Source organism: Streptomyces sp. NPDC056835 (assembly GCF_042789485.1).
Taxonomy (GTDB): Bacteria; Actinomycetota; Actinomycetes; order Streptomycetales; family Streptomycetaceae; genus Streptomyces.
This window is the reverse complement of sequence record NZ_JBHUBB010000008.1, coordinates 54853-112017: the sequence shown is the minus strand read 5'-3', so window position 1 is coordinate 112017 and position 57165 is coordinate 54853. Positions and strand designations below refer to the sequence as shown.

The following is a 57165-nucleotide window of genomic DNA, read 5'->3' as shown; positions in this document are numbered from 1 at the left end:
CCGGTCCACCGGGCCGGTCCACCGGGCCGGTCCACCGGGCCGGTCCACCGGGCCGGTTCGGGCCGGTTCGCGGAGACCCGACACAGCGTCGATACGATCGGCATTGATACATACGAGCGAAGGGGGCCGGCTCACACGCGTGGGCCGGCCCCCTTCGTCATGCGGGGCCCGCTACGAACAGCTCTTCCCGGCGTCCGGGACCGTGCCGTGCAGGAAGTAGTCGTCCACCACGCCGGTGATACAGCGATTGCCGGTGGTGTACGCGCCATGGCCCTCGCCCTCGAAGGTGAGCAGGATCCCGACCCCGTCGCCCAGCTCCTCCACCATCCGCCGCGCACCCTCGTACGGCGTCGCCGGATCCCCCTTGCCGCCGACGACCAGGATCGGAGCCGCGCCCGGCGCCGCCACCTCCGGTGTCTCGTGCTCGCCGGCCACCGGCCAGTCGGCACACCAGCCGGCCAGATCCCAGGCCAGATAAGGACCGAAGACCGGTGACACCTTCCGGAAGTCCGCCAGCAGCCGGGACCTGACCTCCGCCGCCGTGACGCGTCCCTTGGTGTCCGCGCAGGAGATGGCGCGCTGCGAGTGCTGCGCCGTGCCGTAGTGGCCCTGTGCGTCGCGGTCGTTGTACGAGTCGGCCAGCCGCAGCAGTCCGCTGCCGTCACCGCCCTCGGCCGCGTCCAGCGCGTCGGTCAGATACGGCCAGTTGTCCTCGCTGTACAGCGAGCTGATGATGCCGGTGAGCGCCAGGCTCTCGGTGAGCCTGCGCCCCGTACCGGTCGACAGGGGCTCGCTGTCGAGCCGGTCGAGCAGCCGCACCACCCGCGCGGTGCCCACCTGCGCGCTCACGCCCCGGCTCTTGTAGTAGTTCTCCAGGGCGCGCTGGAAGCCGAGCGCCTGGTTGCGCGAGTGCCCCACATAGTCGGCCGTCGGATCGACGACCGCGTCCAGGGTGAACCGTCCGACCTTCGCCGGGAACAAGTGGGCGTAGACACCGCCCAGTTCGGTGCCGTAGGAGAAGCCCAGATAGTTGAGCGTGTCGTCACCGAGGACCTGGCGCATCAGATCCATGTCACGGGCCGCGCTTGTGGTGCCGACATGGGGCAGCAGCGGCCCGGAGCGGCGCGCGCATTCCGCGCCGAAGGCCGCGGAGTCATCGAGGAAGGTCTTCTCCTCGGCCGGGGTGTCGGGGGTCGCGTCGACACGGAAGGACTTCTCCGTCTGCCGGTCGTTCCGGCACACCACACCGGAGCTCTCCGCGACCCCGCGCGGGTCGAAGCCGACCAGGTCGTACCGGGTCCCGAGCGTGCTGAACGAGTCGGCGGCGGCGGGGAGCGTGGCCACCCCCGAGCCGCCGGGGCCGCCGAAGTTGAACAGGAGCGAACCGATCCGGCCGGCCCTGTCCTTGGTCTCGGAGCGGACCAGGGCGATCCCGATGGTCTCGCCGCCCGGCGCGCGGTAGTCGAGCGGCGCCCGCATCGTGGCGCACTTCCAGCCGGAGCCGGGGGCCTTCGCCGCGCTGCCCCACGCCTTCCTCGGCGCCTCGCAGCGCTTCCAGTCGAGCCGCTGTCCGGTGAGCGAGGCGGGCAGTACGGGCAGGGAGGCGGGCTCCGTCGCGGCGCCGGCGGCGGTCGGGGCGGATGCCGGGGCCGATGAGGAAGCGGCCGCCTTGGCGTCGGGCGGGGGGTCCTCCGTACCACCCCCGCATCCGGTGACGGTCAGCAGGAATGACACCGTGAGCAGGGCGGATATCCGAGTACGGCGAGACATGGCGCAATTCAATCCGGTCCGGCGGGCGAGGACAACCGAAGGCGACCGGGGACGGCCGGGAACGACCGAGGACGGCCGGGGAGGGCCGGCGGCCCCAGGGGCATGGCCGCCGGTCCGCGCCTCAGCGGCAGACCGTACCCGCGGGCGGCACCTTCCCGTTCAGCAGATAGTCGTTCACCGCGCCCTGGACGCAGGGGTTGCCGCTGTCGTACGAGCCGTGTCCCTGGCCGTGGTACGTGATCTCCGTGCCGACGCCCTTGCCCAGCGCGTTGGCCATCGCCCTCGCGCCCGCGTACGGGGTCGCCGGGTCACCGGTGTTGCCGACGATCAGGATCGGGGCCGAGCCCTTCGCGCTGACATCGGGGGTGGACCACTGCCCCGGTACCGGCCATTTGGTGCAGCTCATCATTCCCCAGCCCAGGAAGTCCCCGAAGACCGGCGACGCCTTGCGGAACTCCGGCAGCTTCGCCTCGGTCTGCGCCACCGTGTAGCGCTCCTTGGAGTCGGCGCAGTTGATGGCCACGTTGGCGGCCTGGAGATTGCTGTATCTGCCGTACTCGTCACGGCCGTTCATCGAGTCGGAGAGCGCGAGCAACAGGGCGCCGCTGCCGCCGTCGGCCTCGTCCAGCCCCTGTTCCAGATACGGCCAGAAGTCCTTGGAGTAGAGCGCCTGGGCGATGCCGTTGGTGGCCTGTGTCTGGGTCAGCTTGCGGGGACCGATGCCCGCGATCGGCTCCTTGCCCAGCCGCGCGAGCAGCTTGGTGATGAACCCCTCGATCTCCTTCGGGGTGGTGCCGGGCAGTACGCAGGTGTCGCCGCGCGCGACGCAGTCCTTCTCGAAGTTGTTCAGGGCGAGCTGGAAGCCCTTCGCCTGGCCGAGCGAGCCCTGCTCGGAGTTCTGGGTCGGGTCGACGACGGCGTCGAAGACCGCCCGGCCGACGGACTTCGGATAGAGATGGGCGTAGACACCTCCCAGCTCGGTGCCGTAGGAGATGCCGAAGTAGTGGAGCTTGCTGTCGCCGAGGACCTGGCGCATCAGCTCCATGTCGCGGGCGGCGTTGGTCGTACCGACATACGGAAGCAGCCTGCCGGAGTTCTTCTCGCAGGCGGCGGCGAAGGTGGCGAGCCCGTTGGTGAAGGTCTTCACCTCGGCGGGGGTGTCGGGGGTGGAGTCCTGGGCGAAGTACGCGTCGAGCTGTCTGTCGTTCTCGCACTTCACGCCGTCGCTGTCGCCGACCCCGCGCGGGTCGAAGCTGACCAGGTCGTAGCGGGCGCGGAGCTTCTCGTAGTCCTGGGCGAAGGACGGCAGTCCGGTGATGCCGGAGCCGCCGGGGCCGCCGAAGTTGAAGATGAGCGAGCCGATGCGCTGCTTCGTGTCGCGGGCCTTGGCCCGGATCAGCGCCAGATCGATCGTGTCGCCGTCCGGCTTGGCGTAGTCGAGCGGCGCCTTCATGAAGGAGCACTCCCACTTGGCGCCGCCGGGCAGCGGGGAGGGCGCCGTACCGCCGCCCTCCGCGACCGACGGGGACTTGCACGCCTTCCACGCCAGCCGCTGGGTCGCCAGATCCTTGGGTCTGTCCGTACTCCGGGTGTTCCCGCCGTGGGAGCTGCCCGGCGCGGAGGTCCCGCTGTTGTCCGAGCATCCCGTGGCGGCCAGCAGGGCGGCGGCGGTGACAGCGGCCAGGGCCGGGGCACGCCGCACGGAGAGGGCGGACAGGGCGGCGGTGGGGGAGTGTGACATGCACCCATCGTGCGCCCCGGCGGCACGGGCCGCTCGGGGCCGCGGTCCATGCGGGTGGCGGCGGACAGGCGCTACTTCGCGAGTCGTCCAGGGCGTGTTTCGAAAGTAGCGCCGTCCGCCCGCAGGGCGGGGCCTGCGGCGTCCGGTGCGTGCGATCGCAAGGCGGAGGATCGTCCGCGTACTGGACGTACGTGGACGACTCCGACAACGCGGCGCGCGTGCCGGGCGTCGCGGGCCAGGCGGGACTTTCGAAACACGCCCTAGAGAGCTCCCTTGCGTGTGAGGTGACTGAAGCTCAGCCAGCCGGGCAGCACGGGCAGCCACAGCGTCAGCAGCCGGTAGAGCAGCACAGCGGGCGCGGCGACCTCCTTCGGCAGCCCGACCGCCAGCAGACCCAGTGTCAGCGCGCCCTCGACCGCGCCCACCCCGCCCGGCGTCGGCGCGGCCGAGCCCAGCGCGTTGCCCGCGAGGAAGACCACCGCGATGCTCGCGTAGCTGAGCTGCTGATTGCCGTTGTCGAACGCCCGGATCGAGGCGTCCAGGCACATCACGAACACACCCGTCAGCAGCAGCATCCCGCCGATGCCGGTGAGCAGCTTCATCGGCCGCTGGAGTACGTCGAGCATGCGCGGCACCACCCCGGCGAACAGGGAGCGCAGCCGCGTCACGAGGAACTTCCGCAGGAACGGGATCGCGGTCACGACCAGCACCAGCACCGCGACCGTCAGCAGACCCGCGATCACCGTCCTGGACGGGGTGAGCGACGTCGACTTCTCCGTACCGGTGAGATAGCCGAAGGAGAGCAGCAGCAGGATGTGCGCGCCGAGCCCGAAGAGCTGCGACGCGCCGACACTGGCGACGGCGAGCCCCGGGCGTACCCCCGCGCGCTGGAGGAATCGCGTGTTCAGGGCCACGCCACCGACCGCCGCGGGCGTGACGATCTTGACGAAGGAGCCGGCGACCTGCGCGACGACCGTACGCCGGAAGGGCACCCGTTCCGGTACGAAGCCCAGCAGGCTCATCGCCGCCGCGACATAACTGAGCGCCGAGAAGGCCACGGCGGCGGCCACCCAGCCCCAGTGCGCCCGGCTGATGACCGTGCCGAAGTCCACCTGCGTGATGGTGGTGAGCAGGAAGTACGCGGCGACGGCCCCGGCGATGAAGCTGAGCAGCGTACGGGGCTTGATCCGCTCCAGCCGGACCGGCTCGACCGGCGCCTGTGGTCGGATCCGCAGCACCTGCTTGCGCATCTGGGAGAGCAGGTCCTCCTCGCGCGCCTCGTCAAGGGCCTCGTCTATGGCCCGCTTCTCCGCCTGCTTCTCCGCGCGCAGGGATCTCCGTACGGCCTTGCGGTCGCCGTCCACGGCGGCGGCCTCCGCCACCTTGGCGCGCTTGTTCGCCTCGGACGCCTGGAGCACCGCCTCGCGCTCGCGCTGCGACCGCTCACGGGCGAGCCGGCGCAGCGTCGCGCGCGTGGAGCGGCTGAGCGCGATCGGCTGGAGGAGCGGCAGACAGTCGGCGATGGCGTCGGGCCCGAGGACCTCGACCGCCGCGGCCACCGAGCGCTCCGCGCCCACCCGCAGCCCCATCGTCGTGAGCAACTGGGCGGTGTCCATCCGCAGCACCAGATCGCCCGCGGCGATCTCGCCGCCGCGCAGCTCGGTGAGGATCACCTTGCCGGAGCGGTCCACCAGCAGCGCGTCGCCGGTGAGCCTGCGGTGCGCGATCCGACGCGACTGGAGCGCCTTGACCTGGCGCCAGGCGCCCCGTACCAGCTCGTCGGTGATCTCCTCGTCCGGCAGCGAGTCCAGCGACCGGCCGCCCAGGTGCTCGTACACGAGCATGACGGCGTCGGGGCCAAGCTCCGAGGTGGCGATCAGCTTGGGGGCGTTGGCCCCGGCGGCGATGGCCGCGTACGCGAGCAGCGCTTCCTGTTCGAGCGCCTGGCGCAGGGAGGGGATGGACCGGCGGGTGGTGATGGAACGCAGTGTCAGCTGCCGCCAGACCCGGTAGAAGAAGCCCTGCGCCTGCTGTTCGCGGTCGACGACGGTGACATCGAGCGGTGGACCGTCCTCCAGGGAGACCAGATAGCGGCGGCCCCGGTCGCCCTGCTCGGCGGAGTCGGCGACATCCTCGGCGCGCATCGCGCTGACCGGACGGAAGCCGACATGGCGCAGACCCGCCATCAGAGTCTGCCCGGTGGGGCGTACGTTGGGCGAGCCGACCGTGTAGAGCGTGCCGTACGCGACGCTCCAGCCGATCAGTACGGTCAGGACGATCGAGAACGGTGTCGTGTAGCCCGCGACCAGCATCGCGAAGGCGTCGAGCAGCAGCACCACCCACAGCACGACCCGCCAGCGGGGTCTGCGTGCCATCCCGACGGCCGTCATGTACGCGATGACGGGCGCCAGATAGCCATGGACGGGATCGGTGAGCCCCGTGCCCGCCTGGGGGCGGGTCAGCGCGTCCTGGATCGACTCCGGGGCGGCTCTGGCGACCCAGAGGTCGATGGCGAGGGTGACGCCGTGCGCCAGGACGGCGGCGAGCACCCCGTCGGCGATCCGCAGTCCGTCACGTTTGATCAGCCGTTCGATCGCGAAGGCGACCGGGACGAGCAGCACGGCGATGCTCGACACCAGGCCGGCCACCTTGACCATCAGGTCGGGTGCCTGGCCCGTGCCCTTGCTGATGTCCTGTTCGAGACCGGAGGTCGTGCCGTGGGCGAAGGCGGAGAGTCCGAGGACGAGGGCGATGGCGAGGACGCCGATGAGCAGACGCAGCAGATCGGAGGGGCGGTGGACGCGGGCCGAGAGCAGCGGCTCGTCGCCGGAGACCCGGTCGGCGCGGGTGGCGCCGGTGTCACAGAGCTCGCCGGGCTCGCCGGTCTCGCCGTCGAGGTCAGGGCCGCGGCCGGTGCCCTGCCCGGATCCTGGACCGGTGCCGGTGCCGGTGCCGGTGCCGGTGCCGATGTCGGTGCCCGTGCCCGTGCCCGTGCCGATGTCGGTGCCTGTGCCGTCCGCGTCCGGGCGTGACTCAGCGCCAGAGGTGGGCGTCGCCGCCGGAGGCCGCACGTCCCGCTCCTCTGTCGAATCCGTCTCTTCTTGATCTCGTATCACCAGTCACCGCCCGGATGATGGTGGCACGAGCCGCTGACAGACGGGGGCATCAGGGTGCATTGCGGGGACCGCGTGCGCGCGAGATGCGTCCCTTTGTGTGCGTACGTACACACGGTGACCGTGCGTACGCGCTCCGGCGCGTGGGGGTGGCGGGGCCGCCGGGCCGGGCGGAGCTGTCGGTGGGGTGCGGCAGGATGGACCGGATGAGGAGCGAGGAGTCCCGGAAGCCGACCGCGCACGCGACCGCTGACACGACCGCTGACACGACCGCCGACACGGCCGTCGATGCGGCGGGCGACGCGGGTGCGGACGCGGCCTACGAGGTGGCGCGGCTGCCCGACTACGCGGAGCGCGTGCTGGATGTGGCCGAGCTGATCCCGCCCGGCCGGGTCATGACCTACGGCGATGTCGCGGAATGGCTCGGTGAGGGCGGACCGCGCCAGGCCGGCCGGGCCATGGCGCTCTACGGCGGCGCCGTGCCGTGGTGGCGCGTGGTCAAGTCCGACGGAGTGCTGCTCGCGGGACACGAGCTGAGCGCGCTGGACCACTACCGCGAGGAGGGCACGCCCCTGCGCGAGGCCGCGCGGAGCGCGGAGGGGCATATGCCACGGCTGGATATGAAACGGGCGCGATGGGGCGGCGCGGACACCGGCGAGGGGGCTCACATATGACAGCTTCCGCCATTCGGGCGTGCGGCGGGCGGACCGCCGCCCCCGCGGCCGCCCGTGAGGATGACGGAGCGGAGCGCATGCGTCCCGGTCTCCTGACGGCGTAGCGTCACCGGCACGCGCCACACGCGCCGCATGCGCCCCGGCCGGGGCACGGGCCACCGTCAGCGCCCCCGGCACCGTCACCACCAGCACCTTCCCCAGGACCGGCGAACCACGTGAGCTCCTCCTCTTCCACCGGGCGTACCCCGCACCGTCGGGTACGGCAGCGGACCCCGGGCGCGTACCGACTGGTGCGTACCCCGCCGGTCCCGGTGGACCCTCCTTGGCTGGACGCAGCGCAGCGCGGGGTGGTTGACCACGAGACCGGACCGTTGCTCGTGCTGGCGGGTCCCGGTACGGGCAAGACCACGACGCTCGTGGAATCGGTCGCCGCGCGGGTCGGCCGGGGCGCCGACCCCGAACGGATCCTGGTGCTGACGTTCAGCCGCAAGGCCGCCGTGGAACTGCGCGACCGGATGGCGGTCAGGCTCGGCGGCAGGCGCGGCCCGCAGGCGACCACCTTCCACTCCTTCTGCTACGCCCTGATCCGCGCCCATCAGGAGGCCGAGCTCTTCACCGAGCCGCTACGGCTGCTCTCCGGTCCCGAGCAGGACGTGGCCGTACGTGATCTCCTCGCGGGCCAGCTCGACCTGGAGCGGGCGGGGCGCGGACGCGTCCGGTGGCCGGACGAACTGAGGGCGTGTCTCACCACGCGCGGCTTCGCCGACGAGGTACGGGCCGTGCTCGCCCGCAGCAGGGAACTGGGCCTCGGCCCCGACGCGCTGGCCGCTTTCGCGCGCCGCACGGGCCGTCCCGACTGGTCGGCCGCGGCGGCCTTCCTGGCCGAATATCTGGACAACCTGGATATGCAGGGGGTGCTCGACTACGCGGAGCTGGTCCACCGGGCGGTGCTGCTCGCGGCCCGCCCGGAGGTCGGGGCGCGGCTGACGGAGCGGTACGACGCGGTGTTCGTCGACGAGTACCAGGACACCGACCCGGCGCAGGTCCGGCTGTTGCGCGCGCTGGCGGGCCGGGGGCGCACGCTGGTCGCCTTCGGCGATCCGGACCAGTCGATCTACGCCTTCCGGGGCGCCGACGTGAACGGCATCCTCGACTTCCCGTACGCCTTCCCGCGGCGGGACGGCCGCCCGGCGCCGGTGAAGGTCCTCACCACCTCCCGGCGCTCCGGTGATCGACTGCTGACGGCGACCCGGCAGTTGACCCGCCGTATGCCGCTTCCCCGGCTGCCCGCGGAGAAGGTACGGGTCCATCGCGAGCCGGCGGCGGTACGCGCGGGCGGCACGGTCGAGACATACACGTTCCCGACGCCGTCGACGGAACTGGACAACATCGCGGACATCCTGCGCCGCGCACATCTGGAGGACGGTGTTCCGTGGCGTGACATGGCGGTACTGGTGCGCGCGGGCGGCCGTACGATCCCGTCGATCCGGCGCGCCCTGACCTCGGCGGGCGTCCCCCTGGAGATCGACGGCGACGATCTTCCCCTTCGCCATGAACCGGCGGTGGCCCCGCTGCTGACGGCGCTGCGAGCGGTGGCGGAGGCGGCGATCCGCCGGCCGGCGCGCGCGGTGGCGGAGGCCGCGCCCGATCCGCAGGCCGACGCCGGGGCCGAGCCCGATTCCGTCGATTCCAATGTTCCCGGCGTTGCCGACGTTCGCGCCGTTGCCGCCGTTCCCGTCGATTCCGCCGCTTCCGCTTCCGTCACCTCCTGGCTCGACGTCGAGACCGCGCTCGCTCTCCTCACCTCTCCCCTCGGCGGTATGGACGCCGCCGATCTGCGCCGGCTCGGGCGGGCGTTGCGCGACGAGGAGCGGGCCGGCGGGAACCGGGTGCCCGCCGCGTCGGACGCGCTGCTCGCGCGGGCGCTCGCCGAACCCGAGCGGCTGGTGGCGCACGACCCCGCGTACGCCCGTGGCGCGCAGCGGCTCGGCGCGCTGCTGCGCAAGGCGCGCGAGCTGCTTGAAGGCGGCGGCACCGCCGAGGAGGCCCTTTGGGAGCTGTGGGACGGCACCCCCTGGCCGGCCCGGCTCGAACGGTCCGCGCTGCGCGGCGGCGCGGGCGGCCGTAACGCCGACCGCGATCTCGACGCCGTGTGCGCCCTCTTCGACGCCGCCGCGCGCGCGGAGGAGCGCACCGGCGGCCGGGGCGCGCTGAACTTCCTGGAGGAGGTCGACGCCCAGGACATCGCCGCCGACACGCTCAGCCACAGGGCCGTACGCCCCGACGCCGTACGGCTGATGACGGCGCACCGCTCGAAGGGGCTCGAATGGCGCCTTGTCGTCGTCGCCGGTGTACAGGAAGGGCTCTGGCCCGACCTGCGGCGGCGCGGCTCCCTCCTGGAGGCGGACAGGATCGGCCGCGACGGACTGGCCGAGCCCCTTTCCCCCGGCGCGCTCCTCATGGAGGAGCGCAGGCTGTTCTACGTGGCCGCGACCCGCGCCCGCGACCGGCTGGTCGTGACCGCCGTCAAGGCCCCGGCCGACGACGGCGACCAGCCCTCCCGCTTCCTCACCGAACTCGGCGTGGAGCCCAGGGACATCACCGGCCGCCCCCGCCGCCCGCTCGCCGTCGCCGCGCTCGTCGCCGAACTGCGCGCCACCACCGTCGACCCGGAGGCGTCCCCGGCGCTCCGTGAGGCCGCCGCCCGCCGACTCGCCAGGCTCGCGGCGCTCAGCGACGAGGACGGCCAGGCGCTCGTCCCGGCCGCGCATCCGCACCGTTGGTGGGGCCTGTACGAGCCGACCCACAGCACGGTCCCGCTGCGCGACCGTGACCAGCCCCTCGCGCTCTCCGGCAGCGCCCTCGACCAACTGGCGAACACCTGCGCGCTCCAGTGGTTCCTGGGACGCGAGGTGAAGGCCGACGCGCCCGCCACCGCCGCCCAGGGGTTCGGCAACGTCGTCCATGTCCTGGCCGACGAGGTGGCGTCCGGCCGTACCCCCGCCGATCTCGACGTCCTGATGGAGCGGCTGGATTCCGTATGGGACGCGCTCGCCTTCGACGCCCCCTGGAAGTCCCAGCAGGAGAAGGCACAGGCGAGGGTCGCGCTCGAACGCTTCCTGCGCTGGCACGTCATGGACCGCGGCCGTACGCCCGCCGCCACGGAGCACGGATTCGACGTCACCCTCGAAGCGGGCGCGTACGAGGTACGCATCCGGGGCTCCATGGACCGTGTCGAGAAGGACGCGGAAGGCCGCGCCTATGTCGTCGACTTCAAGACCGGGAAGCAGGCCCCGACCAAGGACGAGGTCGCCCACCACCCCCAGCTCGCCGTCTATCAGCTGGCGGTACGCGAAGGCGCGCTGGACGAGATCTTCGACGGCCGCCGCCCGGAGCCGGGCGGCGCGGAACTCGTACAGCTGCGCCAGGCCGCGCCCAAGAAGGAGGGCGGCGAGGAACTGCCCAAGGTCCAGGCCCAGGAGCCGCTGGCGGGGGAGTGGGTGGGCGAACTCCTGACGACGGCGGCCGGCCGCGTACTCGACGAACGCTTCACACCCACGACCGGCCAGCACTGCGGCCACTGCGCGTTCCGCGCGTCGTGCAGCGCGCAGCCGGAGGGGCAGCAGGTCGTGGAATGAGGATAAGGTGACAAATTAACTCGTATGGGCGAATGTCTCTGACGTCTGCCCGTTCTGGGGCCGGGTTCACCTGCGGGTGTTCACGGATTCCGCATGGAGACTCATTCCCTTGTCGAAGCTCGCGATCAGCGAATACGGCCGGCCTGCGGCTGCTCTGGTGTCGGTAGCGGAACTGGAAGAGCTGCGTGGCATCCGCGACGAGGTCGATGTCGCGGAACTTGAGGCGCGCAAGGCCGAGCCCACCGGGCCGGGGGTTACGCATGACGAGTTCATGGCCCAACTGGAAGTACCAAGCCACGACTTAGTTCCGCCGATTTCGTCAGGGGGTCGGCCGCGTCGGCTGATCCGACAGCTGGTCGTGCCCACTGTCAGTGGTGCCGGATAGCCTCCCTGAGGTGTCCGTACATCTCACCGATCCCGAGCAGCTCAAGGAGCTTCTGGGGATCCCCTTCACTCCGGAGCAGACGGCCTGCATCACCGCGCCGCCCGCCCCGCAGGTCATCGTGGCCGGAGCCGGTTCCGGCAAGACGACGGTGATGGCCGCCCGGGTGGTGTGGCTGGTGGGCAGTGGACAGGTCGCCCCCGAGCAGGTCCTCGGGCTGACGTTCACCAACAAGGCCGCGGGTGAGCTGTCCGAGCGGGTGCGCAAGGCGCTCGTACGGGCCGGAGTCACCGACCCCGACGCCATCGACCCGGAGAACCCTCCCGGTGAGCCCAGCATCTCCACGTACCACGCCTTCGCGGGCCGGCTGCTCACCGACCACGGCCTGCGGATCGGGCTGGAGCCGACCGCCCGGCTGCTCGCGGACGCCACCCGCTTCCAGCTCGCCGCGCGGGTGCTGCGGGACGCGCCGGGACCGTATCCCGCCCTGACCAAGACACTTCCCGCGCTGGTCAGCGATCTGCTCGCGCTCGATGCCGAGCTGGCCGAACACCTCGTCGGGCCCGCACGGCTCGGCGCGTACGACACCGACCTGCTGCGCACCTTGGAGGGCGCGAGGCTCAGCAACGCCGAGCTGCGCAAGGTCCCAGAGACCGCCGTCGCCCGCGCCGAACTGCTCGAACTGGTCGGGCGCTACCGCGCCGCCAAGCACGCCCGCGATCTCCTCGACTTCGGCGACCAGATCGCCCTCTCCGCCCAACTCGCCACCACCAGACCCGAGGTCGGGGCCCTCCTCCGGGACGAGTTCCGGGTGGTCCTGCTCGATGAGTACCAGGACACCTCGGTCGCGCAGCGGCTCCTGCTCTCCGGGCTCTTCGGCGGCGGAACGGGACACGCGGTCACCGCGGTCGGCGACCCCTGTCAGGCGATCTATGGCTGGCGCGGCGCCTCTGTCGCCAATCTGGACGACTTCCCGGCCCACTTCCCGTACGCCGACGGCCGCCCGGCCGCGCGTTTCTCGCTCAGTGAGAACCGGCGCAGCGGCGGCCGTCTCCTGGACCTCGCCAACGGCCTCGCGGCACCGCTGCGCGCGATGCACGAGGGCGTGGAGGCGCTGCGCCCGGCACCCGGCGCCGAGCGCGACGGCGGGGTGCGCTGCGCGCTGCTGCGTACGCACGCGGAGGAGATCGACTGGCTCGCTGACTCGATCGCCCATCTGGTGCGTACGGGCAAGGAGCCCGCCGAGATCGCCGTGCTGTGCCGTACGGCCGGGGACTTCCCGCAGATCCAGGGCGCCCTGGTGGCCCGTGATGTGCCCGTCGAGGTCGTCGGCCTCTCGGGGCTGCTCCATCTTCCCGAGGTGGCCGATCTCGTGGCGATGTGCGAGGTCCTTCAGGACCCCGGCGCCAACGCCTCCCTCGTACGGCTGCTCACCGGACCTCGCTGGCGCGTCGGCCCGCGCGATCTGGCGCTGCTCGGCCGCCGCGCCAGGCTGCTGGTCCACCGGGGTACGGGCCCCGACGGGGACGACGACCCCGACGCGCGGCTGGCCGCGGCGGTCGAGGGCACCGACCCCGCCGAGGTGATCTCGCTCGCCGACGCCCTGGACACCTTCCTGGAGTCGGCGGGCGCGCCGGAGGACGGACTGCCCTTCTCGGCCGCCGCCCGGGTCCGGTTCGCCCGGCTCGCCACCGAACTGCGTGAGCTGCGCCGGTCGCTCGCGGATCCGCTGATGGACGTCCTGCACCGGGTTCTGGCCACGACCGGACTGGAGGTCGAGCTCTCCGCCTCCCCGCACGCGCTGGCCGCCCGCCGCCGGGAGACGCTGGGCAACTTCCTCGACATCGCCGCGTCGTTCGCCGCGCTGGACGGTGAGGCCGGGCTGCTGGCCTTCCTGGGGTTCCTGCGTACGGCGGCGCAGTACGAGAAGGGCCTGGACAACGCGCTGCCCGGCGGCGAGAACACGGTGAAGGTCCTCACCGCCCACAAGTCCAAGGGCCTGGAGTGGGATGTCGTCGCCGTGCCGGGGCTGGTCGCTGGACAGTTCCCCAACGGCAAGGCGCGCGAGGCATGGACATCCCAGCCGAAGGTCCTCCCGCACGCGCTGCGCGGCGACGCGCCGACCCTGCCGGAGATCACGTCTTGGGACGCGAAGGGGCTCAAGTCCTTCAAGGAGGCCATGAAGGCGCATCAGCACACCGAAGAGCTGCGCCTCGGCTACGTCACCTTCACCCGCCCGCGCTCGCTGCTGCTCGGCTCGGGCCACTGGTGGGGGCCCACGCAGAAGCGCCCGAGGGGGCCATCCGATTTCCTGCACGCGCTGTATGACCACTGCGCGGCGGGCTTCGGCGAGATCGAGGCGTGGGCGGACGAACCGGAGGAGTCGGAGGACAACCCCGCCCTGCGGACGGAGGGCGTCTCCCACGCCTGGCCGCTTCCGTTGGACGGGCCGTCCCTGACCCGTCGGCGCGCGGCGGCGGACACGGTGCTCGCGTATCTGGAGGAGCTGGGGGGCGACGGAGACGGGCCGGGCGGCACCGTCGGCTCGGCCGACTCGCCCGGCCTGCTTGACCCGCCCGGCCCGCCCGGCCCGCCCGGCCCGCCCGGCCCGGCCGACCTGGACGAGCCCGACGAACCGGAGCCGCATGTTCCGGAGCCGTACGATCCGGATCTTGCCGACCCGTTCGACGGCGAGTCGCCGGACGCGGACGGGGATCTGTCCGACTGGGACGCCTGGACGACCGCCCCCACCCCTGCCCCCGCCCCCGCCGCCGTCGACTCCACGGCCGCTGCCCCCGCCGTCTCCGGCGCCGACTCCACAGCTGCCGTCCCCGGCCCCCGGCGGGCCGGGGAGACACCCTCCGACCGTCCCCGCCTCACCCCCGAAGAGATCCGCACCCTCGCCTCCTGGGACCGCGATCTCGACGCTCTCGCCGGTGAGCTGCGCCGCGCCCGCACCACCGTCCGCGATGTCTCCGTACCGCCGTCGCTCTCCGCCTCCCAGCTGCTGCGGCTCGCCGCCGACCCCGACGGCTTCGCCCAGGAGCTGGCCCGGCCCATGCCGCGTCCGCCGCGCCCCGCCGCTCGCAGGGGCACGCGGTTCCACGCCTGGGTGGAGTCGCGGTTCGAGGCGCTGCCGCTCCCGATGCTCGGCCCCGACGAGCTGCCCGGCGGCGAGGACGACGAGCCGGAGATCGCGGACGAACGTGATCTGGCCGCGCTCAAGGAGGCGTTCGAGCTCACGCCGTACGCCCGGCGCACGCCGTACCGCGTGGAGGCATCGTTCCAGCTCACCCTTGCCGGCCGGGTGATCCGGGGCCGTATCGACGCCGTCTACCGCTCTGCCCACGTCGACCCCGAGACCGGCGCGGAGACCTTCACGTACGAGATCGTCGACTGGAAGACCGGTCGCGCCGGGACGGCGGACCCCCTCCAGCTCGCCGTCTACCGGCTGGCCTGGGCCGAGCAGCACGGCCTTCCGCCGGCCGCGGTCACGGCGACCTTCCTGTATGTCAGGACAGGGGAGGTCGTCCGCCCCGACCGCCTTCCCGGCCGCCCGGAGCTGGAGCGGCTACTCACCGAGGCCCCGGACGGGACCGCCCCGGAAGGTACGCGCGAGACCCGGGACACACCCACGGAAGAGCGATCCTCACAACCGGCAGACGGGACCGCGCTCTGAGCCCGTTAGGCTCGACATCATGAGCGACACCCCGGACAGCGTCGTCCGTACGTACATCCAGACCCACCGCGCCGCCTTCCTCGCCGACCTCGCCGACTGGCTGCGCATCCCCTCCGTGTCCGCCCACCCCGACCACGACGCTGACGTGCGGCGCAGTGCCGACTGGCTCGCCGCGAAGCTCAAGGAGACCGGGTTCCCCGTCACCGAGATCTGGGACACCCCGGGCGCCCCCGCCGTCTTCGCGGAGTGGCCCTCCGAGGACCCGGACGCCCCGACCGTGCTCGTCTACGGCCACCACGACGTCCAGCCCGCCGCCCGCGAGGACGGCTGGCACACCGACCCCTTCGAGCCGGTCGTACGGGACGGCCGTATGTACGCGCGCGGCGCCGCCGACGACAAGGGGCAGGTGTTCTTCCACACCCTCGGTGTACGCGCGCATCTCGCCGCCACCGGCCGTACCACCCCCGCCGTCCATCTCAAGCTCCTCGTCGAGGGCGAGGAGGAATCGGGCTCCCCGCACTTCCGCGCGCTGGCCGACGAGCGGGCCGGCCGCCTCGCCGCCGATGTCGTGATCGTCTCGGACACGGGCATGTGGTCGGAGGACACCCCGACCGTCTGCACCGGTATGCGCGGGCTCGCCGACTGCGAGATCGAGCTGTACGGCCCCGACCAGGACATCCACTCCGGCTCCTTCGGCGGAGCCGTCCCGAACCCGGCCACCGTCGCCGCCCGGCTCGTCGCGGCCCTGCACGACGAGCACGAGCGCGTCACGGTCCCCGGCTTCTACGACGGGGTGGCCGAGCTGACCGAGGCCGAGCGCGCCCTGATCGCGGAGCTGCCGTTCGACGAGGAGGAGTGGCTGCGTACGGCGAAGTCGCACGGCACCCTCGGCGAGGCGGGCTTCTCCACCCTGGAGCGGGTCTGGGCCCGCCCGACCGCCGAGGTCAACGGCATCGGCGGGGGCTACCAGGGCCCGGGCGGCAAGACGATCATTCCGTCCTCCGCCCAACTGAAGCTCTCGTTCCGGCTGGTCGCGGGCCAGGACCCGGACCGTATCGAGCGGTCCGTACGCGACTGGGCCGAGGCCAGGATCCCGGCCGGCATCCGGCACGAGATCAGCTTCGGCGCGGCCACGCGTCCCTGTCTGACCCCGCTGGACCATCCCGCGCTCCAGTCGGTCGTACGGGCCATGGGCCGCGCCTTCGGCCGGAAGATCCGCTTCACCCGGGAGGGCGGCTCAGGACCGGCCGCCGACCTCCAGGACGTGCTCGGTGCCCCGGTGCTCTTCCTCGGCATCTCCGTACCGTCCGACGGCTGGCACGCGCCGAACGAGAAGGTCGAACTCGACCTGCTCCTCAAAGGTGTGGAGACCACCGCCCACCTCTGGAGCGAGCTGGGCGCCGCGGAACGCGCCCCCGGACGGGACGCCCCCGGACGGGACTTTCGCCGGACGCCCTAGACCCCGCCGCACACTCCGCTGATCAGAAACCCAATCCATCCGGGGGAGTTGGAAGTACCTGTGAGCACCATCAGCAGTGACGCCACCGCACACCGACCCATCGGCCTCACCGCCCCCAGCGGTATCGACCGCGCGGCCCACCACCGTCTCGACGAGGCCTGGCTGGCGGCTGCCTGGAGCCATCCCACGACCCGCGTCTTCGTGGTGTCGGGCGGCCAGGTGCTGATCGACGACACCCCTGACGGGCGTACCGAACTGGTCATGACCCCGTCCTTCGAGGCGCCCCTCACCGAGACCCACCGCTACTTCCTCGGTACGGACAAGGACGGCGTCCGCTATTTCGCGCTCCAGAAGGACTCGCTCCCGGGACGGATGGACCAGTCGGCGCGGGCCGCGGGGCTGCGCGAGGCCGGGATGCTGCTCTCCCCGCGCGACGCGGGCCTGATGGTGCACGCGGTGGCGCTGGAGAACTGGCAGCGGCTGCACCGCTTCTGTTCCCGCTGCGGCGAGCGCACCGTGATCGCGGCGGCCGGCCATATCCGCCGCTGCCAGGCCTGCGGCGCCGAGCACTACCCCCGTACCGACCCCGCCGTGATCATGCTCGTCACCGACGAGGACGACCGCGCGCTGCTGGGCCGCCAGGTCCACTGGCCCGAGGGCCGCTTCTCCACGCTGGCGGGCTTCGTGGAGCCCGGCGAGTCGATCGAGACGTCGGTGGCCCGCGAGGTCTTCGAGGAGGCGGGCGTCACCGTCGGCGAGGTCGAGTACATCGCCAGCCAGCCGTGGCCGTTCCCGTCGAGCCTGATGCTGGGCTTCATGGCCCGCGCCACCTCCTCCGACATCACGGTGGACGGCGAGGAGATCGAGGAGGCGCGCTGGTTCTCCCGGGAGGATCTGCGGACCGCGATCGAGACGGGCGAGATCCTTCCCCCGGTCGGCATCTCGATCGCCGCGCGCCTGGTGGAGCTCTGGTACGGCAAGCCCCTGCCGAAGCCGCTGCCTCAGCCCTGAGCGCCGCCCTTCTGCATAGCGCCGCCCTTCTGTATGGCGTGCGTACAGTGCGCGTACGACAGAGCCCCCGCGGACAGCAGTCCGGCGGGGGCTCGCGTCGCATGAGGCCGCGCCCTCGGAGTCCTCAGACGCCGACCTTCTGCTTGACCTGGGCCAGCGAGGGGTTCGTCAGCGTGGAGCCGTCGGGGAACAGCACGGTCGGCACGGTCTGGTTGCCACCGTTCGCCTTCTCGACGAAGGCCGCCGACTCCGGGTCCTGCTCGATGTTGATCTCGGTGTACGCGATGCCCTCACGGTCCATCTGGCCCTTGAGCCGACGGCAGTATCCGCACCACGTGGTGCTGTACATCGTCACAGTGCCCGGCATGTCTCTCGGCTCCTCTGCCTCGAATTCTCGGACTTTCTCGCTGAATGCGTCGCCCGCACTCTGTCGAACGCGCGTAACCCGGCCACCATTCCCACACGTCTCCCCTACGTCGCGAGGCAATCCGCGCGAGGCAATCCGGGCAACGCCATCTGGGCAAGGCCATCCGCGTAAGGCCATCCACAGGACCGGTCGTACGAACGCATCGGTACGACCGGTGCGGCACCCCTGTGGACAACCGCCGCACCTGTCCCGGGAGACCTGGCAGCATGGCGGGGTGACAGCAGCAACGCACTCCCCACTGTTCCCGCGGGAATCCGACGGCGGCCAGATCGTGCCCCCGCCGCGCGACGCCGACGCGGTGCTCGACGGGCTCGACCCCGAGCAGCGCGAGGTGGCGACGGCCCTGCACGGTCCGGTGTGCGTGCTGGCCGGCGCCGGCACGGGCAAGACGCGCGCGATCACGCACCGGATCGCGTACGGCGTGCGCGCGGGGATCCTCCAGCCCGCCAGCGTGCTGGCCGTCACCTTCACCAATCGCGCCGCGGGCGAGATGCGGGGACGGCTGCGCCAGCTCGGCGCGGGCGGTGTGCAGGCGCGTACGTTCCACTCGGCCGCGCTGCGCCAGCTCCAGTTCTTCTGGCCCAAGGCGGTCGGCGGAGAGCTGCCGCGGCTGCTCGACCGCAAGGTGCAGCTGGTCGCCGAGTCCGCGGCCCGCTGCCGGATCCGGCTCGACCGCAATGAACTGCGCGATGTCACCGGGGAGATCGAGTGGGCGAAGGTCACCCAGACCGTGCCGGCCGACTATCCGGCCGCCGTGGCCAAGTCCTCCCGCGAAGCCCCGCGCGACGCGGCCGAGATCGGCCAGATCTATGGGATGTACGAGCAGCTGAAGCGAGAGCGCTCGGTGATCGACTTCGAGGACGTCCTGCTGCTCACGGTCGGTATCCTCCAGGACCGCCATGACATCGCCGACCAGATCCGCCGTCAGTACCAGCACTTCGTGGTGGACGAGTACCAGGACGTCAGCCCGCTCCAGCAGCGGCTGCTCGACCTGTGGCTGGGGGACAGGGAGAGCCTGTGTGTGGTCGGTGACGCCAGCCAGACCATCTACTCCTTCACCGGCGCCACCCCCGACCATCTGCTGAACTTCCGCACCCGGCATCCGAGCGCCACCGTCGTGAAGCTGGTCCGTGACTACCGCTCCACCCCGCAGGTGGTGCATCTCGCCAACGGCCTGCTCAACCAGGCGCGCGGGCGGGCCGCCGAGCACCGTCTCGAACTGATCTCGCAGCGCGAGCCGGGCCCCGAGCCGGTCCGCACGGAGTACGCGGACGAGCCCACCGAGGCCGAGGGCACCGCCCGCCGCATCCGCGATCTGATCGCCGCGGGCGTCCCGGCCGGCGAGATCGCGGTGCTGTACCGGATCAACGCCCAGTCGGAGGTCTATGAACAGGCCCTCGCCGACGCGGGCGTGCCCTACCAGCTGCGCGGCGCCGAGCGGTTCTTCGAACGCCAGGAGGTACGGGAAGCGGGTGCCGCGCTGCGTGGCGCGGCCCGCTTCGGGGGCAATGACGCCCTGCTCGACGATGTGGTCGAGCTGCCGTCGCAGGTGCGGGCGGTGCTCTCCACGAAGGGCTGGACCACCGAGCCCCCGGCGGGCTCGGGCGCGGTCCGTGACCGCTGGGAGTCGCTGGCCGCCCTCGTCCGGCTCGCCGAGGACTTCGTACGGGCCAAACCGTCGGCGACGCTCGCCGATCTGGTGGCCGAGCTGGACGAGCGCGCGGCCGCGCAGCACGCGCCGACGGTGCAGGGAGTCACGCTCGCCTCGCTGCACGCGGCGAAGGGCCTGGAGTGGGACGCGGTGTTCCTGGTCGGTCTGACCGAGGGCATGATGCCGATCACCTACGCCAAGACCGACGAGCAGATCGAGGAGGAGCGCCGGCTTCTCTATGTCGGTGTCACCCGGGCGCGATCGCATCTCTCCCTCTCCTGGGCGCTCTCCCGCTCTCCCGGCGGCCGGGCCTCCCGGCGGCCCACCCGCTTTCTCAACGGGCTGCGTCCGGGCTCCGTGGCCCCAGGTGCCCGGGGCGCGGGGGCGGGCGCGGGCGGGGCCGTGGAGCGCGCGGGCGCGGCCCGGCGCAAGCGGCGCGGCCCGGTGCTGTGCCGGGTGTGCGGCAAGACGCTCACGGACGCCGGTGAGATGAAGCTGATGCGCTGCGAGGACTGTCCTTCGGACATGGACGAGGCGCTCTACGAGCGGCTGCGCAACTGGCGCGCCGACCAGGCACAGCGGCTGAGCCAGCCCGCCTTTTGCGTGTTCACCGACAAGACGTTGATGGCGATCGCCGAGGCCGTGCCCGCGAGCGCGGGCGACCTGTCCGGGATCGCCGGTGTCGGCAGCCGTAAGCTGGACCGGTTCGGAGCCGATGTACTGGCCATCTGCGCAGGTGAAGAGCGCGCGGAAGCCGATCGGGAGAGCTGAGGCAAACTCGGCCCAAAAATAGTTTGCGCCCGCCCCAGGAATCCCCATAGGTTCTTAACCACGGAAACAACGGCTTCTCCGAAGCCCTGTTACCGTGCTCTACTTGTCCACATACGTGTGACGGGCCTTCGGGCCGGTCCTTGAGACGCCGAGAGGAGGCGATTCCAGTGATCAGCATCAACGCAAGCTTCATCGACACCGCCAAAATGACCGATCTCTCGGTCGTCTCCGTCTGCCCGCTCGGCTTCTCCCGTTCCGAACTCATCGCCAGTGGTCTGTCCGGCGCCTCCGCCGGTCGTCCCGCAGGTCTGTCGGCCCTTCCTGTCCGGAAGCGCGTCGTCGAGATCCTGGACCGCAATGAGCGACCGACCAAGGCACTGGAAGCAGGAGTAGCGGCGGCAGAGGCCAAGGCCTATGCCTTTGCGGCGACCGGTGCCGAAGCAAAGAAGCAGACGCAGCACCACACGATGTGGGCCTTCCGTGGGCTCGAACCCTGGAGTGATCCAGCCTGATTCAGCATCAGGCCGGCGCCTTCAGGGCCGCGGAACCCCACCCGGGATCCGCGGCCCTTCTGTTTGTCCCGAACGGGATAGACGGAGCGAAGGGGCCTCGGGACACGCAACACCCGGTACCAGCCGACACCCGGCCAACAGGCCGGACCGACCAGACGAGGAACGACACCCCGTGCAACTCGAAGCGCACGCCCCGTCCGTACCGCCTTCCGAAGCGATCTCCCCGCCCGTCCCCACGGAGGACTCCACCTTGACCCCGCTTACCGCGCTCACCGCGCTCGACGACGCCATCGAGAACCTCGGCGTTCCCGTTCCCTGCCGTGCCTACGACCCGGAGGTCTTCTTCGCCGAGTCCCCGGCCGATGTCGAGTACGCCAAGGCGCTCTGCCGCACCTGCCCGCTGATCGAGGCCTGCCTCGCCGGCGCCAAGGAGCGGCGTGAGCCGTGGGGTGTCTGGGGTGGGGAGCTCTTCGTCCAGGGCGTCGTGGTTGCCCGCAAGCGGCCTCGTGGCCGTCCGCGCAAGAACCCGGTCTCGGCATGAACGTCTCCGGAACCATCGACCGCCCCCTCACGCACGATCCCCAGAAGCAGGCTCCGATGACCTCTTCCCCGAGCGAGCCGTCAGGCTCCGCCACCCCAGTTGTCACCACCTTGGGCGCGAATGACTCGCGTCAGAACAGGACCCGCGAGATGCAACTCATTCCAGAAGCCCTGGCACGCGCGCATATGAACGAGCGCATGCGGGAAGCCGACGCGGAACGCCGGGCCGTGCGCCTGGTCGCCGCTCGGCGGATGCAGCGCCGCGCCGAGCGCGTATCGATGCGCGCCCGCCGCGCGCTCGCCATGGCCGTCATGCAGTAGGCAACAGCAACAAACAGCAACAGCAACACCTCAGTCAGTCAGCGCCAGTCGCTGTCACTGCGCGGGGGCCGGTCCCGACGGACCGGCCCCCGCGGTGCGTTGTCTTTCCCGCCCGGAGCCTGGTGGGGCTATCGTCGCCACGTGCTCAGTTCTCGCGGGGACGATCCCCGCACACCGGAACAGCCAGATCGCCCCGGACCGCCGGGCGCCGAGCATGTGGTGTGCGCCCGGTGCGGTGCCAAGGACGAGGGCCCGCCCGTCACCTGGAGCTGCTCCGTCGAGCACGGCAGCCGCCAGTACTTCTGCGGCGACTGCTCACGCGTCCACATCAGAGCGATCGAGGGCAGGCTCGACTCCGACCGGTGGTGACAGCGCCTCTTCCTCGTCGCCCGGCTCGGGCAGAAACCCGGGCAGCCATGCCTCCAGCTCTTCCCGGAGCCGTACCGTCGCGCTCAGCTGACAGAGCACACCGATGGTGCTCAGCGTCACACGGTGGATCAGCAGATACGACGGCGGCAGATTCAGCTGCTTGCCCAACTGGTTGGCGGGGGAGCGCGGGTCGGCGATCCGCGCCGCCTGGGCGCGCATCCAGCCGCGGGTGAAGGTGAACTCCTCCACCACCGCGGGCTCGATGATCGGCAGCAGATACTCAAGCACCGCGTCCGGGTCGAGATCGATGGAGTCCTTGACGAACCCCTCGTCCCGCAGCAGCCCGTACACCGCCTGGGCGTCGTCTTCCAGCGCCAGTCTCAGCGCCTCACCGATCGTGTCGGGCAGCCCGCCGGGCAGCCGGTCCACCGTGCCGAAATCGAGTACCCCGAGCCGCAGTTCACCGCTCGGGCTGTCCTCGTCGGCGTCCGCCGCGGGCAGCAGCCGGAAGTTCCCCGGATGCGGATCCGCGTGCAGCAGACCCGTGCGCGCCGGGCCCGAGAAGAGGAACCGCGCCAGCAACTGCCCCGCCCGGTCGCGCTCCTCCGGCGTGCCGTCGGAGATCACCTCCGCCAGCGGTGTCCCGTCGATCCACTCCGTGACCAGCACCTGATCGCCCTGGTGCACCACCTCGGGCACCACCACGTCCGGATCGTCCGCGAACTCCGCCGCGTGCTCCCGCTGCGCCTCGGCCTCCAGGCCGTAGTCCAGCTCCTCGGACACCCGGTCGCGCAGCTCGTTGATCAGTGGCTTGATGTCCATCCCCGGGATGAGTGGCCCTAGCAGCCTGGCGAATCTGCTCAATTGAGTCAAATCCGACAAAAGTGCCTCACCTGCCCCGGGGTACTGCACCTTGACCGCGACCTCGCGTCCGTCGTGCCACACCGCCCGGTGCACCTGGCCGATCGAGGCCGCGGCCGACGGCTTGTCCTCGAACTCCAGGAACAGCTCCCGCCACTCCTCGCCCAGCCGCTCCGCAAGCACCGCGTGCACCGTACGGGTCGGCATCGGCGGTGCCGCTTCCTGGAGCTTGGTGAGCGCCGCTCGGTAAGGCCCCGCGATCTCCTCGGGCAGCGCGGACTCGAAGACCGACAGCGCCTGCCCGAACTTCATCGCTCCGCCCTTCAGCTCCCCGAGCACTTTGAAGAGCTGGTCGGCCGTGCGCTGCTGCAACTCCCGCGCGACGATCTCCGCGGACTTCCCGCCGATCCGCTTGCCGAGCCCCCACGTGGCCCGGCCTGCGAAGCCCAGCGGCAGCGTGGCCAGCTTCGCGGTACGGGTGACCGCCTTCCGGGGAAGATCAGACATTGAGCCCCTCCTAATCCCAGACAGCCATGCCGCGTACGGCGATTACCCCGCCATTGTGTCGTGCGACGCCCCCGCCCCGGCCATGCGCTCCCCCTCTCTTTGGCCCGCCGCCCCGCAGGGGCACTCCGGATGCGCCGCGATCCGCTCCGACCGCCAGTCGAGCAGCGGCAGCGACGCCTCCCACCGCGCCCCCGTGCTTGCCGGCAGCTCCCCGTCCAGGAACGACAGGGCATGGGCCGCCGCCAGCCCCGCCACCGCCGTGGCCAGCCCCAGATCACAGGGGGGTACGGCGCCGGCGCCGCGTCCCGAGCGCCACTGCGCGAGCATCCTCGGCCACCCCGGATCGCGGTCCGCGCGCTCCCCGGCGATACAGCCCGCGCAGGCCGTGCCGCCCGGCAGCACCAGCGGTCCGACCACACCCGTGGCCTCGATGACTCCCGTATAGAGATGGGGAGTTCCGGTGGAGATCCAGGGCTCGGCCGGCGCCGGATCGGGGGCGTAGGCCGCGAGCCCGTCCCGCGGAGCGACGATCACCAGCGAGAGGCCCGGCTCGCCCTCGCCGGCCGACTCCGCGAACTCCGCGGCCCGCGGCGCGCGTCCCGGCGCGGACTTCCGTACCAACTGCCGGGCCGCCGTGTCCCGGCGCTCGCCCACGGACCGCGCGGGCAGCCCGCCGGGTGACACATCCCACACCTGGGCGCACCCGCTGTCCAGCACATCGACCCGTCCGACCCCGGAGGCCGAGAGCACCGCCGCGACGGCCGCCCCCACTCGCCCGGCACCCCGGACCTGGACCCGTGTCGTGCGACGCGCCGCCAGCCGTCGCGCCCCCGCCCCCGGTTCCGGATGGATGACGGAGAGCGACGCCAGATCGGGCCGCATCCGGTCGAGTACCGCCGTCCGCTTTCGCAGCGCGTCGGCCGCGCGGCCGCCCGCGTCGTGATCGTCGATCAGCCCCGCCCTGGTCAGCCGCTTCACCAGCGAATCGGCCAGGCCGTCAGGCAGCCCCATCGCGCGGGCCTCCTCCCGCAGCAGCGGCAGCCCGCGGGTCCCGTCCAGCAACTCCAGAAAGCTGCCCGTGGCCGTATCGACCGGACCCACCAGCACCGCGTGCGCGGGGGTGATCCCGAACTGCACGGTCTGCCGCTCCCGCCACGCGCGACGCAGTGCGGGCTTCACCCTCGGATGCATATCGGCCTCCCCGTTCTTCTTCTCTCGTGGTCTCTGATCACTCCGAAATTTCCCGGGCCCCCGGATTCGTGTTCTCAGAATGCAAGACGGCGGTCAACGGTGCGGAAAGTTATCCACAACCGTCGGCGTTAGTCGTTCAAATCCCGCCGCGCGGAAAGTGGATCAAGGGAGAACCCTCGCGGAGGCGGGACTTCCTCCACACACAGCGGGTAACGTCGTGGCGTGCCCGCCGATCCTTCCCCTCGCCTCGCGGGGGAGCCCCCATCGCACAGCGCCGGAAGTGACGAGCGGCGCGTGCCGGGCCGCCCGCCCGGCGGCCCGGGGACCAGCGCTGTCGAGGTCCGCAGGAGCACCCGCCGCAGCAGAACGGTCTCGGCCTACCGGGAGGGCGACCGGACCATCGTCCTCATCCCCGCCCGGATGTCGGAGGCGGAGGAGCGGCGCTGGGTGACGGTGATGCTCGACAAGCTCGCCGCGCAGGAGAGCAGGCGCGTCCTCGGCGACAGTGAGCTGACGGAGCGGGCCGAACGGCTGTCGGACCAGTACTTCGGCGGCAGGGCCAGGCCCGCGTCGGTCAGATGGGTCACCAACCAGAACACCCGCTGGGGCTCCTGCACCCCCGCCGAGGGCAGCATCCGGCTGTCGCACCGACTCCAGGGCATGCCGGAGTACGTCGTCGACTACGTACTCGTCCACGAGCTGGCCCATCTGCTGGTGCCGGGACACGGCCCGCGTTTCTGGCGGCTGCTGGAGGCCTATCCCCGCACCGAGCGGGCCCGCGGCTATCTCGAAGGCGTGGTCGCGGCCGAGCGGCTGCCCTATCTGCCCGTCGCACGCGGGGAATGACGGCCGCCGGCCGTCGAGACATCTGTCCCATTCGGCGATCCTGTACCGAGTGTGTACCGGCTTGGCCGATTGTCAGCTTCAGCCGTTAGCCTGACGCGACGCAATCACCTTCCGGATGGGGGACGGTCGTTACGTATGGCCAGGGAATTCCAGCGCGGCCACAAGGCCAAGATCAGTGACCTCACGGCGGGGACGGATCTGTACGTAGGCGTGCAGATCGCCGGCCCCGGGCTGAGCTTCGACATCAGCTGTTTCGGCCTCGACGCCAACGAACAGCTCTCGGACGACCGTTACTTCATCTTCTTCAATCAGCCGAAGTCCCCGGAGGAATCCCTTCAGTTGCTGGGCGCGCAGGCCGGCGACACCGAGTCGTTCCGGGTGACCCTGGACCGTATTCCGGCGAACATCCACAAGCTCTCGTTCACCGCCACCCTTGACGGCGCCGGACAGATGTCTCAGGTCGGCCCCGGATACATCCGTATCGTCGCCGGCGGCGAGGAAGTCGTCCGATACGCCTTCACCGGCGCGGAGTTCACCACCGAGCGCGCCGTGATGCTCGGTGACTTCTATCTCAAGGACGTATGGCGGTTCGCCGCCGTCGGCCAGGGCTTCGACGGCGGTCTCGACGCGCTGCTGAAGAACTTCGGCGGCGAGGTCGCCGAGGAGGAACCGGCCGCGCCGGAGCCGGGGGCCGGTGGCGCGCCGCCCGCTTTCGCGCCGCCCGCTTTCGCGCCGCCGGCGCAGAGCACCCCGCCGCCCGCCTTCGGCGCTCCGGCCGGACCGCCGGCGCCCGCACCCGTACCGGGGCCCGTCCCGGCGCCGGGGCCCGTCCCCGCACCGGCGCCCGTGCACAGCGCGCCGACCATCGTGGCGCCGATGGCCCCGCCGGGCGGCATGGTCCCTCCGCCGGCGCCCGCACCGTCCCCGTACGGTCAGCCCGCGCCCGCGCCCGCGCCCGCCCCCTACGGCCAGGCCGCCGCCGCCCCGTTCGGACAGCCGGCCCCGGCGCCCGCACCGTCCCCGTACGGTCAGCCCGCGCCCTACGGTCAGCAGCCGCCGGGACCGCCCCAGGGCGTCCCCCAAGGTGTCCCGCAGGGCGTGCCTCCCGGTGGCGCCGGTCTCCAGGCGGCCCTCCAGCCGTACCGGGAACTGCCCACCGGCCAGCGCTGGACCCCGCAGAACGGCCAGCTGATGCGCGTCGACCTCGGCGAGGGCGGCAGTCCGGTCCTCGCCCGCCAGGGCAGCATGGTGATGTACCAGGGCAAGGTCGACTTCGGCTACAAGGGCGCCGGTTTCGCCGGCCGTCTCGTCGGCAACGCCACCGGCCAGGAGATGCAGCTGATGCGCTGCACCGGCAAGGGACAGGTCTTCCTCGCCGAAGAGGGCGCGCATCTGCACCCTGTCGAACTCCAGGGCGACGGGATCTGCGTCTCCGCCGAGAACGTCCTCGCCTTCGACGAGAGCCTTCAGTACGAGGTCCGTCGGATCGAGGGCCACGGCATCCCCGGCGGCGCGCTGTTCACCATGCTGTTCCAGGGCACGGGCACCGTGGTCGTGAAGACCCATGGCACCCCGGTGGTCCTGCCCGTCACACCCACCACCTTCGCCGATTCCAATGCCGTCGTCGCCTGGTCGGCCGCGTCCCAGGTGATCATCTCCAGCCAGGTCAGACTGCGCCGCAACGCGTATCCCGGCCACAGCGGGGAGACCGTGAACCTCCAGTTCCGGGGAGCCCCCGGCAACTTCATCGTCGTCCAGCCGTACGAGGTCTGAGGGAGCCCGGACAATGAACCAGCAGCTCGCGGGCTATGCCCCCACCCCCGTCGCGGCCCGGATGGAGAACCACGGCCGCGCCATGCTCAAGGTCGCGATGGCCTCGGGCCAGGACCTGTTCGCACGCACCGGCTCGATGATCGCCTACGAGGGCTTCATCCAGTACGAGCCGAACCCGCCCGCCATCCGCCAGATCGCCTCCCAGTGGGTGACCGGCGAGGGCACTCCCCTGATGAAGTGCTCGGGTGACGGTCTGCTCTATCTCGCCGACTACGGCGCGGATGTCGTCGTCATCAATCTCGACAACGACGCGCTCTCGGTCAACGGCACCAACCTGCTGGCCTTCGACGCACACCTCCAGTGGGGCGTCGAGCGCGTGAAGGGGCTGGCCAAGTTCGCCGGCCAGGGGCTGTGGAACGTACAGATCTCCGGGACCGGCTGGGTCGCCCTGACCTCGCGCGGCACCCCGATCGTCGTCGACTGCGGCCGGGGCGAGGACGAGACCTATGTGGACCCGGACGCCCTCGTCGCCTGGTCACCGGCCCTGAAGGTGAAGGGCAAGCGCAGCTTCAAGGCATCGGCGCTGATCGGGCGCGGCAGCGGGGAGGCCTACCAGATGGCCTTCTCCGGCTCGGGAATCGTGGTCGTACAGCCCAGCGAGGACAGCACCGACCGCCTGCGCGTCCAGGGCTGAGGGGGGAGAACACACCATGCAGAGTCCGCTTTTCGCCTACACCGAGCAGCAGTCCCAGGACCGCTACGCGGTACAGAACCCGCAGCTGCTGCGGGTCGCGCTCACCGGCCAGGACGATGTCCTCGCCCGCAAGGGCGCGATGGTCGCCTACCAGGGGCTGATCGACTTCGACGGGGAGTACCAGTCGCAGAGCCGGCGCCAGTCCCGCGCGCAGACCGGTGAGGGGCTGGAGCTGATGCGCTGCTCCGGTCAGGGCACGGTCTATCTGGCCAATCTCGCCCAGTACATCCATGTGGTGGACGTCGACCACGAGGGGATGACGGTGGACAGCGCCTATGTGCTGGCGCTCGACTCCACGCTGCACACCGAAGTGATCGCGGTGGACAGCCAGTACGGGATCTCCGGCTCCGGCAAGTACCAGCTGAACATCTCCGGCCGGGGGAAGGTCGCGCTGATGACCTCGGGCCGGCCGCTGATGATGTCGGTCACGCCGGAGAAGTACGTCAACGCGGACGCCGACGCGGTCGTCGCGTGGTCCTCCGGCCTGCGGGTGCAGATGCAGGCGCAGACGCACTCCTCGGGGGTACTGCGGCGACGCGGCAACACCGGCGAGGGCTGGGAGCTGAGCTTCCTCGGCCAGGGTTACGCGCTGGTCCAGCCCAGCGAGGTCATGCCGCCGCAGCAGGCGGTGACCGGGCAGGGCCTCGGGGCTCAGTACGGGGTCGGTCAGCAGGGCGCCCAGGGCCAGAACCAGAACAACGTCTGGAGCCGTTGACGGGTTCACGCGTAACGGGTTCACGCGTTCACGCGGGAGACGGCTGGGGGCGGCCCCGTGCGAGCCGCCCCCTTCCGCCGGTCCGGGTCCGGGTCCCGGACCCGCTCTTCCGCTCTCAGCCGTGCAGCGCGGCCCGGCCGCGCTCCACCAGCCGTACGACCGAGCCGTCGCCCACCGTCGCGGCCTCGTCGTAGGAGAACCAGCGCAGATCCAGTGACTCCTCGCTGATCGCCTCGACCGAACCGGACGGCGCCAGCGCCACGTACTGGACATCGAGATGCCAGTGGCACGGCGCCGGGATCGCGTGCCGGTCCAGCTGTACGGGACCGCCCGCCAGCAGCGTCAGCCCCTCGATCCCGGACTCCTCCGTGGCCTCCCGCAGCGCCGCCCGTTCCAGCGAGGCATCACCGGGCTCGCAGTGCCCGCCCATCTGGAGCCACATACCGAGCTTCTTGTGCAGGGTCAGCAGGACCCGGCCGCGCTCCGGATCGATCACCAGCGCGCTGGCCGTCAGATGCCCGGCCCCGCAGGACTTCCACATCGCGTCGGGATGAGCGGCCAGATGGTCCAGATAGAGCCCGCGCAGCTCCCGCTGGTCCTCGTAGCCCTTCAGTGCGAGGACCGCGTTGTCGTGCAGGCTCACTTGTCGCTCTCGCCCTTGTCGTCGTCCGGTCCGGCCTTGTCGTCGTCCTTGCGCAGGTCGGGCTTGCCGTCCGCCGCCTCGCCGAGCATCTTGTCCAGCTCGGAGAAGTCCAGCTGCTCGTGGTGGACGAACCCGTCCGGGTCGTCCAGGTCGGAGGCCGTCGGCAGCATGTCGGGGTGCTCCCACAGCCGGTCGCGGCCGTCGACGCCCCGCGCGTCCGTGAGCGAGGCCCACAGCCGCGCGGCGTCCCGCAGCCGGCGCGGGCGCAGCTGGAGACCGATGAGGGTGGCGAAGGTCTGCTCCGCAGGACCACCGGAGGCGCGCCGCCTGCGCAGCGTCTCGCGCAGCGCGTCGGCGCCCGTGAGCCTGGACTTCGCTGCCTCGTGCACCACCGCGTCCACCCAGCCCTCGACCAGCGCGAGCGCCGTTTCGAGACGGGCCAGCGCGGCCTTCTGCTCGGGTGTGTCCTCGGGCTGGAACATGCCCTGCTGGAGCGCTTCCTGAAGCTCCTCGGGATGGGTCGGGTCGAACTGGCCGACCACGTCCTCCAGCTTGGTCGTGTCCACCTTGATCCCGCGGGCATAGCCCTCGACCGCGCCGAACATATGCGACCGCAGCCAGGGCACATGGGCGAAGAGCCGCTGGTGGGCGGCCTCGCGCAGCGCCAGATACAGCCGGATCTCGTCCTTGGGCACCCCGAGGTCCTTGCTGAACGCCTCGATGTTCAGCGGCAGCAGCGCGGCCTTGTTCGCCGGGCCGAGCGGGAGGCCGATGTCCGTCGAACCGACCACCTCGCCCGCCAGCACACCCACGGCCTGTCCGATCTGCTGGCCGAACATGGCGCCGCCCATGGAGCGCATCATGCCGATCAGCGGACCCGCCACGGACTGCATCTCCTCGGGCAGCACCTCGCCCATGGCCGTACCGACCCGCTCCGCCACCGGATCGACGAGCTGCTGCCACGCGGGCAGCGTCGCCTCGACCCACTCGGCGCGGCTCCACGCCACCGCCGTGTTCGACCCCGAGGGCAGGGACGTCACGCCGTCCAGCCAGATGTCGGCGAGCCGTACGGCCTCCTCGACCGCGGCGCGCTCGGAGGGCCCGACGCTCGCGTCCTTCGTGCCGTCCGGCGTGCCCTGGGCGACCGTCTGGCGGGCGATCTGCTTGGCCATGTCCCAGTTCACGGGACCGCCCTCATAGCTCAGCATCTGGCCGAGCTGCTGGAAGGCCGCGCCCAGGTCGTTGGGGTTGAGCGAGCCGAACATCGCGGCGAACGGATTGTCCCCGCCGCCCGCGCCGCCCGGCAGCCCGAACCCCGCGAAGGGGTTCACAGGACCGCCACCGGCACCCTGACCACCTCCGGCGGGGTCCTTCTTCTTGCCGTCGCCGTCCTCCGGCTCCTCCGGCGGAAGGCCGAATCCGAATGGGGTGTCACTCACGGGGTTCCTCGGCTCGTAGGGCCACCGGCTTGCTGCCGGCGGCGGCTGCCCGACTACACCACCCAGCCTAAGCGGCACCGGGCGGGTGAGGGTGGCTTCGCGGGCCGCGGGCCGCGCCCGGCCGCACTACCCGGGAACCTGCCTTCGACCTGCTGCGTCTCCCACCTCCGACGGCCGCATACCATTCCGACACCCGGGAGGCTTCCGGGCTCGCTGCTCCGCCTGACCATGGCCTGCGGCAGGATGGACATCACCTGGTACGTACGCGTCATTCGCGTACGTATTGAAGACAACCGCTGGAGACGCCCGGTGAGTTCCCCAGATCCGCAGGTTCGCGCAGCGCGAAACCGCTCAACCACGCCCCCGTCCCGCGGCCCCGTCGTCGCGGTCACCGGCGCCGCCTCCGGGGTGGGTGACCTGCTCACCCGTCGCCTGGCGGCGTCCGAGGAGATCAAGCAGGTCATCGCCATCGACGAGCGCAGGGGCGAGGTCTCCGAGGCGCAGTGGCACGTCCTCGACGTCCGCGACCCGGCCATCGCGGAGAAGTTGCGCGGGGCGGATGTGGTGGTACATCTCGCGCTCGATCTCGACCTGGAGACCGACGCGACCGCCCGGACCGCGTACAACGTGCGCGGTACGCAGACCGTGCTCACGGCGGCCGCCGCCGCGGGGGTGCACCGGGTCGTGCTCTGCACCTCCGCCATGGTCTATGGCGCGCTGCCCGACAACGACATCCCGCTCTCCGAGGACGCGGAGCTGCGCGCGACCGCCGAGGCGACCGGCGTCGGCGATCTGCTGGAGATCGAGCGTCTCGGCCGCCGCGCGCCCCGCGCGCACCCCGGCCTCAATGTGACGGTCGTACGCCCCACCGTCCTGGTCGGCGGAACGGACACGGCCCTCACCCGCTACTTCGAGTCGCCGCGGCTGCTCGTCGTCGCGGGATCCCGCCCCACCTGGCAGTTCTGCCATGTCGACGATCTGGTCGGCGCACTGGAGTACGCGGCGCTTGAGAAGGTCGACGGGGAGTTCGCGGTCGGCTGTGACGGCTGGCTGGAGCAGGAGGAGGTCGAGGAGCTGAGCGGCATCCGCCGGATGGAACTGCCCTCGGCGGTCGCCCTGGGGGCCGCGGCCCGGCTGCACCGGATCGGCCTCACCCCCTCGCCCGCCGGCGACCTCGCGTACACCATGCACCCCTGGGTGGTCAGCGTCAGCAGGCTGCACGACGCGGGCTGGCGGCCACGCTGGACCAACGAGGAAGTCCTCGCCGCGCTCCTGGAGGAGGTCGAGGGCCGCCACACGGTCGCCGGCCGCCGGCTCGGCCGCAAGGACGCCACCGCGGCGGGCGCGGCGGGCGCGACGGTGGCACTGCTCGGTACGGCCGCGCTGGTACGACGGGCCCGCAAGGCACGGCGCAGGCTCTGACGCTCCAGGGCGGTACGCGCGGGAGCTCCAGGGGGTACGCGCGGCGCCGGGCGCAGGCGCTGTTCCGCGGTGTCAGTGCCGTACGGCACGATGGGGCCATGGCGAGCACGCATTCCCACCCCGGCGAGCGGGCGGCGCAGGATCCGATCCGGCTGCTGGCGATACGCGACACCCCGCTGACCGTCGACGAGGTCTTCCGCGCGGTCGGCGACGACGGGGCCGGCGGTACGGCGCTCTTCGTCGGCACGGTGCGCGACCACGACGGCGGCGCCGATGTCGACACCCTCGGCTACTCCAGCCATCCCACGGCCGAGGCCGAGCTGCGACGTGTCGCGGAGAAGATCGTCGCCGAGTATCCCGTGCGCGCGCTGGCCGCTGTCCACCGTGTGGGTGATCTGGGGGTCGGAGATCTGGCGGTCGTCGTGGCGGTCTCCTGCCCGCATCGGGGGGAGGCGTTCGAAGCCTGCCGGAAGCTGATCGACAACCTCAAAAACGAGGTCCCGATCTGGAAGCACCAGAAATTCTCGGACGGCACGGAGGAGTGGGTCGGCGCCTGAGGCATGTCCGCACGCGCGCTTCGCACGGCCGGCGTCGTCTGAAACCCGGTCAGTGCACCTACGGTCCGATTTGCGTAACCGTCCCCAGGCCAGCAGCGTTGTCTCAGCAGATGGTTATCTGCTGATCGGTCAGCAACAGACGCTCACTTGAGGTCGGGAGGTCGTAATGGCCGCACTTGTCTGGCTCTTGATACCGCTCTTCGCCGCCATAGGCGCGGGCATATGGGGAAGTTGGGTCTCCAGGGACCGCACGATCGGGGACATAGCCGAGCTCAACGGCTACGCCCGGTTCCGTGACGCGATGGAGAAAGCGCCCTCCGGCACGGCTTCCGCCGGATCCGACGCTGTCTGACGTCGTCGCGGTCCGTACGCCGTCGCTGTACGGCCCCGCCGCCCACGGCCCCGTACGGACCAGCCCCAGGGGTGCCGCCTCGTACGGACCGGCCCCGGGGGTGCACAGACAGACCCTTCCCGTACTGTCGTTCCATGCCACGCCGCACCGCGACGATGCTCGCCTCCACCCTCGTCCTCATCGCGCTGCTCTGCGCAGGCGTGCTGATCAAAGTGCCGTATTCGGAGATGAGCCCCGGGCCGACGGTGAACACACTCGGCGACGCGGGCGGTGAGCCGGTACTCCAGATCTCCGGCCGCAAGACGTATCCGACCTCGGGTCATCTCAATATGACGACGGTCAGGGTCACCGGCGCGGACTACAACATGAACATCGTCGAAGCGGTCTACGGCTGGCTGGCCCACGACAACGTGGTAGTGCCGCACGACACCCTGTATCCGGACGGCAAGACGGAAGAGCAGTCCACGCAGGAGAACGCCGAAGAGTTCAGCCAGTCCCAGGAGAGCGCCAAGGTCGCGGCCCTGCGGCAGCTGAACATCCCGGTGTCGTCGCGGATCATCGTGTCGTCCGTGATCAAGGGCAGCCCCTCCGAGGGCAGGCTGCACGCCGGCGATGTGATCAAGGCCGTGGACGGTACGGCGGTCAAGGAACCGCAGGACGTCGCGAAGCTCGTCACCAAGCACCAGCCCGGCGAGGACGTCTCCTTCACCATTGTCCCCGCCGACGAGGCGAAGGCGGCGGAGAAGGCGGGCAAGGAGCCCGAGGGCGGCGAGAAGGTCACGGTCACCACCGCGAAGGCCCCCGAGGGCGACCGGGCGATCGTGGGCATCCAGGCCGGGACCGACCATACGTTCCCGTTCACCATGGACATCAAGCTGGCCGATGTGGGCGGTCCGAGCGCGGGGCTGATGTTCTCCCTCGGTCTCGTCGACAAGCTCACCCCCGGCTCTTTGACGGGCGGCAAATTCGTCGCGGGTACGGGCACGATCGACGACAAGGGAGCGGTCGGCCCCATCGGCGGTATCGAGATGAAGCTCGTCGGCGCGCGCGCCGCGGGCGCCGAGTACTTCCTCACACCGGACCAGAACTGCGCCACGGCCGTCTCCGACATCCCCAGCGGCCTCACGCTGGTCAGGGTGAAGACCATCGCGGACGCCACGAAGTCCCTGGACAAGATCCGCGCCGGGGACACGGCCGGCCTGCCGAGCTGTTCGGCGAGCTGACCGGCCGCGTCCCGCGGGCGAGCGGTTACGAGCAAGCGGTTACGGGCTAGCGGTTACGGGCTGGCGGCTACGGGCCGGCGACGACGAGTACGCCTACCCCTCGAACGTGGCGGAAAGCGCCTCGGCGAGCCCCGGGACCAGACCTGAGCCGGTAAGGACCTCGCTGGGAGAGTCCTTCTCGCGCAGCCGCAGCGCCGACTCCCGGGCGCCGTCACGCAGCACGGCCACGGTCATCCGTACCTCCTGACGCTCCGGGTGGGCGGAGACCCACGAGGCGAGTGCGGCCTCGTCGAGACCTTCCGGTACGGACGCCTCCGCGGACGGCGGCAGCATCAGCCGCTCGACCGTCATCGCACAGCCCGCCACCGCCCCGGGCCACGCGATGGTGGCGAGGAACTCGTCCAGCGGGGTGCCGGACGGGATCTCGTCCTGTTCGACAGGGGTGAGGGGCGCGACCGACCCGGCGTCGTCGAGACCCAGCTGGGCCGCGAGCTCCGGTTCGTCGGTGCGCAGCCGCGCGGTGTCGACGAGCGCGAAGAGCCTGGCCGGCTGGTCCCAGCCGAGCCCGGACGCGTACTCGTCGATTTCGAGCACCGCGCGGGTCAGCGGGCTCGCGGCCATGGGTGTGCCTGAGGGAGAGACATTGGACATGGCCAATATCCTGCCTCCTTCGGACCCGGGTGCGGGAACTAGGTAAAGCCTCAGTAAGTTGCATGAGTGGGCTCTACGATCGCGGGGCCCGCTTTTCACACGCTGAATCACACGACCGCGAACTTAGAGGTGCGCACGTTGGCTTTCCAGATGCCGGACCGCGGCGGAGGCCCAGCCGGGCCACGGATGAGAGTGGGCCGGCCCTCTCGGCGGGTCCGGACCCTGCTCATGACCTTGGGCGTGCTGGCCGTACTGGCCATGCTCTTCGTCATGTTCGCGGGGTTCTGGACCGACTGGCTCTGGTACCGCTCGGTGAAGTACTCCTCGGTCTTCACCACCACGCTCTGGACCAAGATCGGGCTGTTCGCGGTCTTCGGGCTGCTGATGGCCGGGGCCGTCGGCTTCAACATCTGGCTGGCGCACCGGCTGCGGCCGCCGCTCAGCGCGATGTCGATGGAGCAGCAGAACCTCGACCGGTACCGGATGGGGATCGCTCCGTACAAGAAGTGGGTGCTCCTCGCGATCACCGCGCTGGTCGGGCTGATCTCCGGGGCCTCCGCCGCGGGACAGTGGCGTACGTGGCTGATGTGGGTGAACGGGGTGGCCTTCGGCCAGAAGGATCCCCAGTTCAAGATGGACGTGTCGTTCTACGCGTTCGATCTTCCCTGGTACCGCTTCATGCTGGCCTTCGGCTTCGCCGCGACCGTGCTGTCGCTGATCGCCGCCGCGCTGACCCACTACCTGTACGGCGGGCTGCGGATCACCAGCCCCGGCGCGCGGGCCACCGCCGCGGCCACCGGTCATCTGTCGGTGCTGCTCGGTGTCTTCGTCTCGCTGAAGGCCGTGGCGTACTGGCTCGACCGGTACGGGCTGGCCGTGAAGTCCAGCGACTTCAAGGCGGCGGGCAACTGGACGGGGCTGCGGTACGTCGACGCCAACGCCTATCTTCCGGCGAAGACGATCCTCTTCTGCATCGCCGTCATCTGCGCCCTGCTGTTCTTCGCGACGCTCTGGCGCCGTACGTGGCAGCTGCCGGTGATCGGCTTCGGTCTGATGGTGCTGTCGGCGATCCTCATCGGCGGCCTCTACCCGGCGATCGTGCAGAAGTTCCAGGTCCAGCCGAACGAGCAGGCCAAGGAATCGCCGTACATCAAGAAGAACATCGACGCCACGCGTCAGGCGTACGGCATCGACGACGCCGATGTGCAGAACTACAGCGGCAAGGGCGACCCGGACAAGAAGGCCGAGCAGCGCAAGGCGGCGGACACCGCCGCCAGTTACCGGCTGGTCGACCCCAATGTGGTCTCGCCCGCGTTCCAGCAGCTCCAGCAGGAGCGTAAGTACTACCAGTTCCCCGCCACGCTGGACGTCGACCGGTACACCGGCCCCGACGGAAAGCCGCAGGACACCGTCGTCGGTCTGCGCGAGCTGAACATCACCGGTATCCCCAAGCGCAACTGGATCAACGATCACTTCACGTACACCCATGGGTACGGCGTGATCGCGGCCAAGGGCACCAACACGGTGACGGACGAGAACAACGGCACGATCGGCGCCCCGGACTTCACCGAGTCCGGCCTGCCGACGACCGGTCAGCTCCCGACGTACGAACAGCGCGTCTACTACGGCGAGAAGACCGAGCAGTACTCGATCGTGGGCGGCCCCCAGAAGGAGCTGGACTACGAGAAGAACGGCGAGCGGACGACGAGCTACAAGGGCAAGAGCGGAGTCGATCTCTCCAACCCGCTGAACCGCGCGGCGTACGCCGTGGCCTTCAGCGAGCCCCAGATGCTCTACTCCGGCGCCATCGGCGACGGCTCGCGGATTCTCTACAACCGCACGCCCAAGGAGCGCGTCGAGGCCGTCGCGCCCTGGCTGACGATCGACGGCGACGCCTATCCCGCCGTGGTCGGCGGCCGGATCCAGTGGATCGTCGACGCGTACACCACGACGAACGGCTATCCGTACGCGTCCCGTACGACGCTCGGCGACACCACGGCCGACTCGCTGACCGACAGCCAGCGCGCGGTCGTCGCGCAGCAGAACCAGGTCAACTACATCCGGAACTCGGTGAAGGCCACCGTCGACGCGTACGACGGCACGGTCAAGCTGTACGAGTGGGACACCAAGGACCCGGTGCTCAAGACCTGGATGAAGGCGTTCCCGGACACGGTCCAGCCGAAGTCCGCGATCAAGCCCGACCTGCTGTCCCATCTGCGCTACCCGCAGGACATGTTCAAGGTGCAGCGCGAGCTGCTCACCCGCTACCACGTCACGGAGCCCGAGCAGTTCTACAGCGGCAGTGACGCGTGGCAGGTGCCGGACGATCCGACCAACAAGGACAGCAACTCCGTCCCGCCGTACTACCTCAGCCTGAGGATGCCCGGCCAGGACGAGCAGAAGTTCTCGCTGACCACCACCTTCACGCCCAACGGACGCCCCAACCTGGGTGCGTTCATGGCGGTGGACGCCGATGCGACCAGTTCGGACTTCGGCAAGATCAGAGTGCTGAGAGTGACGTCCACCGTGCAGGGCCCGCAACAGGTGCAGAGCGAGCTGAACGGTGTGCCGGAAGTCGCCGAGTTCGTCAGAAACCTGAGAGGCACCGACTCGGACATCGAGTACGGCAACCTCCTGACGGTGCCGCTGGACGGAGGCTTCCTGTACATCGAGCCGGTGTACGCGCGCGGTGGCAGCGCGAACTATCCGCTGCTGAAGAAGGTGGCGGTCTCGTACGGCGGCAAGCCCGTCTTCAAGGACAGCCTTCCCGAGGCGCTCAACGCGGTGTTCGGGGCGGAGAGTTCACCACCGCCCACGACCCAGCCGCCACCGGGCGAGACCACCAGGCCGCCGGCCACCGGTGACAAGGCGCTGCAACAGGCCATCGCGGACGCCCAGAAGGCGTACGAGGACGGTGAGGCGGCGCTGGCGAAGCAGGACTGGACGGCGTACGGCAAGGCCCAGAAGGACCTTCAGGACGCGCTCCAGCGGGCCGCCGACGCGGAAGGCGGATCCGGCTCGACCAGCGGAAACGGCGGCGACGGCGGCGACAGCGGGACCGGCGACAGCGGAACCGGCAACAACAGCGGCTGAGTAAGCGGCACTCCACCCCGTGGTACGGTTGGGACACAACGACGCGGGGTGGAGCAGCTCGGTAGCTCGCTGGGCTCATAACCCAGAGGTCGCAGGTTCAAATCCTGTCCCCGCTACGCGAAGTCGAGGGCCCGGATCCATACAAGGATCCGGGCCCTCGCCATGCGCGCCGCGCCACGTGTGCCAACTGTGTCTCAGGTCCCGTGAGTTGACGGCGAGCGTGTTTGACTTGTCTCTCTGTGGGCATGTCGACAAAACGCTGAAGTGACCACCGGCCGCCGTATACCGGCTGTACGCGGGTGGTCAGTGGTGCGACGATGGAAAATATGGGGGATAGGACAACTCTGTTGGAGACAGGGCGGTATGTGCAGCGACACGTAGAGGATGACGCCCGGGCCGAGAGCGGCGCGGCGGGTTCCGCCGAAACCGCTGCCGACGCCGAGACCGAGCAGCGCCACCGGCGCGCCGCCGACGCGGGCGACACCGCGTCGATGAGCGTCCTTGGCGCCATGCTGCTGCGCCGTGGCGATCTCGATGCCGCCGAGCCCTATCTGCGTGCCGCGACCGCCGCCGGCGAACGCGCCGCCGCCAACAACCTGGGCGTCCTGCTCCACCAGCGCGGCTATCTCGACGAGGCGGCCGGCTGGTGGCGGGTCGCCGCCGTCGCCGGATCCGCCGCCGCCGCCCACGCGCTGGGGCGGCACTACCGCGAGCTGGGCGACGAGCCCGCCGCCGAGTACTGGCTGCGCCAGTCCGCAGAGCAGGGCCACGCCCTGGGCGCGTACGCCCTCGCCGATCTGCTGGAACACCGCAGTGACGTCGGTGCCGAGCGCTGGCTGCGCGCCGCCGCCGAGCAGGGGCACCGCGAGGCGGCGTACCGGCTCGCCCGCGCCCTGGAGGCACGGGCGCGCGAGACGGCGCGTCCGGGCGCCGACGCGGTCTACCGCAGCGGTACGGGCCCCCCGACCTCGGGCGGCCGTCGGCGCCCGGTCACCGACGCGGGCCCGCGCGAGGGCAGCGAAGAGGGCGGCGGATCGGGAGCATCCGGCGGGCCGTCGCTGATCGGCGAGGCCGCGCAGTGGTACCGGCAGGCCGCGGCCCGCGGCCACCGCCGGGCCGCGCTGCACCTCGGCGCGATCCTGGAGAAGCGGGGCGACCTCAAGGAGGCCGGCCGCTGGTATCTGACCTCCGCCAAGGACGGCGAGGCGCGGGCCGCCTGCGCCCTCGGCTTCCTGCTGCGCGACGCCGGCGACGAGGAGAGCGCCGCCGTCTGGTGGCTGCGCGCCGCGCAGGAGGGCGACGGGAACGCGGCCAACGCCCTCGGCGCGCTGCACGCCGCGCGCGGCGAGCAGCAGACCGCCGAGCGCTGGTACCGCGCCGCCATGGACGCGGGCGATGTCAATGGGGCGTACAACCTGGGGCTGCTCTGCGCCGCCCAGGACCGTACCGTCCAGGCCGAGCAGTGGTACCGCCGTGCCGCCTACGCGGGACACCGCGAGGCCGCCAACGCCCTCGCCGTCCTGCTGCTCCAGGCGGACGACCCGACCGGCGCCGAGCCCTGGTTCTCCAAGGCCGCCGAGGCGGGCAGCGTGGACGCCGCTTTCAACCTCGGCATCCTCTACGCGGGACGCGACGACGACGGCACGGCCCTGCGCTGGTACGAGCGCGCGGCGGCGGCCGGTCATACGGAAGCGGCCCTCCAGGTCGGTATCGCCTGCCTCAGGGACGGCGACGAGCGGTCGGCCGAGCGCCATCTGCGCTGCGCCGCCGGTGGTGGCAGCGCCGAGGCGGCCTTCCGGCTGGCCACGGTCCTCGACTCGCGCCTGCCGCCGCCGGGGCCGCCCGCGCTCGGTGAGCCGCACGGCGTGAAGACCGAGTGCGAGCAGTGGTACGAGCGTGCCGCCGAGCAGGGGCACCGGCGCGCCCAGGTACGGGTCGGCATGCTCGCCGCCGGACGCGGCGACATCGCGGACGCGGCGCGCTGGTACCGGGAGGCGGCGGAGGCGGGCAGCCGCAACGGGGCCTTCAACCTCGGGCTGCTGCTCGCCCGTGAGGGCGGCGAGCGGGAGGCCGCGCTGTGGTGGACGAGGGCCGCGCAGGCCGGGCACGGCCGGGCCGCGCTGCGCCTGGCGCTGCTCGCCGCGCGCCGGGGCGAACTGACCGAGGGCCAGCGGTGGTGCGCGCGCGCCGTCGAGCTGGGCCCCGCCGAGGTCACGGAGCGCGCGGCCCGGCTGCGCGAGGCGCTTCACCAGGAGCTCACGGCGTAAGTCAGGACCTCACCGCGTAGGTCAGGACCTCATCGCGTAAGTCCGCGCGGGGCGCGCGGAAAGGGATTTGCTCTGGTCGGTGGCGTGACGTAATGTTGCGTTCATCGACGCGGGGTGGAGCAGCTCGGTAGCTCGCTGGGCTCATAACCCAGAGGTCGCAGGTTCAAATCCTGTCCCCGCTACTGAAACCGGAGGCCCGGATCTCGAAAGAGGTCCGGGCCTCCGGCGTATGCGTCACGACTACGACGAAGGGCCCCGGCGGCGGTCGGCCGCCGGGGCCCTTCGTGAAGCGATGACGTAGGACGCGGTTACGCGGACGCGCAGTTCGGGCAGGTTCCTCGGTACGTCACTTCGACATTCGAGATCGTGAACCCGAAGCGCTCCCCGTCCGGCAGATCGGCCAGCGGATCGCCCGACGGATGGACATCGCGTATGGCACCGCACTGGGCACACACCAGGTGGTGGTGCGGCCGGTGCGCGTTCGGGTCGTACCGCTTGGCCCTGCGGTCCGTGGACACCTCGATCACTTCACCGAGCGTCACCATCTCGCCCAAGGTGTTGTAGACGGTGGCCCGGGAGATCTCCGGAAGTCTGGCGACGGCGCGCGCGTGCACCTCGTCGGCGGTCAGATGCACATGATCCCCGTCGAGGACCTCGGCCACAACGCGCCGCTGCGCCGTCATGCGCCAGCCGCGTTCGCGAAGTCGTTCCAACAGGTCGCTCATGGCACCAGCCTAACAGTGAAGGGGCCCAGGTCCCGAACGTGTGTGACTTTGGATAGCCGCTTGACTTGGACAAAGTCCATCGTAGGATCGGAATCGGCACACGCCAAGGGACAGGATCGAGCAGTAATGACGCAGGAGGCGCACGTGACGCAGGGACCGCTCACCACGGAGGCCGGAGCTCCGGTCGCCGACAACCAGAACAGCGAGACCGCGGGCGTCGGTGGTCCCGTTCTGGTCCAGGACCAGGCACTGCTGGAGAAGCTCGCGCACTTCAACCGTGAGCGCATCCCGGAGCGCATCGTGCACGCGCGCGGCGCCGGCGCGTACGGCACGTTCACGCTGACCCGCGACGTCTCGGAGTGGACGCGGGCGAAGTTCCTTTCCGAGGTCGGCAAGCAGACGGAGACGTTCCTGCGCTTCTCCACCGTCGCGGGCAACCTGGGTTCGGCGGACGCGGTGCGCGACCCGCGCGGCTTCGCGCTCAAGTTCTACACCGAAGAGGGCAATTACGACCTCGTCGGCAACAACACCCCGGTGTTCTTCATCAAGGACGCCATCAAGTTCCCCGACTTCATCCACACCCAGAAGCGCGACCCGTACACCGGCTCCCAGGAGGCGGACAACGTCTGGGACTTCTGGGGTCTGTCGCCCGAGTCCACCCACCAGGTGACCTGGCTGTTCGGTGACCGCGGTATCCCGGCCACGCTGCGTCACATGAACGGGTACGGCTCGCACACGTACCAGTGGAACAACGAGGCCGGCGAGGTCTTCTGGGTCAAGTACCACTTCAAGACCGACCAGGGCATCAAGAACCTCACCTCGGAAGAGGCCGCGGTGCTCGCGGGCCAGGACCCGGACAGCCACCAGCGCGATCTGCGCGAGGCCATCGAGCGCGGTGACTTCCCGTCCTGGACGGTGCAGATCCAGGTCATGCCGGCGGCCGAGGCGGCCGCGTACCGCTTCAACCCGTTCGACCTGACCAAGGTCTGGCCGCACGAGGACTACCCGCCGATCGAGATCGGCAAGCTGGAGCTCAACCGCAACCCGGAGAACATCTTCGCGGAGGTCGAGCAGTCCATCTTCTCGCCGGCGCACTTCGTGCCGGGCATCGGTCCCTCCCCGGACAAGATGCTCCAGGGCCGGCTGTTCGCGTACGGCGACGCCCACCGCTACCGCGTCGGCATCAACGCCGACCACCTGCCGGTGAACCGTCCGCACGCCACCGAGGCGCGTACGAACAGCCGGGACGGCTTCCTGTACGACGGCCGTCACAAGGGCGCCAAGAACTACGAGCCGAACAGCTTCGGCGGCCCCTTCCAGACGGACAAGCCGCTGTGGCAGTCCGTCCCGGTCACCGGCGGCACCGGCAACCACGAGGCCCCGAGCCACGCCGAGGACACCGACTTCGTGCAGGCGGGCAATCTGTACCGGCTGATGTCCGAGGACGAGAAGGTCCGGCTGATCGACAACCTCGCCGGGTTCATCTCCCAGGTCTCGCGCGACGACATCGCCGAGCGCGCGGTGAACAACTTCCGTCAGGCGGACGGTGACTTCGGCAAGCGGCTGGAGGCGGCGGTCCAGGCCCTTCGCGGCTGACAGCCCTCGCGCCGAGACGTCAGGGGCCGGGTCCTTCGGGATCCGGCCCCTGACGCCGTCCCGGGAGTCCTGGGCCCTGGAGGACCAGGGGATCAGGCCCCGGCCAGTACCGCCGCCTCCCGCCGGGCCGGGGCCCAGCAGCGGATGATGTCGCGTACGGAGACGATGCCGACCGGTTCGTGCTCATCGAGCACGATCAGATGGCGGAACCCGCCGCTGGACATGGCCGCGGCGGCTTCCTCCAGCGTCCAGGCGGGCGAGGCGAAGACGACGGACGTCGTGGTGTGGGTGCAGGCGGTCTCGGAATCGGGACTCTCGCCCGCACCGAGCGAGTTCAGGATGTCGCGCTCGGTGAGGATGCCGATGCCGCAGTGGTCGGGATCGAGGACGACGGCGGCGCCGACGCGGCGTGCCGACATCAGCCGGGCCGCCTGGCGGAGCGTATGCGTGGGTCCGATGGTCAGGACCACCGAACTCATCGCGTCACGGACGAGCATGGATGGAGTCACCTCCTCGGTGAACCGGTTTCCGGGGTCCCTTGGGGGTCGAGTGGGGACCGAGCGGATCAGGGAGACCCTGGAGAAACGATTCACAAGTTCACAAGTGGGGGGACTCTTAGAGTGACACTGTTGCGCGGAGCGAACAAGGGGGCGCCTGGCGCAGAGCGCGGGGCGCGCGAAAAAATCAATAGCGCTGGTTGAGGTACCCGAGAAGTTCCTCGTGGAGGATTCCGTTCGAGGCCGCCGCGTTACCGCTGTGCGGGCCCGGGCGGCCGTCGAGGCCGGTGAAGCTGCCGCCCGCCTCCTGGACGACGATCGCCGTCGCCGCCATGTCCCAGAGGGACAGCTCCGGCTCCGCGCAGATGTCCACCGAGCCCTCGGCGACCATCATGTAGGGCCAGAAATCGCCATAGCCGCGGGTGCGCCAGCACGCCCGGGTCAGATCCAGGAAGCCGTCCAGCCGGCCCTGTTCCTCCCAGCCGGTCAGCGAGGAGTACGCGAACGACGCGTCCTGGACGCGGGAGACGTCCGAGACCCGCAGCCGTGTCGCCGAGGAGAGGCTTCGGCCCGTATAGGCGCCGCCGCCCTTCGCCGCCCACCAGCGCCGGCCCAGCGCGGGCGCGGACACCACGCCGACGACCGGTTCGTAACCGCCTTCGGCGGCCACCATCAGGGAGATCAGCGTGGCCCAGACGGGCACCCCGCGGACATAGTTCTTGGTGCCGTCGATGGGGTCGATGACCCAGCGGCGCGGGCCCGTGCCCTCGACGCCGTACTCCTCGCCCAGGATCGCGTCACGCGGCCTCGCCCGCTGGAGATTGCCACGGATCAGCTCCTCGGCAGCCCTGTCGGCCTCACTCACCGGAGTCATGTCCGGTTTGGTCTCGACCTTGAGGTCCAGAGCCTTGAACCGGTCCATCGTCGCGGCGTCGGCGGCGTCCGCGAGGACATGGGCGAGACGCAGGTCATCGTGGTAATCGGGCATGGTCATCACAGTATCCATCGTGCGGGATGCCCGGCCACGGTGTCCGGTCGGCGAGAAGGCACCGACAAGTCTTGACAGTGAGCGAGGGCCCGTCAACTCTGTGCACAGAGCCGCACGGCCCCGGAGGCGACGATGCCTACTGCGCGTGAAGCCCTGCTCGGATCCGCTCTCGCGGCGCTCGCCGAGCTGCCCTGGTCCGCGATCAGAATGGTCGATGTGGCGTCGGGCGCCGGGGTGTCCCGGCAGACCCTCTACAACGAGTTCGGCAGCAAGGACGGTCTCGCCCGTGCGCTGACGCGGCGTGAGGCCGATCGCTATCTGCACGGTGTGGAGCGGCTGTTGGGCGAGCGGGCGGACGCCGCGGACCGGTTGGTGGCCCTCGCCGAGTGGACGGTCGGCGAGGCACGGGCCAGACCGCTGCTGCGGGCGCTGCTCACCGGCTGCTGGGGGGAGTGGCTTCCGGCGCCGCCGCCGCCCGCGCGGGCGGCCACCGCCACGTCCGCTGTTCCGGCGCAGCGCCGCGCGGACGCCGGGCCGCCGGCGACCGCGGATCTGGTGGCGCTGGTACGGGACAGATCGGCGGCGGCGCTGCGCCAGGACCTGCGCGATCACGTCCCAGGCGACGACACCGCTCCACGCGATGGCACCGGTCCGGACGATCCCGGTCCGGACGATCCCGGTCCGCGCGATCATGACCGCGACGCCTTGCTCTACCGCTGTGAGCTGGCCGTCCGGCTCGCGCTCGCGCATGTCGTCGCGCCCGGCGCGGAGCCCGTGGGACCGCTGGTGCGTGCGGCCGTCACCGCACCGCTCCGCGTACCACTCCGCGCTCCGCTCAGTGCGCCGAGCCCGAGAGCTGGAGCCCGATGACCCCGATGACCACCAGCGAGATCGAGACAAGCTTCAGTACGGACACCACATCGCCGAGGAAGATCATCCCGTAGATCGCGGTGCCCGCCGCGCCGATGCCCGTCCACACCGCGTACGCGGGCCCGACGTCGAGCTTCTTCAGCGAGAGCGTCAGCAGACCGAAGCTGCCGAGCGCGAAGACCGCGAACGCGACCGTCGGCCAGAGCCTGGTGAATCCGTGGGAGAGCTTCAGACAGACGGCGAAGCCCGTCTCCAGAATCCCGGCGACCACAACCAGCAGCCACGCCATTGTGTAAGAGCCTCCCCGCGTCGGTGACTGCTCGGTACCGCCTGATGTCCGGTGTGATTATGCCCCTTGCCGGGGCCGACGGGCGGCAAACGTGTGCGGGTCAGTCGCCTTCGCGCCGCTCCCGCGTGGCGAGAAGTCGGCGGAGTGAGTAGAGGCGGGCCGGATCGGCGTGACCCTCGGCCACCCAGGCGTCCAGCGCGCAGTCCGGTTCGTCATGGCCGCACGCGCGCGGGCAGCCCTCCGTCCCCGGCACCAGATCGGGGAAGGCGAGGATGACCCGGGACGGATCGACATGGTGGAGTCCGAAGGACCGGATACCCGGGGTGTCGATCACCCAGCCGTCCGCCTTCGCCAGCGGCAGCGCCAGCGCCGAGGTGGTGGTGTGCCGGCCGCGTCCGGTGACCGCGTTGACATCCCCGGTGATCCGGTGACGGTCGTCCGGGACCAGCGCGTTGACCAGCGTGGTCTTGCCGACGCCCGAGTGGCCCACGAAGGCGGTGACCCGGCCGTCGAGATATTCGCGTACGAGGTCCGCCGCGTAACCGCTCGCCAGTTCGTCGCGTCGCGTGACGACATAGCGGATGCCCAGCGCCCGGTAGGTCTCCAGGAGTTCGTCCGGTGAGGCCAGATCGGACTTCGTCAGTACGAGCAGCGGTTCGAGCCCTCCGTCGAACGCCGCGACCAGACAGCGGTCGATCAGCCGGGGGCGGGGCTCGGGGTCGGCGAGCGCGGTGACCACGGCCAGCTGGTCGGCGTTGGCGACGACCACACGCTCGTACGGATCGTCGTCGTCCGCCGTACGCCGCAGCACCGAGCGGCGCTTCTCGATCCGTACGATGCGCGCCAGCGTGTCCTTCTTGCCCGACAGATCGCCCACCAGGAAGACCTGGTCACCCACCACGGCGGCCTTGCGGCCCAGTTCGCGCGCCTTCATCGCCAGCACGACACGATCCTCGACGAGACAGGTCAGCCGGCCCCGGTCGACGGTCAGGACCATGCCCTCCGACGCGTCCTCGTGCTTGGGCCGGATATTCGTACGCGGCCGGTTGCCCTTGGGATTGGGGCGCTGGCGGATGTCGTCCTCGTCGGGGTTCTTGCCGTAGCGGCGCATCGCGTCAGGCTCCCGCTCCCGCGAGCATGTCCGTCCACATCCGTGGGAAATCGGGCAGGGTCTTGGCGGTCGTCCCGACGTTCTCGATCTCCACGCCTTCGACGGCGAGGCCGATGATCGAACCCGCCGTGGCCATGCGGTGGTCGTCGTAGGTGTGGAACACCCCGCCGTGCAGCGGGCGCGGACGGATGTGCAGTCCGTCCGCGGTCTCGGTGACATCGCCGCCCAGCTCGTTGATCTCCTTGGTGAGCGCGGCCAGCCGGTCCGTCTCGTGGAGCCGCAGATGGGCCACGCCCCGCAGGGTGGAGGGCGAGTCGGCGAGCGCGGCGACCGCCGCGATGCCGGGGGTCAGCTCCCCGACCTCGCTCAGATCCAGATCGACTCCATGGATCCGGCCGGTGCCCGTGAAGGTCAGGCTGGTGCCCTCGGCCGTCTCGGCGAACTCGCAGGAACCGCCCATCTCGGTGAAGATCCCGCGCAGCGCGTCACCCGGCTGAGTGGTCCGCTGGGGCCAGTCGGGGACGGTGACCCGGCCGCCGGTGACCAGCGCGGCGGCCAGGAACGGCTGGGCGTTGGAGAGATCGGGCTCGACGGTCAGATCGCGGCCGAGCAGCGCGCCCGCCGAGACCCGCCAGACATTCGGCTCACCACCGGTCTCGGGCTCGTCGACCTGGGCGCCGACCCCGCGCAGCATGTCGACCGTCATCCTGATGTGCGGCAGCGAGGGCAGTACGGAGCCCACGTGCCGTACCTCCACGCCCTGGTTGAAACGCGCACCCGAGAGCAGCAGCGCCGAGACGAACTGGGACGACGCGGAGGCGTCGATCTCCACCGCGCCGCCCTCCAGGGCGCCGCCGCCGTGCACGGTCAGCGGGAGCGAGCCGCGTCCGTCGTCGTCGATACGGGCGCCCAGCGCGCGCAGGGCGTCGATGACGCTGTGCAGCGGACGCTGATAGGAACGGGGGTCGCCGTCGAAGCGGATGACGCCGTCGGCGAGCGTCGCGACGGGCGGCAGGAAGCGCATGACCGTACCGGCGTTGCCGACATCGACGGTGGCCGGGCCGTGCAGCCCCGAGGGGATCACGCGCCACGCCTCGCCGCTCGGACCGGGTACGGCAGCGGCGGCGGAGCTGGACGACGAGACGGTCTCCTCGATGCCGACGCCCATGGCCCGCAGCGCGTCGGCCATCAGCAGGGTGTCGCGGGAGCGCAGCGGGCGGCGCAGCCAGCCGGGCTCGGCGGCCAGCGCGGCGAGGACCAGACCGCGGTTGGTGACCGATTTCGATCCGGGCACGGTGACCGTCGCTTCGACGGCCCCGTTTGCGTAGGGGGCGGGCCAGAGGGCGGGCTGCACGGAGCTTTCGGTCATGGCCAACACTTTAGTGGTTCTTGAGGGACCTCGATCCTGATCAAATAGGGAGAAACCAGGGCGTAATCAGAGGGTGATAAGAGGGCTGGACGATGAGAGGGCGAATTGTCCGCGCCCGTCGGCGTCAGAGACCCAACAGCCAGCGTCCGCCGCCGACCAGGGAGCAGAGCGAGACGGCGTGGAAGAGGAACAGCCACATCGCGGGCGGCGCGTGCGTCAGCCGGCCCAGCTGGTCCGCGTCGGAGTCCCCGGCGCCGCCGTAGCGGCGCTTCGCCTGGAGCTCGAAGGCGGGACGTACGCCCCCGAGGAGCAGAAACCAGACGGCGGTGTACGCGAACGCCGACTGGACGTCCGGACCTGTCAGCCCGGAGATGAGCAGGAAGGCCGCCCCGGTGACGATCACCGTGAGCGCGCCGTAGGCGTTGCGGATCATCACCAGCATCGCGAGCAGCAGAGCCGTCGCCAGCCACAGCAGCAGGGTGATGTGGTGCGCGGAGAGCAGCCAGGCGCCGCCGAGACCGAGCAGCGGCGGGGCGGTGTAGCCCGCGGCCGCGGTGAGGATCATGCCGGGGCCGGTCGGCCTGCCCCGGCTGACGGTCAGGCCCGAGGTGTCCGAGTGCAGCCGGATGCCGTCGAGCCGGCGTCCGGTGACCAGGGCTATCAGCCCGTGGCCGCCCTCGTGCGCGATGGTTATCGCATTGCGGGAGAGCCGCCAGAGCGGACGCGGTACGACGGCGGTGAGCGCGACGACCGCCGTCACGACCACCAGCCAGTCGTCAGGGGCGGGCTGGGTACCGAAGACGCGATCCCACAGATCGCCGATGGAGGCGGAGTCGATACTGGCCATTGCTCGGGCGGCTCCTCAGCTCGGTGGCGTCGTGGCGGTGTCGTGGCAGTGTGGCACCGACGTGCCATACGTAGGAAAACGCCGTCGCGCCTCACGCCGGTTCCGCCGGAAACCTGTGAACTGTCCCGCTCGGTGCCGAGTCGTGCACGTCAATGGTGCTGAGTCGCGCGCGTCAACGGTGCTGAGCCGCGCGCGTCAACGGTGCTGAGCCGGCTCCGTCAGCGCCGGTGAGTCATCGCCGTCGGTCGGCCGCCACGAAGTGGGCGGCCAGGGCGGGAGTGACGATCTCGGGCCGCTCCACGCCCGCCAGATGCGCGGCGCCCGCGACATCGAGCAGACTCGCGCCCGGGACCGCGCCGGCGATCTCGTACGCGTGGGACGGCGGGGTGGCGGGGTCGTCGAGACCCGCCACGACCAGGGTCGGCGCGGCGATGCCCGGCAGCGCCGCGCGCAGATCGTACGAGGCGAGCGCGTCGCAGCAGGCGGCGTAACCGGCGGGGTCGACGGCCCGGAGATCGTCGATGAGGGCGCGGGCGGCGGGAGTCGCCGCGAAGTCGGGGGAGTACCAGACGCCGGGGCGGCTCGCGGCCATCGCGCCGGTGCCCTCCGCCCGTACGCGCGCGGCTCTCTCCCGCCAGGGCCCGGGGTCGCCGAACCGGGCCGAGGAGCAGATGACGGCCAGCCGGGACACGCGCTCGGGGTGGTGCGCGGCGAGATGCAGGCCCACGGCGCCGCCGATCGAGATCCCCGCGTACGAGAAGGACGTCCAGCCCCGCGCGTCGGCCAGCCGCAGGACGAGGGCGGCCAGATCGGCGACGGTCGCGCCGGACCCGCCCGTGTCCGTGTCCCCGGGGCCGAGAGGGATCAGGTGTGAGGGGGACCCGCCGTGTCCCGGCAGGTCCCAGCGCAGGACACGGTGGGTGCGGGCGAGCGCGGCGAGCTGGGGTTCCCAGACGGCGAGCGAGGTGCCGAGCGAGGGGCCGAGGACGAGCGGGGAGCCGTGGTCGGGCCCGTCGAGGCGGAAGTGGGGCAGGCCGTCGGTCATGACGCGTCTCCGCTCACTTCGCCGGCTCCGGTCTCCGTGGGCTCCCCGGTCTTCGTGGCCTCCCCTGCCTCCCCTGTTTCTGTGGTCCCTTCCGACGTACGGCGCAGCGCGCGGTCCACGAGCAGGGCCGCCGAACCCGTGTAGCGCGTGGGGTCGGTGAGGTCACTGAGCCGCCGCTTGGAGAGCACTCCCGCCAACTCCGGCAGATCGGCGAGGGCGTCCGCCAGGGCCTCCGCCAAGGTGATCTCCTCGGCGGTGACGCGCCGGGACGCGGCCGTGAGCAGTTCCTTCGCCCGGCCGCGCCCGACGACCGGCTCCAGCTCCGCGATGAACCGCTCGCTGACGATCAGTCCCTCCGTCAGATCGAGATGCTCCCGCATCCGGTACGGGAAGACCCGCAGCCCTTCCGCCAGTTCGGCCGCGTGAGCCGCCGCCCCGCCGGTGAGACGGAGCAGTTCGCGCAGGGGCGCCCACTCCGCGTGCCAGGCCCCGGCCGGGCGTTCGTCCTCGGCGGCGAGTGAGAGAAGCAGCGTGGCGGTGAGCGCGGGTGCCTGCCGGGCCGCCGCCGTGATGAGCGTGGCCCGCACGGGGTTGGACTTGTGCGGCATGGCGGAGGACCCGCCGCCGCTGCCCTCCGCGACCTCGCCGATCTCCGTACGGGTCAGCACCAGGACGTCCGCGGCGAGCTTGCCGAGCGCGCCGCAGCCGAAGCCGAGGGCCTGGGCGAGGTCGGCGACAGGCGTACGGAGGGTGTGCCACGGCAGGAGCGGTTCGGCGAGACCCAGCTCGTGCGCGTACGCCCCGAGCAGCGCGGGACCGTACTCCCCGAAGGCCGCCAAGGTGCCCGCCGCGCCGCCCAGTTGGGCCGGGAGCGAGAGGGCCGCCAGCCGGTCGCGCGCGTCCAGGACCAGGCTGCGCCAGCCCGCCGCCTTCAGCCCGAAGGTCGTCGGGACGGCGTGCTGGGTGAGGGTACGGCCGGGCAGCGCCGTGTCGCGGTGCGCCGCCGCCAGCCGGGCCAGGGCCCGCGCCGTACGGTCCAGATCGGCCAGAACCAGCGGGAGGGTGCGTGCGGCGAGCAGCATCAGAGCCGTGTCCAGGATGTCCTGGCTGGTCGCGCCCCGGTGCACGTAGGGCGCGGCCTCCGCGCCCGCGGCGGCGGTGAGATCCGCGACCAGCGCGATCACCGGATTGCCGCCGTCGCGCGCCCGCAGCGCCAGATCCCGTACGTCGTACCGTTCGGCCCGCGCGGCGGCGGTGACGGCCTCGGCCGCCGCGGCGGGTGCGACACCGAGGCCGCACGCCGCACGGGTCAGCGCGGCCTCGGCATCCAGCATGGCCTGGAGCACGGCGCGGTCGCCCGTCGCGCGTTCGGCCGGGGACCCGGCCCGTACGGGTGTGAGCAGGCCCTCGTCGTCGTACGAGCCGTCACGTGAAGTCAAGGAACACCGTCTCTCGCTCGCCCTGGAGTCGGATGTCGAAGCGGTAGGTGCGGGGGCGGTCCGCCTCGGGCCTGGCCATCAGCGTCTCGCGCCGGTCCGGCGGCAGCGAGGCGAGCAGCGCGTCCGGCGCAGGCCCATCGGCAGCCCCGGCATCCCCGGGACCCCCGGCTTCTTCGGCAGCCTCGGCGTCCTGGGCATCCTGGGCAAGGTACGCCCGGGTGAAGAGGTGGTGCGTGAGCCCCCGCGCGAAGACGCACACGCTCAGATATGGCACGGCGGGGGCGCCCGGCGGCAGCGTACGCAGCGCGTAATGGCCGTCCGCGTCCGTCGGGACGCGGCCGAACCCGGTGAAGTCGACCCCGTCGCGGCCGGAGAAGCCCCCGCTCACCGGATCGCGCCGCAGCGACCCGGCCGCCCCTGCGAGCGAACCGCCGGGACCCGCCTGCCAGAACTCCAGCAGTGCGTCAGGGACGGGGGCGCCGGCTCCGTCGTACACCCGCCCGTGCACGGTGACCGTGTCCGGGTGGCCGGCCGGGGCGATGTCGCCACCGCCGGGGAAGGGCAGCGCGTACCCGTAGAAGGGGCCGACGGTGTGCGAGGGGGTGGGCGGAAGTACCGGCATCAGCGGCCCTCCTCGATCCAGGTGGCGGACGGTCCGTCGAGGACGATGTCCCAGCGGTACCCCAGCGACCGTTCGGGCCGGGACAGCCCGGGGTCGTACGTCGCGACCAGCCGCTCCCTGGCCGCCCGGTCCGTCACCGACTGGAGGATCGGGTCGTGGGCGAAGAGCGGGTCGCCCGGGAAGTACATCTGCGTGATGAGGCGCTGGGTGAAGGCGGTTCCGAAGAGCGAGAAGTGGAGATGCGCGGGGCGCCAGGCGTTCTCGTGGTTGCGCCACGGATAGGCGCCGGGCCTGATGGTCGTGAAGCGGTACGAGCCGTCGTCGCCGGTCAGTACGCGCCCCACCCCGGTGAAGTTCGGATCGAGCGGTGCCGGGTGCTGGTCGCGCGGATGCGCGTACCGGCCGGACGCGTTGGCCTGCCACAGCTCGATCAGCTGCCCGCGCACCGGCCGGCCCCGGCTGTCGAGAAGCCTGCCGGAGACGGTGATGCGCTCGCCCAGCGGCTCCCCGGCGTGCTGCCGGGTCAGATCGTGATCGGTCTCGGTGATGTCGCTGACGCCGAAGACGGGACCGGACAGCTCGACCGTTTCAGGATCCCCGGTCACCGCGACGAGCGGCTGCTTCGGGTGGCGCAGCACGCTGCTCCGGTACGGGGCGAAGTCACGCGGCGGATGGTGCGCGGGCGGCGCGCCCTGGGCGAGCGATGTCTCGTACGCCGCGTGGTGGGCGGTCAGTTCACGGTCGATGTCGGACTGGGTGAGAGCCATGGGATTACCGCCTCCCGGCGGACTTGAGGGCACGCAGCGCGGTGAGTTCGGCCGCCGACGGCGGCTCGGTGGTGGTCAGGGCGGCGGCGGTCTCCAGCTGCCAGCCGGTGGCCGCCCGTGCCTGTTCGACGGTGACACCGGGGTGCAGGGCGGTCAGTACCAGCTCCGCGGTGGCCGGGTCGGGGCGCAGGATCCCCAGATCGGTGATGACGGCGACGGGACCGGCTCCGGGCATATTGAGCCGGGCGCGGTCGCCTGGCCCCGATCCATGGCCGAGCGTGGTGACGAAGTCCAGCTTCCGTACGAAGCCGCGGAGGGAGTGGCGGAGCACCATGAGGACCCGGCCGCAGTTGGCGGCGATCTCCGGGGCGCCCCCCGCGCCGGGCAGCCGGGCCGCCGGGCGGCCGGCGCCGCGGTCCACCACCGTGGTGTTGATGTTGGCGAAGCGGTCGATCTGGGCGGCGCCGAGGAATCCGACGTCGATACGGCCGCCCTGGAGCCAGTAGTTGAACATCTCGGGGACCGACACCACCGCGTCGGCGGTCTCGGCGAGTTCGCCGTCGCCGATGGAGAGCGGCAGCCGGGTCGGCCTGGAGCCGATGGTGCCGGACTCGTAGAGCAGGACGAGCCCCGGATTGACGGTGTGACGGGCGAGGTTGGCCGCGGTGCTCGGCAGTCCGATACCGACGAAACAGGTCCTGGCACCGGCCAGCGCGCGGGCGGCGTTGACCTCCATCAACTCGTCACGACTGAAGGCCTCGGTCATCGGATGGGAGCCCCTTCGCCTTCGTTCTCGTTCCGTATATGTGTGTCGAGCCAGTGGGTGAAGGTGTCGCGGTCCCGGGCGATCGGATCCCAGGCCCGGTAGAAGTCGTTGTCGCGCACCGAGTAGCCGGTGGCGTACGAGGGGTGGGCGCCGCCAGGCACCACGCAGACGGCGTCGATCACCCAGTGGGGCAGCACCACGCCGCCGGGGCGCGGCTCCAGCGCGTCGACGGTCTCCTCGACGGTGACGAGCACCCGGTCCGCGGCGAGCGCGGCCTCCTTCTGGACCCCCGTCAGGCCCCAGAGCTGGACATTGCCGTCCCGGTCCGCCCGCTGGGCGTGGATCACGGTGACATCGGGGTTGAGCGCGGCGACCGCCGCCAACTCCTCGCCGGTGAAGGGGCAGACGACGGTGGAGACGGTGTCCGTACGGGTCGCGAGATCGGAGCCGCGGTAGCCGCGCAGTACGGCGAACGGCAGTCTGGAGGCCCCGGCCACATAGCGGTTCGCCATGCCCGCGTGGCTGTGCTCGTCCAGTTCGAGCGGGCGCGGCCAGCCGTTCTCCACGGCGTCACCGAAGCGGTGCAGCGAGCCGACGCCGGGATTCCCGCCCCAGGAGAAGATCAGCTTGCGCACCAGTCCCGCGCCGATGAGCTGGTCGTAGATGACGTCGGGGGTCATCCGCGCGAGGGTGAGATCGGTGATGCCCTGGCGGATGACCTCGTGCGCGGCGGCGAACGGGATCAGATGGGTGAAGCCCTCCATCGCGACGGTGTCCCCGTCGTGGACGAGCTCCGCCACGGCGTCGTGCAGGGTGCGTACGTCGGCCATCGTCGCTCCGTGGTGATGAGCACCGGAACTCTGAATGCTCAGTGTACTGATTGAATTCTCGATGAGGCCGTACAATTCCACCGAGTTACCCACAGGTCAATAGGTCAGTGTGCTTACGGAATCAGTGAACGTACGAAGAAGTGACGTCACGAGGACCCGAGGACCCGAGGACCCGAAGACACGAAGAGGGGCAGCGCGTGGCCGCGGTCGATCTCAGCACCCACCCCGGGCACATGGCCCGGCGGCTCCAGCAGGCGCACACCCTGATGTGGAGCGCGATGGTCTCGGAGGAGACCACCTCGCCGCAGTTCGCGGTACTCAACGCGCTCATCGGCGAGCCGGACATCGACCAGCGCACGCTGAGCGAGCAGGTCCGCCTGGACCGCTCCACCATCGCCGATGTGGTGGCGCGGCTGGCCCGGCGCGGGCTGCTTGAGCGGGTCCGCGATCCGCTGGACGGCCGGCGCAATGTCCTCAAGCTCACCGGCGAGGGCGTACGTCTGCACCGCAAGCTGGTGTCCCGTACCGCCCGGATGAACCGGGTCTTCCTCGCGCCGCTCGACGAGTCCGAGCGGGACACACTGCTGCGGCTGATCGCGCGGGTCACGGACGCGGCGGAGGAGCTGCGGGCCCCCTGAGACGCCCACGAACCCCCACCTGTTCGGCGTAACCTGGCGCCATCGCAGGCCAGAGGAGCGGTTGAGGATGTGCGGCAGGTACGCGGCGAGCCGTCGGCCCGAGGACCTTCAGGGAGTCTTCGGCATCGAGAAGTGGGAGCCCGAGGAGACCTTGGCCCCCGACTGGAACGTGGCTCCGACCAAAGAGGTCTACGCGGTTCTGGAACGCCCCGTGAAGGAGGCGGCGGACCCCGGACCGGTCCGTCAGCTGCGGAAACTCAAGTGGGGGCTCGTACCGTCCTGGGCCAAGACGCCCGAGGGCGGGGCGCGGATGATCAACGCGCGCGCCGAGACCGTGCACGAGAAGCCGTCGTTCCGGCGGCCCTTCGTCTCACGGCGCTGCATCCTCCCGGCCGACGGCTACTACGAGTGGGTCACCGGATCCGACGAGCGCCAGCTGGAGGAGCGGGGCAAGAAGAAGCGGCCCCGCAAGCAGCCGTACTTCGTCACCCCGGCCGACGGCTCGGTCATGGCGATGGCCGGACTGTACGAGTTCTGGCGGGACCGCACGCTGCCGGACGATCATCCGTCGGCCTGGTGGGCGACCTGCTCGGTGATCACCACCGAGGCGGAGACGACCCCGCTGGCGGTGGCTCCGGCCGAAGGTCCCGGATCGCTGGCGGAGATCCATCCCCGGATGCCGCTGATGCTGACGCCGGACCGCTGGGACGCCTGGCTGGACCCGGCCCGTACGGACCCCGAGGAGCTGCGCGCGCTGCTTGCCCCGCCGCCGGCCGGGCTGATGCGGGCGTATCCGGTCACGACGGCCGTCAGCAATGTCCGTAACAACGGCCCCGAGCTGCTGGAGGAGCTGCCGGCGCCGGAGGAGAGCACGCTCTTCTGACGCGACAGGCTCTGACAGGGCAGGCTCCGGTTGTGCCGGCCTCCAGTGCGCCGGCCTCCAGTGCGCCGGTCGCGCCGGCGTGCGCGCGGCAGGGTGGCTCTGTGACGGAGGATGGCCCTGTGACAAGCGACACGACAGCCGAGCCGGAGCAGCAGACCGTCGAGACCCCCGCCGGGGACGCCCGGATCACCTGGCATCCCGCGAAGCGCCCCCGCCGCGTCCTCGCCCTCGGCCATGGCGCCGGGGGCGGGATCGAGGTGCGTGACCTGCGGGCCCTGGCTGCCGCGCTGCCCCCGCTCGGGGTCACCGTCGCTCTGGTGGAGCAGCCCTGGCGGGTGGCGGGCAAGAAGCTGGCGCCCGCGCCGAAGACCCTCGACACCGGCTGGCGCGCGCTCTGGCCCGCGCTGGAGAAGCCGGGCGTGCCGGTGGTCGCGGGCGGGCGCAGCGCCGGGGCGCGCGTGGCCTGCCGTACGGCGCGCGAGCTGGGCGCGCACGCCGTACTGGCGCTGAGCTTTCCGCTGCATCCGCCGGGCAAGCCGGAGAAGTCCCGCGCCGCCGAGCTGCTGGGGTCGGGCGTGCCCACCCTCGTCGTACAGGGCGGGAACGACCCCTTCGGCAAGCCCGCCGAGTACGCCGAACTGCCGGGGGGTGCTCCGGGGGGCGCTTGTGGGGGCACTCCTGGAGGCGCGTACGAGCTCCTGGAGGTGCCGGGCGCCGACCATGGATTCGCCGTGCCCAAGAGGGCGCCCCTGTCGCAGGACGAGGCACTGGACATCATCACCGAGGGCGTCGCCGGCTGGCTCGCCGTGCCGGACGGGGCCCGGTGAAACCCCTGGGGAATGCCGGGCGCGAGGTCGCTGTTGTGAGGGACATCGGTAGACAGAGCACGAGAGGGAGTCCGTCGTATGGGTTCGACCATCTGCCCGCGCCGCTCAGACGCCACTGACCTGGAGTGGACGGTGCTTTCCGCGGCCAAGACCGCTTCTGTTCGGGCGGCCGGCGAGGCGGACCGGCAGCCCCCGTCGCATCAAGGTCGACTATTCTCCGATTCGAGTGGGTCCGCATTCGGCCCCGCCACATCGTTGGAGGAGGTGGGTCCGGTCACTGGGACCGACGGAGCGACCGACGACGGCCACATCGAAGAGACCACCGCCGAGCGCAATGCCCGTTTCGAGAGGGATGCTCTCGGCTACCTCGACCAGATGTACTCGGCCGCCCTGCGCATGACACGCAACCCGGCCGATGCCGAGGATCTGGTGCAGGAGACCTATGCCAAGGCGTACGGCTCCTTCCACCAGTTCCGTGAGGGAACCAACCTCAAGGCGTGGATGTACCGCATCCTCACGAACACATTCATCAACTCGTACCGCAAGAAGCAGCGCGAGCCCCAGCGCAGTGCCGCCGAGGAGATCGAGGACTGGCAGCTGGCGCGCGCGGAGTCGCACATGTCGACCGGTCTGCGCTCCGCGGAATCGCAGGCGCTCGACCATCTCCCGGACTCCGACGTGAAGTCCGCGCTGCAGGCGATTCC

General features: G+C 71.1%; 48 protein-coding genes, 2 tRNA genes and 1 pseudogene (1 of these 51 only partly in view). 29 read left to right on the top strand and 22 right to left on the bottom strand.

The genetic code is table 11. From position 1 onward, the window contains the following. Positions 1-171 precede the first annotated feature (171 nt). From ACFRMN_RS11405 to ACFRMN_RS11395, 3 genes are all read right to left on the bottom strand, one after another. Entirely contained in the window at positions 172-1770 is a 1599-nt protein-coding gene (locus ACFRMN_RS11405) for an alpha/beta hydrolase (protein ID WP_383016819.1), read from the bottom strand. A gap of 121 nt (positions 1771-1891) precedes the next feature. Further along, a complete protein-coding gene (locus ACFRMN_RS11400; protein ID WP_383016816.1) occupies positions 1892-3511 on the bottom strand; it encodes an alpha/beta hydrolase in 1620 nt (539 codons plus the stop codon). Between the two features lie 260 nt (positions 3512-3771). Continuing rightward, a complete protein-coding gene (locus tag ACFRMN_RS11395; RefSeq protein ID WP_383016813.1) occupies positions 3772-6582 on the bottom strand; it encodes a lysylphosphatidylglycerol synthase domain-containing protein in 2811 nt (936 codons plus the stop codon). Positions 6583-6830: 248 nt separating this feature from the next. Here ACFRMN_RS11395 and ACFRMN_RS11390 point away from each other — a divergent pair, with 248 nt between their 5' ends. The 6 genes from ACFRMN_RS11390 (at position 6831) to nudC (ending at position 17467) form a co-directional block, all read left to right on the top strand. Next, the gene (locus ACFRMN_RS11390; RefSeq protein WP_383016810.1) at positions 6831-7298 is read left to right on the top strand and encodes an MGMT family protein; all 468 of its coding nucleotides are present in this window, start codon (positions 6831-6833) and stop codon (positions 7296-7298) included. 215 nt (positions 7299-7513) lie between these two features. Then, positions 7514-10936 (top strand): ATP-dependent helicase, encoded by a 3423-nt coding sequence (locus ACFRMN_RS11385; RefSeq protein ID WP_383016807.1) that lies wholly within the window; start codon positions 7514-7516, stop codon positions 10934-10936. Between the two features lie 109 nt (positions 10937-11045). Further along, the gene (locus ACFRMN_RS11380) at positions 11046-11321 is read left to right on the top strand and encodes a hypothetical protein (RefSeq protein WP_383016804.1); all 276 of its coding nucleotides are present in this window, start codon (positions 11046-11048) and stop codon (positions 11319-11321) included. Positions 11322-11331: 10 nt separating this feature from the next. Next, on the top strand, positions 11332-14997 hold the full coding sequence (locus tag ACFRMN_RS11375; RefSeq protein WP_383016801.1) for a UvrD-helicase domain-containing protein: 3666 nt from the start codon (positions 11332-11334) through the stop codon (positions 14995-14997). A 19-nt stretch (positions 14998-15016) separates the two neighbouring features. Further along, positions 15017-16456 (top strand): dipeptidase, encoded by a 1440-nt coding sequence (locus ACFRMN_RS11370; RefSeq protein ID WP_383016798.1) that lies wholly within the window; start codon positions 15017-15019, stop codon positions 16454-16456. Between the two features lie 60 nt (positions 16457-16516). After that, positions 16517-17467 carry an NAD(+) diphosphatase gene (nudC, locus tag ACFRMN_RS11365; RefSeq protein WP_383016795.1) on the top strand — a complete coding sequence of 317 codons (951 nt, stop codon included), beginning with the start codon at positions 16517-16519 and terminating at the stop codon, positions 17465-17467. Positions 17468-17591: 124 nt separating this feature from the next. On the opposite strand, the gene ACFRMN_RS11360 is transcribed toward nudC, so the two are convergent. Beyond that, entirely contained in the window at positions 17592-17834 is a 243-nt protein-coding gene (locus ACFRMN_RS11360; RefSeq protein WP_249954276.1) for a mycoredoxin, read from the bottom strand. A gap of 274 nt (positions 17835-18108) precedes the next feature. Between ACFRMN_RS11360 and ACFRMN_RS11355 the strand changes: the two genes are divergently transcribed. The 5 genes from ACFRMN_RS11355 to ACFRMN_RS11335 all read left to right on the top strand — a co-directional run bounded on the left by ACFRMN_RS11355 (position 18109) and on the right by ACFRMN_RS11335 (position 22058). Continuing rightward, on the top strand, positions 18109-20316 hold the full coding sequence (locus ACFRMN_RS11355) for an ATP-dependent DNA helicase UvrD2 (RefSeq protein WP_383016792.1): 2208 nt from the start codon (positions 18109-18111) through the stop codon (positions 20314-20316). A gap of 167 nt (positions 20317-20483) precedes the next feature. Next, entirely contained in the window at positions 20484-20828 is a 345-nt protein-coding gene (locus ACFRMN_RS11350; protein WP_383016790.1) for a hypothetical protein, read from the top strand. A gap of 172 nt (positions 20829-21000) precedes the next feature. Next, the gene (locus ACFRMN_RS11345) at positions 21001-21369 is read left to right on the top strand and encodes a WhiB family transcriptional regulator (protein ID WP_383016787.1); all 369 of its coding nucleotides are present in this window, start codon (positions 21001-21003) and stop codon (positions 21367-21369) included. After that, a complete protein-coding gene (locus ACFRMN_RS11340) occupies positions 21366-21689 on the top strand; it encodes a hypothetical protein (protein WP_383016784.1) in 324 nt (107 codons plus the stop codon). The genes ACFRMN_RS11345 and ACFRMN_RS11340 overlap by 4 nt, the downstream gene beginning before the upstream one ends. Positions 21690-21830: 141 nt before the next feature. Next, positions 21831-22058, top strand: coding sequence for a hypothetical protein (locus ACFRMN_RS11335; protein WP_383016781.1), 228 nt, complete (start codon positions 21831-21833; stop codon positions 22056-22058). On the opposite strand, the gene ACFRMN_RS11330 is transcribed toward ACFRMN_RS11335, so the two are convergent. Together ACFRMN_RS11330 and ACFRMN_RS11325 are read right to left on the bottom strand one after the other, a co-directional pair. Next, complete coding sequence (locus ACFRMN_RS11330; RefSeq protein ID WP_383016778.1) at positions 22005-23426, bottom strand: ABC1 kinase family protein; 1422 nt, start codon at positions 23424-23426, stop codon at positions 22005-22007. The two genes, ACFRMN_RS11335 and ACFRMN_RS11330, sit on opposite strands and share 54 nt — an antisense overlap. Before the next feature lie 42 nt (positions 23427-23468). Then, complete coding sequence (locus ACFRMN_RS11325; RefSeq protein ID WP_383016775.1) at positions 23469-24617, bottom strand: ThiF family adenylyltransferase; 1149 nt, start codon at positions 24615-24617, stop codon at positions 23469-23471. A gap of 222 nt (positions 24618-24839) precedes the next feature. Here ACFRMN_RS11325 and ACFRMN_RS11320 point away from each other — a divergent pair, with 222 nt between their 5' ends. The 4 genes from ACFRMN_RS11320 to ACFRMN_RS11305 all read left to right on the top strand — a co-directional run bounded on the left by ACFRMN_RS11320 (position 24840) and on the right by ACFRMN_RS11305 (position 28705). Continuing rightward, positions 24840-25463, top strand: coding sequence for a M48 family metallopeptidase (locus tag ACFRMN_RS11320; RefSeq protein WP_383016772.1), 624 nt, complete (start codon positions 24840-24842; stop codon positions 25461-25463). A gap of 135 nt (positions 25464-25598) precedes the next feature. Then, a complete protein-coding gene (locus ACFRMN_RS11315; protein WP_383016769.1) occupies positions 25599-27236 on the top strand; it encodes a TerD family protein in 1638 nt (545 codons plus the stop codon). A gap of 13 nt (positions 27237-27249) precedes the next feature. Beyond that, the gene (locus ACFRMN_RS11310) at positions 27250-27930 is read left to right on the top strand and encodes an AIM24 family protein (RefSeq protein WP_383016766.1); all 681 of its coding nucleotides are present in this window, start codon (positions 27250-27252) and stop codon (positions 27928-27930) included. 16 nt (positions 27931-27946) lie between these two features. After that, complete coding sequence (locus tag ACFRMN_RS11305) at positions 27947-28705, top strand: AIM24 family protein (protein ID WP_383016763.1); 759 nt, start codon at positions 27947-27949, stop codon at positions 28703-28705. A 115-nt stretch (positions 28706-28820) separates the two neighbouring features. Here the strand turns inward: ACFRMN_RS11305 and ACFRMN_RS11300 are convergent, their stop codons facing one another. Further along, entirely contained in the window at positions 28821-29348 is a 528-nt protein-coding gene (locus tag ACFRMN_RS11300; RefSeq protein ID WP_383016760.1) for an NUDIX hydrolase, read from the bottom strand. Next, positions 29345-30787 carry a zinc-dependent metalloprotease gene (locus tag ACFRMN_RS11295; protein WP_383016757.1) on the bottom strand — a complete coding sequence of 481 codons (1443 nt, stop codon included), beginning with the start codon at positions 30785-30787 and terminating at the stop codon, positions 29345-29347. Before ACFRMN_RS11295 ends, ACFRMN_RS11300 begins: the two co-directional genes overlap by 4 nt. Positions 30788-31096: 309 nt before the next feature. Between ACFRMN_RS11295 and ACFRMN_RS11290 the strand changes: the two genes are divergently transcribed. The 4 genes from ACFRMN_RS11290 to ACFRMN_RS11275 all read left to right on the top strand — a co-directional run bounded on the left by ACFRMN_RS11290 (position 31097) and on the right by ACFRMN_RS11275 (position 34341). Further along, positions 31097-32209, top strand: coding sequence for an SDR family oxidoreductase (locus tag ACFRMN_RS11290; RefSeq protein WP_249953957.1), 1113 nt, complete (start codon positions 31097-31099; stop codon positions 32207-32209). 98 nt (positions 32210-32307) lie between these two features. Then, positions 32308-32766 (top strand): molybdenum cofactor biosynthesis protein MoaE, encoded by a 459-nt coding sequence (locus ACFRMN_RS11285; protein ID WP_383016754.1) that lies wholly within the window; start codon positions 32308-32310, stop codon positions 32764-32766. Between the two features lie 166 nt (positions 32767-32932). Next, complete coding sequence (locus tag ACFRMN_RS11280; protein ID WP_383016751.1) at positions 32933-33118, top strand: hypothetical protein; 186 nt, start codon at positions 32933-32935, stop codon at positions 33116-33118. Positions 33119-33252: 134 nt separating this feature from the next. Beyond that, positions 33253-34341, top strand: coding sequence for a PDZ domain-containing protein (locus tag ACFRMN_RS11275; protein WP_383016748.1), 1089 nt, complete (start codon positions 33253-33255; stop codon positions 34339-34341). Between the two features lie 93 nt (positions 34342-34434). Here ACFRMN_RS11275 and ACFRMN_RS11270 read toward each other — a convergent pair whose 3' ends face one another. Continuing rightward, positions 34435-34992 (bottom strand): PPA1309 family protein, encoded by a 558-nt coding sequence (locus ACFRMN_RS11270; protein ID WP_383016744.1) that lies wholly within the window; start codon positions 34990-34992, stop codon positions 34435-34437. Between the two features lie 150 nt (positions 34993-35142). On the opposite strand from ACFRMN_RS11270, the gene ACFRMN_RS11265 reads away from it, so the two are divergent. The 4 genes from ACFRMN_RS11265 to ACFRMN_RS11250 all read left to right on the top strand — a co-directional run bounded on the left by ACFRMN_RS11265 (position 35143) and on the right by ACFRMN_RS11250 (position 40534). Next, positions 35143-38085 carry a UPF0182 family protein gene (locus ACFRMN_RS11265; RefSeq protein ID WP_383017247.1) on the top strand — a complete coding sequence of 981 codons (2943 nt, stop codon included), beginning with the start codon at positions 35143-35145 and terminating at the stop codon, positions 38083-38085. Between the two features lie 42 nt (positions 38086-38127). Then, a tRNA-Met gene (locus ACFRMN_RS11260) sits at positions 38128-38201 on the top strand. A gap of 201 nt (positions 38202-38402) precedes the next feature. Next, a complete protein-coding gene (locus tag ACFRMN_RS11255; RefSeq protein WP_383016741.1) occupies positions 38403-40352 on the top strand; it encodes a tetratricopeptide repeat protein in 1950 nt (649 codons plus the stop codon). 108 nt (positions 40353-40460) lie between these two features. Beyond that, positions 40461-40534 (top strand) — tRNA-Met (locus ACFRMN_RS11250). Between the two features lie 126 nt (positions 40535-40660). Here the strand turns inward: ACFRMN_RS11250 and ACFRMN_RS11245 are convergent. Then, positions 40661-41077 (bottom strand): Fur family transcriptional regulator, encoded by a 417-nt coding sequence (locus ACFRMN_RS11245; RefSeq protein ID WP_383016738.1) that lies wholly within the window; start codon positions 41075-41077, stop codon positions 40661-40663. Between the two features lie 144 nt (positions 41078-41221). On the opposite strand from ACFRMN_RS11245, the gene ACFRMN_RS11240 reads away from it, so the two are divergent. After that, on the top strand, positions 41222-42673 hold the full coding sequence (locus tag ACFRMN_RS11240) for a catalase (RefSeq protein ID WP_383016735.1): 1452 nt from the start codon (positions 41222-41224) through the stop codon (positions 42671-42673). Between the two features lie 92 nt (positions 42674-42765). On the opposite strand, the gene ACFRMN_RS11235 is transcribed toward ACFRMN_RS11240, so the two are convergent. Next, positions 42766-43170: a cyclic nucleotide-binding/CBS domain-containing protein gene (locus tag ACFRMN_RS11235; RefSeq protein WP_249953950.1), complete on the bottom strand. Its 405-nt coding sequence runs from the start codon at positions 43168-43170 to the stop codon at positions 42766-42768. Between the two features lie 187 nt (positions 43171-43357). Next, a complete protein-coding gene (hisN, locus tag ACFRMN_RS11230; protein ID WP_383017244.1) occupies positions 43358-44158 on the bottom strand; it encodes a histidinol-phosphatase in 801 nt (266 codons plus the stop codon). A gap of 132 nt (positions 44159-44290) precedes the next feature. Between hisN and ACFRMN_RS11225 the strand changes: the two genes are divergently transcribed. Next, a complete protein-coding gene (locus tag ACFRMN_RS11225) occupies positions 44291-45028 on the top strand; it encodes a TetR/AcrR family transcriptional regulator (protein WP_383016732.1) in 738 nt (245 codons plus the stop codon). Here ACFRMN_RS11225 and ACFRMN_RS11220 read toward each other — a convergent pair. The 10 genes and pseudogenes from ACFRMN_RS11220 to ACFRMN_RS11175 form a co-directional block, all read right to left on the bottom strand. Further along, a complete protein-coding gene (locus ACFRMN_RS11220) occupies positions 44994-45317 on the bottom strand; it encodes a DMT family transporter (protein WP_383016729.1) in 324 nt (107 codons plus the stop codon). The genes ACFRMN_RS11225 and ACFRMN_RS11220 overlap by 35 nt on opposite strands. A 100-nt stretch (positions 45318-45417) precedes the next feature. After that, positions 45418-46428, bottom strand: coding sequence for a ribosome small subunit-dependent GTPase A (gene rsgA / locus ACFRMN_RS11215; protein WP_383016726.1), 1011 nt, complete (start codon positions 46426-46428; stop codon positions 45418-45420). 4 nt (positions 46429-46432) lie between these two features. Continuing rightward, complete coding sequence (aroA, locus tag ACFRMN_RS11210) at positions 46433-47797, bottom strand: 3-phosphoshikimate 1-carboxyvinyltransferase (RefSeq protein WP_383016723.1); 1365 nt, start codon at positions 47795-47797, stop codon at positions 46433-46435. Positions 47798-47921: 124 nt separating this feature from the next. Next, a complete protein-coding gene (locus ACFRMN_RS11205; protein WP_383016720.1) occupies positions 47922-48644 on the bottom strand; it encodes a M50 family metallopeptidase in 723 nt (240 codons plus the stop codon). 250 nt (positions 48645-48894) lie between these two features. Then, positions 48895-49689 (bottom strand): annotated as a pseudogene (locus ACFRMN_RS11200) (alpha/beta fold hydrolase); the annotation flags it as partial. Continuing rightward, positions 49686-51128 (bottom strand): 3-carboxy-cis,cis-muconate cycloisomerase, encoded by a 1443-nt coding sequence (pcaB, locus tag ACFRMN_RS11195; protein ID WP_383016717.1) that lies wholly within the window; start codon positions 51126-51128, stop codon positions 49686-49688. The pseudogene ACFRMN_RS11200 and the gene pcaB, both read right to left, overlap by 4 nt. Then, positions 51115-51750: a protocatechuate 3,4-dioxygenase subunit alpha gene (locus ACFRMN_RS11190; protein WP_383016714.1), complete on the bottom strand. Its 636-nt coding sequence runs from the start codon at positions 51748-51750 to the stop codon at positions 51115-51117. The genes pcaB and ACFRMN_RS11190 overlap by 14 nt, the downstream gene beginning before the upstream one ends. After that, a complete protein-coding gene (gene pcaH, locus ACFRMN_RS11185; protein WP_383016711.1) occupies positions 51750-52517 on the bottom strand; it encodes a protocatechuate 3,4-dioxygenase subunit beta in 768 nt (255 codons plus the stop codon). Before pcaH ends, ACFRMN_RS11190 begins: the two co-directional genes overlap by 1 nt. A gap of 4 nt (positions 52518-52521) precedes the next feature. Continuing rightward, complete coding sequence (locus ACFRMN_RS11180; protein WP_383016708.1) at positions 52522-53283, bottom strand: CoA-transferase subunit beta; 762 nt, start codon at positions 53281-53283, stop codon at positions 52522-52524. Further along, the gene (locus tag ACFRMN_RS11175; protein ID WP_383016705.1) at positions 53280-54113 is read right to left on the bottom strand and encodes a CoA transferase subunit A; all 834 of its coding nucleotides are present in this window, start codon (positions 54111-54113) and stop codon (positions 53280-53282) included. The genes ACFRMN_RS11180 and ACFRMN_RS11175 overlap by 4 nt, the downstream gene beginning before the upstream one ends. A gap of 197 nt (positions 54114-54310) precedes the next feature. Between ACFRMN_RS11175 and ACFRMN_RS11170 the strand changes: the two genes are divergently transcribed. The 4 genes from ACFRMN_RS11170 to ACFRMN_RS11155 all read left to right on the top strand — a co-directional run. Next, on the top strand, positions 54311-54751 hold the full coding sequence (locus ACFRMN_RS11170; RefSeq protein ID WP_383016702.1) for a MarR family winged helix-turn-helix transcriptional regulator: 441 nt from the start codon (positions 54311-54313) through the stop codon (positions 54749-54751). Between the two features lie 67 nt (positions 54752-54818). Next, entirely contained in the window at positions 54819-55634 is an 816-nt protein-coding gene (locus tag ACFRMN_RS11165) for an SOS response-associated peptidase (RefSeq protein ID WP_383016699.1), read from the top strand. A gap of 119 nt (positions 55635-55753) precedes the next feature. Next, positions 55754-56461: an alpha/beta family hydrolase gene (locus ACFRMN_RS11160; protein WP_383016696.1), complete on the top strand. Its 708-nt coding sequence runs from the start codon at positions 55754-55756 to the stop codon at positions 56459-56461. A 264-nt stretch (positions 56462-56725) separates the two neighbouring features. After that, a protein-coding gene (locus tag ACFRMN_RS11155) for a sigma-70 family RNA polymerase sigma factor (protein WP_249953940.1) crosses the window boundary here: on the top strand, positions 56726-57165 show its 5' portion. The gene runs 220 nt beyond the window's last position; 440 of the gene's 660 nt are visible here — the first part of the coding sequence; it begins with the start codon at positions 56726-56728; its stop codon lies off the right edge, out of view.

Excerpts from the sequence above, each read along its gene's own strand:
- ACFRMN_RS11370 (WP_383016798.1), top strand. The coding sequence starts at position 15,017 with ATGAGCGACACCCCGGACAGCGTCGTCCGTACGTACATCCAGACCCAC.
- ACFRMN_RS11280 (WP_383016751.1), top strand. The coding sequence starts at position 32,933 with ATGGCCGCACTTGTCTGGCTCTTGATACCGCTCTTCGCCGCCATAGGC.
- rsgA (WP_383016726.1), bottom strand. The coding sequence starts at position 46,428 with ATGCGCCGCTACGGCAAGAACCCCGACGAGGACGACATCCGCCAGCGC.
- pcaH (WP_383016711.1), bottom strand. The coding sequence starts at position 52,517 with ATGGCTCTCACCCAGTCCGACATCGACCGTGAACTGACCGCCCACCAC.
- ACFRMN_RS11165 (WP_383016699.1), top strand. The coding sequence starts at position 54,819 with ATGTGCGGCAGGTACGCGGCGAGCCGTCGGCCCGAGGACCTTCAGGGA.
- ACFRMN_RS11265 (WP_383017247.1), top strand. The coding sequence starts at position 35,143 with ATGCCGGACCGCGGCGGAGGCCCAGCCGGGCCACGGATGAGAGTGGGC.
- ACFRMN_RS11180 (WP_383016708.1), bottom strand. The coding sequence starts at position 53,283 with ATGACCGAGGCCTTCAGTCGTGACGAGTTGATGGAGGTCAACGCCGCC.
- ACFRMN_RS11315 (WP_383016769.1), top strand. The coding sequence starts at position 25,599 with ATGGCCAGGGAATTCCAGCGCGGCCACAAGGCCAAGATCAGTGACCTC.
- ACFRMN_RS11310 (WP_383016766.1), top strand. The coding sequence starts at position 27,250 with ATGAACCAGCAGCTCGCGGGCTATGCCCCCACCCCCGTCGCGGCCCGG.
- ACFRMN_RS11205 (WP_383016720.1), bottom strand. The coding sequence starts at position 48,644 with ATGGCCAGTATCGACTCCGCCTCCATCGGCGATCTGTGGGATCGCGTC.
- ACFRMN_RS11270 (WP_383016744.1), bottom strand. The coding sequence starts at position 34,992 with ATGTCCAATGTCTCTCCCTCAGGCACACCCATGGCCGCGAGCCCGCTG.
- ACFRMN_RS11175 (WP_383016705.1), bottom strand. The coding sequence starts at position 54,113 with ATGGCCGACGTACGCACCCTGCACGACGCCGTGGCGGAGCTCGTCCAC.
- ACFRMN_RS11325 (WP_383016775.1), bottom strand. The coding sequence starts at position 24,617 with ATGCATCCGAGGGTGAAGCCCGCACTGCGTCGCGCGTGGCGGGAGCGG.
- ACFRMN_RS11330 (WP_383016778.1), bottom strand. The coding sequence starts at position 23,426 with ATGTCTGATCTTCCCCGGAAGGCGGTCACCCGTACCGCGAAGCTGGCC.
- ACFRMN_RS11275 (WP_383016748.1), top strand. The coding sequence starts at position 33,253 with ATGCCACGCCGCACCGCGACGATGCTCGCCTCCACCCTCGTCCTCATC.
- ACFRMN_RS11405 (WP_383016819.1), bottom strand. The coding sequence starts at position 1,770 with ATGTCTCGCCGTACTCGGATATCCGCCCTGCTCACGGTGTCATTCCTG.
- ACFRMN_RS11220 (WP_383016729.1), bottom strand. The coding sequence starts at position 45,317 with ATGGCGTGGCTGCTGGTTGTGGTCGCCGGGATTCTGGAGACGGGCTTC.
- ACFRMN_RS11190 (WP_383016714.1), bottom strand. The coding sequence starts at position 51,750 with ATGCCGGTACTTCCGCCCACCCCCTCGCACACCGTCGGCCCCTTCTAC.
- aroA (WP_383016723.1), bottom strand. The coding sequence starts at position 47,797 with ATGACCGAAAGCTCCGTGCAGCCCGCCCTCTGGCCCGCCCCCTACGCA.
- ACFRMN_RS11360 (WP_249954276.1), bottom strand. The coding sequence starts at position 17,834 with ATGCCGGGCACTGTGACGATGTACAGCACCACGTGGTGCGGATACTGC.
- ACFRMN_RS11400 (WP_383016816.1), bottom strand. The coding sequence starts at position 3,511 with ATGTCACACTCCCCCACCGCCGCCCTGTCCGCCCTCTCCGTGCGGCGT.
- hisN (WP_383017244.1), bottom strand. The coding sequence starts at position 44,158 with ATGCCCGATTACCACGATGACCTGCGTCTCGCCCATGTCCTCGCGGAC.
- ACFRMN_RS11340 (WP_383016784.1), top strand. The coding sequence starts at position 21,366 with ATGAACGTCTCCGGAACCATCGACCGCCCCCTCACGCACGATCCCCAG.
- ACFRMN_RS11255 (WP_383016741.1), top strand. The coding sequence starts at position 38,403 with ATGGAAAATATGGGGGATAGGACAACTCTGTTGGAGACAGGGCGGTAT.
- ACFRMN_RS11390 (WP_383016810.1), top strand. The coding sequence starts at position 6,831 with ATGAGGAGCGAGGAGTCCCGGAAGCCGACCGCGCACGCGACCGCTGAC.
- ACFRMN_RS11225 (WP_383016732.1), top strand. The coding sequence starts at position 44,291 with ATGCCTACTGCGCGTGAAGCCCTGCTCGGATCCGCTCTCGCGGCGCTC.
- ACFRMN_RS11245 (WP_383016738.1), bottom strand. The coding sequence starts at position 41,077 with ATGAGCGACCTGTTGGAACGACTTCGCGAACGCGGCTGGCGCATGACG.
- ACFRMN_RS11305 (WP_383016763.1), top strand. The coding sequence starts at position 27,947 with ATGCAGAGTCCGCTTTTCGCCTACACCGAGCAGCAGTCCCAGGACCGC.
- ACFRMN_RS11235 (WP_249953950.1), bottom strand. The coding sequence starts at position 43,170 with ATGCTCGTCCGTGACGCGATGAGTTCGGTGGTCCTGACCATCGGACCC.
- ACFRMN_RS11285 (WP_383016754.1), top strand. The coding sequence starts at position 32,308 with ATGGCGAGCACGCATTCCCACCCCGGCGAGCGGGCGGCGCAGGATCCG.